Source organism: Synechococcus sp. A15-44 (assembly GCF_014280115.1).
Taxonomy (GTDB): domain Bacteria; phylum Cyanobacteriota; class Cyanobacteriia; order PCC-6307; family Cyanobiaceae; genus Parasynechococcus.
In genome coordinates, this window is the sequence record NZ_CP047938.1 from 1034828 (window position 1) to 1089590 (window position 54763).

The window sequence follows — 54763 nt, forward strand, 5'->3', positions numbered from 1 at the left end:
CGGGCTTCTTGAACCGTGCACTGGTTGCGGAGGGGATTGAGATTGATTTGCCAGCACTCAGCGGTAAGAGGCCGGTGACCTGGTTCCCTTTGAGCTGGGTTTTGTACTCGGTTTACCTCTCGGAAAAGATCGGTTACTGGCGGTACATCCTCATCCACAGGCATCTGAAGGCCCATCCGCAGAATGCCTTTGCCCCTTTGTTCGATTTTTTCGAACCCTGGTGTCAGGACGAGAACCGTCACGGCGACATCTTCAACATGTTGATTCGTTGTTGGCCCGGATTGAGTAGTGGGTTGCGCGGCCGTCTTCTCAGTCGCTTCTTCTTGTGGAGCGTTTTCCTGACCCACAGCCTCACAGTGTGTGAGCGCGGCAATTTTTATCGCTTGCTTGGTATGGACCCCGATCGTTTCGATGAGGAGGTCATGCGTCAGACCAACCGAACCGCTCGTCGTGCATTCCCGGTGGTCTTTGTTCTTGGCCCGCGTTATTTCCTGCTGCGAGATCGGCTTGTGGAGACCTTTCGAGCCATCAAATCTGCGGAGGGTCAGCCCTTGCGCAAGCTTGGCCTGAAGTTGCGGTTCGGCTGCTTGCTGCTGCAGCAGTTCTTGCAGCCGATGGAATCCTCATTGGAGGCGCCGGCATGAACCAGCTTCTCCCTTTTTCGGCACCCCCGCTTCGTCGAGGTATCGCTGTGAAGCCACGGGAACTGTCGCGTCGTTGGGGCACGACTCTGTTCATGGTGGTGATTCATCTTTTGGCCGTGGTGGCGTTGATGCCGCGCTTCTGGAGTGGCTCGGCGGTCGTTGTTCTTTTGGTTCTTTATTGGCTGACCGCCTGCATTGGCGTGACCCTCGGATACCACCGTTTGCTTGCTCACCGAGCCTTTGCGGTACCGCGTTGGCTTGAAGCCTTCATTGCCACCTGCGGCACCTTGAGCTGTCAGCACGGTCCCATCGATTGGGTGGGTTTACACCGCCACCACCACCTCCATTCCGACGATCCCGCTGACCATCACAACAGTCATCTGGGCTTCTGGTGGAGTCATTTTGGATGGATGCTGAAGGATATCCCCGCCCAGCATTACGTCCGCCAGCTCACCCCTGACATGCAGGAGGTGCCTTACTACCGCTGGCTGAATCACAATTTTTTGCTGCTGCAGCTTCCACTGGCGGCGCTCTTGTTTCTTTTGGGTCGCATCCTTGGTGTGGGGGGCTGGGCCTTGGTGCTTTGGGGCATTCCTCTGCGCCTTTTTCTCGTTTATCACGTCACTTGGTTCGTTAATTCAGCGACCCATCGCTGGGGGTACGTGAGCTACCCAAGTGGTGACCAGTCTCGTAATAACTGGTGGGTTGCGTTGCTCACTTTCGGTGAGGGCTGGCATAACAACCACCACGCCTACCCAAGTAGCGCCCGGATGGGATTTCGCTGGTGGGAGCTTGATATCACCTGGTTGCATATCCGGTTTCTTCAGTCAGTTGGTCTTGTCAGACGGATTCGCCTTGCACCCCCTTTGAGGTCCTTTTAATGAATGCTCTCAATAGCATGCGTGTTTTCATCGGCTTTGACTCCCGTGAGGGTGTCGCAGTCAATGTCCTCACAGACTCGATTCAAGCGAAAGCCAGTCGCCCGGTTCAAATTGCACAGGTGAGGCTGAGTCAACTGGAGGGGGTGTATCAACGGCCCAAAAATCCTCTCCAAAGCACCGAATTTTCTTTCTCACGTTTTCTCGTCCCGTGGTTGTGCAATTTCGAGGGCTGGGCCCTTTTTATTGATGCAGATATGGTTTGTCTTGGTGACATCGCTGAGCTCTGGGACCTTCGCGATCACCAATACGCCATTCAGGTTGTAAAGCATCAGCATCACTGCGAGGCAGGCCTGAAGTTTCAGGGTGAACCTCAAACGCCCTACGAGCGCAAGAACTGGACTTCTGTGATGTTGTTCAACTGTTCTCGTTGTCGGGTGCTTACTCCCGAGTTGGTGAACTCAGCTTCGGGGTTGCATTTGCACCAATTGCGCTGGTTGAAAGATGAAGAGATTGGTTCTCTTCCACCCCAGTGGAATGTGCTTGTTGGTGTTCAGCCAGTTCCTCAAGATGCACGCATTCTTCATTACACCTTGGGTGGTCCTTGGTTTGAAGACTGCAAGTCCATGGTTCTTGCCGATCGATGGCATGAGGCACATCGCGCATTGAACCACCCCATTCCTTTTTGATTTTGAGGCCATGATCGATTACAAGTCGTCGTCTTATTGCGATGCCTACAGCAGGGTGAACGCCTTGGTGATTGTGGGAGAGGCCCTTGCGGACCGTCATTTCCGCTCCCTTGCGCGTCTGATCCCTGAAGATGAGAAACATCTCCTGATGCTTGCCGCGATGGAGGGGCGTCACACCGTTGATTTCTCCTCCTGTGGTCGCAACCTGGGCGTGAAGCCGTCGATGGCAACTGGAAAGTCATTGTTCACTGCCTTGGAACGTCTGTTCCGTGCTTTGGAGAATTCAAGGGATGTTGTTGGTTGCCTGGTTTTGCAGGGGCTGATTATTGAGTGTTTTGCAGTAGCCGCATATCGCGCTTATCTACCGGTTGCTGATCCGTATGCCCGAGCGATCACAGTTGCTGTGATTGATGATGAAACGAAGCACTTGAATTATGCGGAGTGCTGGTTGCAGGCCATGGGACAGCAGATTCATTCACAGATCGTGCACATTTGCGAGAAGGCCTTGCCGCTCACCCTTTCAATTCTCAAGGCTATGAAGAGTGATCTTCATGCCATCGGAATTGATTGCACTGATCTTTTGGCATTCTTTTGCGAAGATTTCACTCAAGCGCTTTTTTCTGTTGGGATTCCTCTGGCAGATGCCCAGCGCTTGTTGATTAAAACCGCTGCGGTTGAACACTAATGTTCCCAGCAACACCTTTGGGCGGTAATGCCGTGGCGTGAGTCTCCAGCCAGCTGGGACTGACGTCGATTTGGCTGATTGTTCCTCCAAATCGGAGCTGGAGCCAATCAGCTTGGCGTCGATGCTTGCAGAGCACGGCTTCGCCATGCGCTTCAGGCGAAGCCTGCCTGGCCAAGCTCAGTGGTAAAAACCAGATTTGGATTGCTTTTGCTGCCTTGCGCTGCTCCAGCATCAGTTCATTCAGCTGACCATCGCCGCTGAGGTTCGGGGCGATGACCATCAATCGATAAAGGGAGAGGCTCTTGCCCATTGCGCTGATTCCAAATTGCTAAAATAATGGTAGCGTTATATCGTGTTTATGGTTAGAGGCTTGCTTTATGTATTTCTTTTCGCTTTCGGGTGGAGCCTTGAACGGGCAGCGCGATAGCTCTGTTGCCTCTTTTCAGGTGAGCCACGGGCCGCGTCTGCAACGGTTGCATTGCCGTCTCGCTGAAGCTCATCCAGAGGCTGAAGCCATGGGCTTTTTGCATCAGTTCCTGGATGGTCGCGCGACCCCTCGCCAGATCGCAGGGCTGATCCGTGGATTGGCCCCCGGCTATCGGTTGCTCGAGGCTTTGGCGCCTCCCATTGCGAAGGCGTTCGGTTCCACGGCGATTCCCTGGCCTGCGCTGATGCGATCCGATGCTTTGGATCACGATCTTTTTTGCTTTCCCGGCTCTCTTCACACGCCACCCAGTGCCTTTTCCAAGGAATGGCAGCGCCGGATCAGGATGCTGGCGGCTCAACATCCGCATTGTCTGCTTGCTCATGTTTACGTGCGTTATGGCGGTGACCTTTTGGATGGGCAGGGGCTTGGTCCTTATGTGAATCTCAGCCTTCAGTCGGCTGCGTATGAGCCATTGCTGTTTTGGGATTTTCCATATTCTGTGTCGCTCTTAAGGGAGCAATTCCATGCTGGATTTGAGCAGCTCCAGCTCACCGAGCAGCAAGATGATGAGTTCTTGGATGAGGCGGTCAATGCATGCCATTTGAACCAGTCTCTTCTTGGGGAGTTGTCGTCCTTTTGATTCATTCAACTGTTTGGGTGATTCACCTCTTGTTGCGCCAATGGGCGCATCGTTTGTTGTTTTCTGAGTTCTTCTTATGTCGCGTGAAAGTCAACGTCTTGCGGTTCGGCAAGCCCGAGAGTCTTTGATCCGAAAGTTGGATATTGTCTTTAAAGAGGCCTTTGAGGGCATTGATGCGGAGGCTATGGGTGAAGGCGCTGTCGCTCGACTAACGCAGCTGATCCTTCAAACTCGGGCGCAGGCCTTGGCCAGTTTGGAGCGTGAAATTGAGGCGCCTTTGATCACTCGCCCTCCGTCCTCTGATTGATCGTTAAAGCTCCGGTCTTTGTGTTCATTTGGGTCTTCTGTATTGGACATTTGATTCGGTGGGGTAGGGGGGGCGCTGCGTGTGAGGGTCCTGTGTCAGCTGCTGTTGGTTGCTGTTGCTGACTCCGTGCCCCATCGCTCGTCAACACGAGAGTCAATGGTTGATCCACCTGAGCCCATGTGCCGTCACGAGTCGTTCAAAGGGATTGGCTCAGCTCCGACATTGGAGGGCAAACCGCCTTTGGGCTCGTGGAGTATTTCGAGCCAGTTGCCCTCAGGATCTTGCAGATAAAACGATGTGCTGCCGTCGCGGTGGTCATGCACCGGGCCGCAGCAGTGGCCTTGAACCAGCAGCTGCTCGCGCATTTGCTCCACTTCGGAGCGGTTCTGCAGGTGCAAAGCAACGTGGGGGCCCGCCGCCTTGTAGTCCGGGCTGAGCAGTGCAATGCCCTCACCCGTTGGCCACTGGGCATAGCACCAGTCATCAGCTTCCCAGGTCAGCCGCAGGCCGAGGCCGAGATAAAAGCGCTTAGCCCGCTCCATGTCTTGCACCCGTAGGGCGACATGACCCAGGCGATGCTTGCAGGAGATGGACCATTGGCTGTCCAATGCTTTGTCAGATGAGCGCTGCATCAACGTCTCCGCTGCTGGATCGAGGCTGATCTTCTGCAAAATCAGCCTCCGCGCGTTGGCACAAACGCGCAATCATTCCCTCCTCATCAGCGGGAATCACCTGAAGGTCTAGGGCTGGTATCCAATCCAGCATCTGTTTCAGCTCGGTCTGTAGGGCCTGGTCGTGTTCCCCGATGCCGCCGCTGAGGGCGAGCACATCCACGCCGCCAAGGCTGGCCGCCATTGCTCCGATGCCCTGCAGCAACCGGTGGCGGAATACGGCGAGGGCCAACTGAGCACCGCTATGGCCCGCAAGCACCTGGGCTCGGATCTCGCGCATGTCTCCGCTGAGGCCTGAGAGCCCCTTCAGCCCTCCACTCTGCTGAAGTTGCGCCGTGATCTCTGAGGTCGTGAGTCCTTCACGCATCAGCTCCAGCAGCAGGCCTGGGTCAACACTGCCGCTGCGGGTGGCCATCACCAGCCCCTCCATGGGGGTGTAGCCCATGGTGGTGTCGATGCAGCGACCACCGCTTATGGCCGCCAGCGAAGCACCAGCGCCAAGGTGGGCACTAATGAGCCGCAATTGGCTGGGTTCCCTTCCCTGCTGACACCACTGCTCCATCACCGTTTCACTGACGTGCTGATGGTTAAGGCCGTGGAAGCCAAAGCGACGGAAGCCCTTCTGCCTCAGTTGTTCCGCTAGGGCGTAGGTGCGTGCCGCTTCCGGCAAGGTGCTGTGGAAGCCGGTGTCAAAGCAGGCCCATTGGCTCGGTTCTGGGGCCAATTCCCGAGTCCATTGGCGCGTCCAGTGGATTCCAATCAGTGCCGCTGGATTGTGCAACGGTGCCAGTGGGATGAGCTGATGCAAGACCTGCTCCACTTCGGCATCGATCCGTGTCGCTGCCGTGAATCGCTCACCACCGTGTACGACCCGGTGGCCAATCCGGGCAATCGTGTTGCGATGTGGCCCAAGGGCCGGAGCCATCCAGCTCTCCAGTGCCGTTTCTAACTCTTCTCCAGCCGCAAGGTTGCGCTCACCGCGCCAGAGGCTGCCCCCGTTGGACTCAAGCAGGGCTGCCTTCAGGCTGGAGCTCCCCAAGTTGATCACCAAGGTGAGGTCATTCATGCCCGCCCGGCGCAGGTGATCTCTGCCGTTAGGGTCTGCTCCTTCCAAATCGAATTGCCAACCTCATGCAGCGATCGTTCTGAGGTGAAGAAGCCGCGTATGTCGGGGCCTTGGGTAGGGGAAGTGTTCATGAAAGCCGAGTGGTGAGTGAGTGTGGATGCGCTTTCCGGTCTCCGGATTGCGTGTTGAGAACGTCGTCTTACTGACTTTTGGCGCAGCCAATCAAGAGGAGAGGCCGAGGCTCCAGCGCCAGTTGTTGATCTCAGGAGCATCCGTTCCGTTTTCGTAGGCATAGGCACGGTGCTTCTGGATCTCGTCTTTCATCTGCTCCTTCAAATGGCCAGCACGTGACCCAAGGTTTTTGGCCCTATCGATCACATCAATGACCAAATTGAAGCGATCGATTTGGTTGCTGATCGCCAGCTCCAAGGGGGTGTTGATGTTGCCCCGCTCCTTGTACCCCCGTACATGGAAGTTGCTGTGATTGGGGCGGTTGTAGGTGAGGCGATGCACCAACCACGGGTAGCCGTGGAAATTGAAGATCACCGGCTTGTCTGGAGTGAACAGGCTGGTGAAATCCGCATCGCTCAGGCCGTGGGGATGGTTTTGGGGTGATGCCAAGGCGAACAGATTCACCACATTCACGTACCGCACCTTCAGGGCTGGAATCCGTTCCCGAAGCAGTTCAATGGCTGCCAAACATTCCTTGGTCGGAATGTCACCGGCGGAGGCCAGCACCACATCTGGGGCATCCGGCTCGGCGCCGCACTCGTCGTTGCAGGCCCATTCCCACAGGCCAGCCCCCTTGGCCACATGACGGCGCGCCTGCTCCAGCGTCAGATACTGCAGGTGCTGCTGCTTGTCCGAGACGATCAGGTTGGCCACGTTGGTCTCCTGGAGGGCTTGTTCCGCCACCGCCAGCAGGCAGTTGGCATCAGCCGGCAGGTAGACCCTGGTGATGCTGCCTTTCTTGTTGCCCGCCAGGTCGATGAAGCCCGGATCCTGATGGGTAAAGCCGTTGTGGTCCTGGCGCCACACCGTGGAGGAAATCAGGCAGTTCCAGGCACCCACGGGCTCTCGCCAGGGGATCTCCTCGCAGTGTTCCAGCCATTTGCAGTGCTGGTTGTACATCGAGGCGATCACATGGGCAAAGGCCTCATAGGTGTGGAAGAAGCCATTGCGTCCGCTGAGCAGGTATCCCTCCAGCATCCCCACCAGGGTGTGTTCCGACAGCATCTCCACCACTGCCCCATCGCGGGACAGCTCACTGCCATCGAGGTCCTCCGGCAGATAGTCCGCCATCCACACCTTTTTGCTCGCCTCATACACCGATTGCAAGCGGTTGGAGGCGGTTTCATCCGGTCCGAACAGCCGGTAGGCCTTGGGGTTGAGGCGAATCAGATCGCGGATCAGTTCGCCTAACGGAGCGGTGTTGGCATGGACACGCGTGCCGGGGGTTTCCACCGCCACGGCGTAGTTCGTCAGATCAGGAAACACCAGATGGCGTCGCAGCACGCCGCCGTTGGTGTGGGGATTTGAACCCATGCGCCGCTCCCCCTTGGGAGAAAGGGAGCGGATCTCGGGGCGGATGGCTCCGGTTTCGTCAAACAGTTCCCAGGGGCGATAGCTCTTCAACCAGGCCTCCAGCTGCTGCAGGTGCTTCGGGTTGGTTTTCGCATCGGTGATCGGCACCTGGTGGGAGCGCCAGAAGTTTTCGAGCTTGTGGCCGTCCACCTCCGCTGGACCGGTCCAGCCCTTCGGTGAGCGCATCACCAGCATCGGCCAATGGGGCCGTTCGGCGTTGCCGCTGCTGCGGGCGGTGTCCTGGATCTGCCGGATCGTCAATACCGCCTGCTGCATGGCCACCGCCATCTGGCGGTGCATGGCCATGGGGTCGGAGCCCTCCACAAACAGAGGCTCCCAGCCATAGCCCCGCATCAGGTTTTCCAGCTCCCCGTGGGGGATGCGGCTGAGGATCGAAGGATTGGCGATTTTGTAGCCGTTGAGGTGCAGCACCGGCAGCACGGCCCCATCCCGGATCGGGTTGAGGAATTTGTTGATGTGCCAGCTGGTGGCCAGCGGCCCGGTTTCCGCTTCTCCATCCCCCACGCAGGCCAGGGTGATCAGCTCTGGGTTGTCGAAAACCGAACCGCAGGCGTGGGAGAGCACGTAGCCCAGTTCGCCGCCTTCATGGATCGAGCCTGGCGTTTCGGCCGTGCAGTGGCTGCCGACGTGTCCCGGGAAGGAAAACATCTTGAAAAAGCGCTGAAGCCCCGCTTCGTCGAGGGAGATGTCGGGGTAGCGCTCGCTGTAGCTGCCGTCGATGTACACCGGCCCGCGCATGCCCGGGGCGCCATGCCCTGGGCCCGACATATAAATCATGTCGAGGTCGTAGTGGTTGATCAGCCGGTTGGCGTGCGTCCAGATGAACGCCTGCCCCGGACTCGACCCCCAGTGCCCCAACAGGCGGTTTTTGATGTGCTCCGGCTGCAGCGGTTTCCGCAGCAGTGGGTTGTCCTGCAGGTAGATCATTCCTGCTGCCAGGTAGTTGGCGGTGCGCCAGTAGCTGTCGATGCGCTGGAGTTCGGCATCCGACGGTGGCTGCACTTGCTCGGTAGACGCTTGATGGGTGGACATCGTCAAGGCAGGCCCAATCGACGTGGGCGAGGGGACTTCAGGCATGGACCTCGGAGTAGCAAAGAATCTATAAGCGCGCAATCGCTTTACAACGATAACGTTATATCATCATTTGTGTTGTTTGGACGCATGTCGCATTTGCCCATGGCTTCCCCCATGTCGATCTCTGATCACGCAGGTTCAGCCGAAGCTCAGTTGCGCAAGGGTTTTGGCCCCAGGGTGCGCAAGCTCCATGCCCGTATCGGCAAAGCCCACCACAAGGCTGAGGGGATGGCGTTCTCTCGGGCGCTGCTGGAGGGGCAGGCCACTCCGCTTCAGCTCGCCGCGCTCATTCGCGCCCTCGTACCGGCCTACGCGCTGCTCGAGCAGGAGGGCCCCGCTTTGGCTTCTGCCCTTGGAGCTGCGGCGATTCCCTGGCCTGATCTGGCCCGTGGTTCAGCCCTCGCGCATGACGTCGCGGCGCTCTCCGCGGTGGGGCCGACTCCGGTCTCCGCGGCTGCGGCGATTTGGTTGGAGCAAATGAAGGCCCTCGTCCGTCAGTCCCCCCACCGTTTGATGGCTCACGTTTATGTCCGCTACGGCGGGGATCTCTCCGGTGGTCAGCAGCTGGCGGAACAGGCCAATGCAATCCTCCGGCGCCAGGGGCTTTCCTCTCTGCGTTTCTGGTCCTTTGAACAGGATCTGACTTGGCTCAAGCAGTCGCTTCACGACGGTTTTGAGCAGATGGATCTTTCTGAATCAGAGGAAGAAGAGCTGCTCGAGGAAGCGGAAGTGGCTTTTGGTGCAACGCAGCGCTTGCTGGCCGAATTGGCGGATCTTGGCTGAGCCCTGCTTCCACTCATTTCGCGGTTCTTGATCGCGATCCTGCCCCCTTGTTGCGACCCCATGCCCCCTGTTGCCTCTCCTCTCAGTTCACTCGAGCTGTTGCTCAAGTACGACAAACCGGTTCCCCGCTACACCAGCTACCCCACTGCTGCGTCCTTCACAACGGAGGTCGGGGAAGAGCTGTTGCGTCGCCAGTTGGCTCAGCCCAGTAGCAAGCCCCTGTCTCTCTATGTGCACGTTCCCTTCTGTCGCCATGCCTGTTGGTATTGCGGCTGCAACCGGGTGACGACCCAGTTGGGCTCGAAGGTCGTGAAGCCTTATTTGGCTTCCCTGGAGCAGGAGCTGGAGTTGATCTCCAAAGTGATGCCGCAACGCCGGCGCTTGGCTCAATTGCATTGGGGTGGCGGGACGCCCAACTACCTCAATGCGGAGGAAATTGCCCAGCTGTGGGGGCTGATCGAACGTCATTTCGTCCTGGATCCCGAATTAGAAGCCTCCATCGAGGTCAATCCCGAGTTTCTGACGCAGGAGTCCGCCTTGCAATTGCGGGCCCAGGGATTCAATCGCATCAGTTTTGGGATTCAAGATGCCGATCCTGAGGTGCAGAGGGCCGTGAATCGCGTGGTTCCGGCTGAGCAGCTGCGCAGCTCAATGCATTGGCTGCGGGAGGCCAACTTCAGCAGTGTCAACGTTGATTTGATCTGTGGTTTGCCGCTGCAAACCCCGGAGCGTTTCCAGAGAACACTGCAGTTGGTGGAGGAGCTGCGTCCTGATCGGATCTCCCTCTTCTCGTTTGCCTACTTGCCGGATCAGCTGCCGTTGCAGCGCAAGATCTCGGCGGCGGATCTCCCCAGCCAGCTTCAGCGCATGCTGATGCTGGAAGAAGCTCAGCGCCTGCTCTGTTCCACTGGCTATGACGCCATCGGAATGGACCACTACGCCCTCTCCAGTGACAGCCTTGCGCAGGCGGCACGCCAGGGGCGCCTGCACCGCAATTTTCAGGGCTACACCACCGGCGGAGAGCTGGATCTCCTGGGAATTGGTCCGACGGCCATTAGTCAATTCCCCCATCTTTTCTGCCAAAACGAACGGTCCTTGAAGGCCTATGGCGAGGCCCTCAGCCAGGGACGTCTCCCCGTGGAACGGGGTCTGGAAGTCGTCGATTCCGATGTTCTTGAGCGGCGAGCCCTGATCAGGCAAGTGATGTGCCAATTCGCCCTCTCCTTGGATCTGCCTCGATTTTCAGAGGAGTGGTCGTTGTTGCAGGAGCTTGAATCTGATGGGTTGGTGAGGCTCTCTGTCCAACAAGGCCAGGGGCAGATGGAGGTCACCACCGAGGGCCGGTGGTTGATACGCACGATTGCCGCTGTATTTGATCCACAGCAGCGTCAGTGCTCCAGTGGCTCCAGGTTGATTTGATAAGGGCTCCATGGCTACATCCCAAACCCTCGTCTTTATCAAGGAGCAGATGTGTTGATGCCCTGTCGCATCGCCATTTCCCAGACTGATTCGGGTGAGGTGATGTTGTCGATGTGCTCCCCTGAACGGCTCTTTCGGGACATCAGCTCTAAGGCTGAAGTTCTGGCGATTGCGCAGCAGGTGGAGGAGGAGACCCGACCGATCATTGGCAGGGCCGCTTACGAGCTTCGGTAGGCCACTGGATGACGCAGTGTTGAACATGCTCTGTTCGATTCGGCCTGAATTGAGCTCAGGCCGCCACAAGCCAGCGTCCCGCCACGGCCAGGGCAACGGCTAAACCTGAGGCCCCAAGCCAGGAGGTCCGATGGGTCGCCAACTGGCGCCGCAGCAGCACCACGCTGGAGCCCCAGCCGAGCAGAACGGCCAGGCTCTGGCAAAAGGCGATCACGTGGGCGTCCGCCTGCCAGGACGGCAAGGACTCAGTCCAGGACCCATTCAGTGGCGACAGGCTGACGGGCAGAAGCTGACCGGCTTCGCCCATGCCCAAGGGCAGGTGCCGAGCCAACAACAGCGCCCAAATCAGGGGCAGGAGGCCATACAGCGTCCGGCGGAGACGTTGACGGTTAAAGACCAAGCAGGCCAAGCCATAAAGCAGTGTGGGGATCGAGAGGGCCAGCAGCGCCATGAGCAATCGGGGCAGCAGTGGACCCTCCACCAGGCTGGCTGGAGCACCTGGAATCCAAGCCAGCATGCGCGGGGCCTGGTGCAAACAGACGTCGCCGGCCAGGACCAGCAGCAGACTGGGCTCTCCACGGGGTAGCTCCATCTCTCGCTGGATATCGGCGGCAGGGGGTCTGATGGCGAGCTGAACCGAGCGATGGGGGCAGGCCTGGGCACAGGTCAGACAAAAAACACAGTTGCGGTTGTCATGCAGGTGGGCCGGATGGGTGCCGAGCGGGCAACCCGCTGTCGCCAGTCCTTCGCCATCGGCCGGTCCGCCTTTGAAGCAGGCATAGCTGCTGCAACTGCCGCTGCAGGTGCCGACCTGGGCGCGGAGTTCCAACACGGACAACTTTGCAAAGAGCCCGTTCATGCCGCCAACGGGACAGAGATAGCGGCACCAAAAACGTTTCTCAAAGCGCAGCGAGCCGATCACCGCCCCGCTGGTGATCAACAACAGCAAGCAACTGCTCAGCCAGGCTGTGTTCTGCAGATTCCAGACCTCTTCCCAGAGCAGGATCAGGGCGAAGCCCGCCGCCAGCAGGGGGGAGGCCCACCCGTCAGTTTCCCCGCGGGGCCAGCGAGCGGGTCGCCAACCCAGGATTCGCGCAAGTTGTTGGCTGATCTCGCCCCAGACCATGAAGGGGCAGAAGGAGCACCACAGACGGCCAACCAGGGGAAAACCCAGCAGGATCAACGGCCACCACCAGGCCCAGAAGAGGTTCAAGGCACCGTTGTGGGCCCGGTCCTGCGGCCCCAGCCAGAGCCAGAGATTCACCAGAACAAATACCCAGCTGACCACGCCGAAGAGCAGAGTGTTCCAGAGCCATGGGGCTCGCATCCACTCCCTCAGTTGAGGCTTCCAACGCCAGATATCGAAGCGATAGCGCTGTTGGCGAGGCGACGTCCAAAAGACGTCCTCCGGAATCAGTATCGGAACCGTGCTGCCCTCCTGGCGCCGGATCTGCTGCAGGGCCCGGTCAACCAGGGTCTCCAGCTCACGGATGTTGTTTGGGAAGTCGTAGGCCTGGAGCCGTTTGATTACCGCCTCGGATACGTCAGGGGCCTGGGGCCAGCCGAGTTTGCGGCTGCGCAATCGGATCCCATAGCGCAACCACTCCCCGAGGTCCTGCCGGCGCACTCGTATCGGCGGCACCCGAATCAGGCTGCAGCGCCGCTCAATGTCGGAGCACACCGTCTCTGAGGTGAAAAACAGGCGTCCTCGGAAGCCGTGCTGCCCCTCGAGGAGTTCCAGGAGGAGTGGTTTGAGGCCCTCAGGCGCACGATCGAGCTGATCGATCAGGAGTGAGCCGTCACCAACGAGCTCAAGTAGGGAGCGACCATCCGAGGAATCCAGGGGCTCGAGCAGATCGCTGCCATCAGCCTTGAGCAGAGCCGCATCCAGGCGCAGCATTAACTCCTTGCGCTGGGGGGATCCGAAGTGGATCAGCGCCGCCAGGTTGTCCTTCTCCAGCCCCGGTTCTCCGAGGATGAAGACCGCTCGCCGCTGGCCATCCGAGGCGGCCTGGCGCACGGTCTCCCGAAGCGTTTTGGCGTAACGACTACTGCCCACCACACCGCGACGGGCACGGCCCACCAGCAGGGGCGCCAAACTCAGCAGAACAGGGGGTGCGGCCAATGCCCAACCAGATTTATTTTCTTTAGTTTGGAAAAAACTCGCGAAGCCGCCCGCGTTTGAGACATTCAGCTTGGTTTGCTGTGGACCATCCCCTTACTCACGGCTTTTTGCCTTTGATGAATCCATCTCGACAGAATCTTTGGTTGGTTTTATGAGATGCATGCCTGGAGACGGCAATAATTCTGCGGATCAGCGCTGGAGTTTCTGGCCGCTGCTGCCACTTGGCTTCCAGTTGTTGGAACAGGTCTGAAGGGCTGGTCCCCGAGTTGTCCCTGGAATTTTGTGCAACTGGGTGTGTTTATGAGCAACTCGCGATAATGCGGAGAGTCGATTCAATTCGCTGCATTGAGGAATCCATGAACGCTTCGCGTTTTGCGCATCTGTGTTCAGCTGCCGTGCGACAGAGCTTGGTTGGAGCCTTTGTAGTCGTCTCGCTGCTTTCAGCGAGTCAACCGCTTGAGGCGCATGGTGATGTGAAAGGGGATGCTGCGATGCCCGTCAACAGTGGGGCGACCGGGCCTCAGATGACGGTGTATCGATCGGCGAGTTGCGGTTGCTGTACGTCATGGGGATCCCACATCGTTTCAGCGGGATACCGCATTGAGGACCATGTCACCGAGGACATGGATGCCGTGAAGAAAGCGCGTGGCATCAGCCCACAACAAGCTTCTTGCCATACCGCGGTTGTGGAGGGGTATGTGATCGAAGGGCATGTGCCCGCTTCTGCGATTCAGCGTCTTTTGACAGAACGGCCCAATATCCGAGGTCTGGCAGTTCCAGGGATGCCAATGGGTTCTCCCGGGATGGAGGTGGCTGGCGTCGAGGCTGAACGTTTCGAGGTGCTTGCCATTGCCCATGACGGAACAACCTCCGTCTTCGCGCGTTATTAAGCGGTTTCAGGGAGACCGCTTCGGGGAACGGGGGTCATCGCGATGGTTTTAACAGCATCGCTGCACCCGAAACTGTGACGATGACGGTGAGCCCACCCAAGAGCATTGGGTAGACGGGCTGAAGATTCAGAACACCGAAATTCCCGGTGTGGATCTTCAGCAGCCAGAAGGCATCAATGTCTTGCTCCAAGAGCAAGCTGTAGAGAGATCCCGTGCCTGCGGTGATCAGCAACGGAACAGCGGCGATTGGAACCAGCCAACGGTGAACTTTGCGTGCTCGCCGTGAAAGCGGTCGTTGGTTCATTGCTTGCGAAGTTGGCGGTGGAGTTTACGCTCATCTGCGCAGGGCATCCACTTTCCGTTGTTCTGATGCAGCGTATTGCAACCAATCTCACTGGCACGTTGTTGCGCGTCAGCTTTGGATTGGTAGATGCCTTTGCTGTGAGCATGGCTGGCCATGGGATGGACAACGAAAGCAGCGACGAGGGCGAATGAGATGGAGATCCATCCCATCATCGTTGTGGTGAAGGCATTAAAAGTGATTGCTTTCACAGCGCGAAAAGGCCATCAAATTTGTAGTAGTCCGGCTTATTCAGTCCTCCGCTTTGCAGCATCTTGCGGAGTTCGATGATCTCTTTGCGCTGGGCGACGATGATCTCGCGCGCCAGGCGAAGGACGGTGGGGTTGGTGGAGTTTTGCCGAGCCTCATGGGCCATCTGAAGTGCGCCTCCATGGTGCTCAATCATTCCCTCTAAGAACCACTGCACCCTGTTGTCGCGCGTTGGCTTCGTTCCCGACATGCGCATCGCGGCAATCACATCAGGACTCATGCGCACCAGATCTGCCATGGAGTTGGGGTCCCCGTTAGGGCGCAATGCCACGGGATAAACCGGTGCATCCGGATACCAGGCTTTGCGCCATTGGCGCATCGCCTTGATCTCACGGGCCTGCTCGTTCCAGATGCTGTTTGCCAACGCCCCCACCCCAGGGGCGCCGATGTTGAAGACGTACTCACTCATCCGCAACGCCCCGGTGTGATGCTCGACCATGCCATCGATAAAGCGCAGGTCGTAGGTGCTGCCTGCTGGTCCCATGCCATGGGCATGGTGCTGATGGTTGCCGGAATGGGGGGGTGCAGCCTCTTTCGTTTTTTCAGGTGCTGGGTGATGCATCCCATGGTCCATTTGGGCCAATGCGACTTGAGGGGGCAGTGCCGAGATGGCGGCCAGAGCAAAAGCGATTCGACGCATGGAAAGAACAATCACGTCGCTATTGTGGAGTCTCCAGTAAGTGGAGAGTCAACCCTTCGTGCCTAAAGCGCCTGGCGATCTACTCAAGATTGGAGTTGTCTCTGCAAGAAGCAACATTTCGGTGAAAACGATTCGTTTTTATTGTGATGAAGGTTTATTGCTGCCAGTATCACGTACCGATTCCAGATATCGATTGTTTGATGAGTCTGTTTTTGACGATCTTAGTCTAATCCTTCGTCTGCGGGCCATGGACTTGCCTCTTGATTTGGTGAAAAAAGTAATTCAGGCACAGCGATCTGGAATCTGTACTTGCAGTGATCTCAAGACCACGATGCGCGAAAAATTAAGCGAGATTCATGAGCGCCTGGATGAATTGAAGGTGCTGGAGACTGAGATCAAAACGATGTTGAAGAGCTGGGAGCCTTGTGGCGGGGCTTGATCAGTCGCGTGATCAGCTCAGTACTCAGGCTTCGATCAAGATGTTGCCCATCATGCCGAGCTCCTCGTGATCGAGGATGTGGCAGTGATACACGCTCTTGCCAGCAAAGTCGCTGAAGCGGGTGCGCACGCGCACGGTTTCGCCAGGGCGCACCAGCACCACATCCCGCCAGGCCCGGTAGGGCTCAGGCCTGCCATTGCGGCTGATCACCTGCATCGGATTCACATGCAGATGGAAGGGGTGATCCATCACGCCTGTGTTCAGCAGCTCCCAGTCCTCTGTGTCTCCCAATTGCACGCGCGTGTCAATGCGCCCATGGTTGTAGCTCTGGCCGTTGATCAAAAAGGCCATGCCCATGCCTGGTGCCATGCCGTGATTCATCACAAATCGGCGCGTACGCAGCGGGCTGGGGAGCTCCTCCACCGCTAAGAGCTGCTGCGGCAGAGGCTGCGGCGCTACAACGCCATTGGTGCTCACCGTTGCGATGACATCAGCTTGTTCCTGGCCAGACACCGCTCTCCCCATGCCCATACCCATACCCATGCCCATACCCATGCCCATGCCGCCCATCATTGGGCGCCCCAGGCGCCTGTAGGGGAGGTTGTTCAAGCGAAACCGACCACCTTCGGGAGCCACCTGCACCAACACATCGGCACGCTCGCCGGGCACCAGCAGCAACTCCTGCAACGGCAGTGGTTGCTCCAGTGCACCACCATCAGTGGCAATCAGATGCATGGTGTGACCCTCCAGCGCCAGTCGCCAGAAGCGGGCATTGGAGGCGTTGAGAAGGCGTAGGCGCAGCAAGCCGCCGGCTGCAACCTGCAGCTCGGGCTTCACCTGGCCGTTCACGCTCAGAATCGAGCCTTCTCGGCCAAGCATCACACCAGAACCGGAGCGCTGGTTGGCGGCTGGAAGATCCTTGAGCACAAGCACTTCTTCCTGGGCCGCCTGCACTTCAGGGATGCGATCGAGATCGCCTCTCACCAGCAGCGCACCACCCAGGCCACCAAACACCTGGTCAGCCACCGTTCCATGGTGATGGGGGTGGTAGTAGAAGAGGCCCGCCGGGTGATTGTCCGGCAAGGAGAAGCTGCAGCTCTGTCGCTGGCCAGGAGCAACCCTCAGGAACACATTGTCGGCTGCTCCGCTGGGTGGAATGTGCAGGCCGTGGTAGTGCAGATTCGTTGGCTGAGTCAGGCGGTTGTGCAGCTGGATCCGCACCGCATCACCAGGCTGCAGTTCAAGCTGGGGGCCAGGGAGTAAGCCGTTGTAGGTGAGTGCCCGTCCTGATGTGCCAGGGATGCTGATGGACGTTTCCTGCGCTACCAGATCCAGCTCCAGCAGGCCAGCTTGAGAGCGCACTGGCGACGTCGCCGCCGCGTTGATGCTCCTCCGTGGATCTGCGGCCCAGCCATGGCAGCCATGGCGCAGAGCCGCGACTGAGGCTGCTGCAGTGCCACCGGCTGCCAGGGCGAGAAAGGAGCGCCGGCTGATCACAACGCACCCCCAGAAGCAAGAGCCATCACTGGCTGAATCAACATCGCCAAACCCATCAGCCCCATGATCAGATTCTCAGCGAAGCTCACCACCCCCAGCGGTGTGCGGGAGTTGCCGCCCACGCAGGCACAGTTCAGTGCCAGGTGATCGACGAACACGGCTTTGCCGACGGAGACCATGCCCATCACACCGAGAAGCACTGCTGTCACGCCAATCACAGCTTCAAGGCCCATACTCTCGGCCGATTGCAGCATCCCAAGTCCCACCAATAGCTCAACAGCGGGATACAGTTTTCCCCAGGCCTGCCAACGCTGCGTGAGCAGGTCATATTTGCGGAAGCTTGCAGCGAATGCCGCAATATCCATCAGCTTGAGCATCGCCAACAGGCAGATCGCCAGGCCCATGTAGCCCCGGATTTCGCCCCCTAATGCCAGGTTGATCAACAGAGCGCTCAGGAACACAGCGATCACTGGTGCGTAGGACACCTCTGCTGTTTCCGCGGTGACACCAAGCCGTTTCGCCAGCTCGGTGTAGCCCCCAATGCGCTCCGCGCCGGCAAACACCTGCGGCGTGGTGGTCACACCGTGGGCATGCTTGAAGGCTTCCACCTCCGCCTGGCTGCGCAGAGGATGATCCTCAAACGGAATCCCCTGGGCGCGCAGGAGCTGAAGCGCGCGCTGCCCCCACGGACAGGCATGCTCGGGCGTCTCCATCCTGTAGAGACGCACAGCGCTGAGTTCCGGCTTAGCCATCACCCTCCACCGTCTGGAAGGCTTGGGTCCGGCCGGATTCGGTGAAGGTGAACACCGTGTAGCTCTCTGTCTTGAACGGTGATTCCATGCCGGGCGAACCGAGCGGCATACCGGGTACGGCAATTCCGGCCACCTGTGGGCGTTCCTTCAGCAGCCGCTGAATCGCCGACACTGGAATATGACCCTCAACCGTGTAACCCCCAATCCGGGCGGTGTGACAGGACTGCAGCTGAGGTGGAACGCCGTAGCGCTGCTTGATGCTCGCAAGGTTGCTCGTCACGTAGTCCTTCACTGTGAAGCCGGCTTGCCTGAGGTGGTCCAGCCAGCCTTTGCAGCAGCCACAGCTTGGGGAGCGATAGGCGGAAACCACCGCAGGCACAGGTATGGCGGCGACTGGAGGCATCAACAGAGGCACAGGAGGACGGCGACTGCTTCCACCGTAAACACTCCAGTCGGTGGAGAGTCAATGGGGTGGCTCAGCCGCCGGAATCTCCAGGGAGAAGCAGCTGCCGCATCCAGTCCTGGAGTGCACCTGGATTGCTGCGCGATGGCGGACGGCGATGGCTTGCGCGATGGCCAGCCCCAGCCCACTGCCACCCTGGAGGCGTGAGCGAGACGGATCCAGTCGCGTGAAGCGATCAAAGATTCGGCCCTGCATCTCCTCAGCGATGCCAGGTCCGTTGTCGGTGATTGAAAGCTGGAAATGGCGACCCTGGTGCTTCAGGGAGACGTCGATCGCGCCACCTGCTGGGCTGTGCTGCATCGCGTTGCTCAGCAGATTGATCACAAGCCGGCTGAGTTCTGTCTCCGCCCCAAGCACCTTGGCACTGGACATCCATGACGTGTGAATCAGGCTCACCTGAGCAGCCGCAGCTGTCTCTGAAAAATCCTCCATCACATCGGCCGTGATCTCGGCGAGATCACACACCGTTGCCGGCTCCCGCTCGCAGGGTCGTTCAAGGCTGGCGAGCAACAACAGGTCGCCGATCAGGTTCTGCAGGCGCCGGCCCTGGGCCAGCACCCGATCCCAGCGTCCTGTCTCCACCACTGCCATCAAGTTGGCCAGCGGGGTGCGTAATTCGTGGGCCACATCGGCGCTGAACTGCTCCTGTCGCTGATAGGCCTCCAGTAATGGTGCCATCGCCAATCCAGCCAGCCACCAGCTGGCAGCGCCCATGGCCAGCAGCGCAACGAGGAAGACAGCATGTCCCAACCACACCAGCTGTTGTGCTTCCCGGTCCAGATCGTTCAGGCTGTGTGAAATCTGAAGGAATCCCCAGACGGGTTCTCTGTTGCTGTTGGAGTGATGCAGATGAATGGAGTAGGTGAGCCAGCGCCGGCCAGCGGGTTCTTGCGTGAGCTGCCAACCTTGATCAGCCGCTGGCGGGAGCAGGATCGGAGCCCCGGGGGAGCTGGCCAGCAGAGCACCGTTGGGATCGAGAACACGCAGCTTGTAGCGGTCGGAATCGGTGGCACTGATGGCATGGCGTTCAACCAATGAATCCGGTGCCTTGCAAGGCTCTCCTGCAATACAGAGGCCCGGTAGAACCGAAACAAGTGCGGGCGTGGGCCGGGCCGCCTGCGGCAGCAGGACAGGCTTGAGACTGTCGTGCAGGGTGCCGGCAAGAGCTTGCAGTTCACGCCGGATGGCGCTGTCCTGGCTCTGCAGCAACAGCCGTCCCATCGCGAACCCCGCGCCGTAAAGGAGTGCACCCATCACCAGCAAGGAGAGTCCCGCCAGTCTCAATCGAGCTTGAAATAACAGGCGATGCGCTGGCGTTTGGATGGTCATCACAGCAACACCGCAGCATGCGGGTTCAGCCGATACCCCTTACTCGGTATGGTTTCAAGCGGAGAAGCAAGCCCATGAGAAGCAAGCTTGCGCCGCAGCAATCGCACCTGGGCGGCAACAACATTGCTGATGGGATCCTGCTGCAGATTCCACAGTTGGTTGCGCAAGCGTGAGCCGGAAATCACCTCACCGGGGTGTTCCAGGAAATAGCTCATCAGTTGCTGCTCTTTCGTGGTGAGCTCAATGCAAACCTCAGCTGCGGCTGTTGCCACGAGCAACTGCCCCGCGGCGAGATCCAGCCGGAAGCAACCGGCTTCCAGGAGCGGCGCCCGATAGCTGGGCTGTCGCCGCTGCAACGCCCGTACCCGTGCGAGCAGCTCCTCCATCGCGAAGGGCTTGCTCAGATAGTCGTCCGCGCCGGCATCCAGGCCCTCAACCCGGTCGGCTGTTTCGTTACGGGCCGTGAGCAGCAAGAGCGGTAGCGCCAGGCCCCGCGATCGCGTTCGCCTGCACAGATCGAGGCCGCTGAGCTCCGGGAGCATCCAATCAAGAATTCCCAGGTCGTAGTGGGCCTGATCACTCCCCAGAAGCACCCAGCCGTCCTGACCGCTGACGCAGTGATCCACCACATGGCCCTGGCCCTCCAGGACTGCCTGGATGGATCGCGCTAGATCCATCTCGTCCTCCACCAACAGGATCCGCATGGGCATCGGCGTGGCGGATCAACAGGGCACAGATCTTAGTGAGGGCAGTGGATTTCATCTGTTTTTCATCCCGGTTGTGCCAACTTCCGCCTATCCAGTGCTTCCCCAGGCCTTTGCTTCCCCGAATCCTGCAGCTGGCGGCCAGCGCCAGCCTTGCTGCCACAGCCTTACTCGCAGCGCCCATCGCCACGCCCCTGGCCCTGGCGCATGTGGGCCATGGCGATGAGTTTCAGCAGCAGGGCGACGCACGCCAGGTGCGCCGCAACGCCGAAACCGATGCCCTGTTGGGGGTGGCCACGGCAACGCCGGAAGACGGGCCGGATGGGCTCTCGGTTCCCTCCACTGCTCTAGTCGATGCGAATGGCAAGCCACTGCTGTTCGTGCAAACCCAGACCACCTACGACCCTGTTCTCGTGGTGACGGGTTCCAGACAGGGTGACCGGGTTGTGATCACCGAGGGCCTTGATCCCACCGACGAGGTGGTGATCTCTGGCGCCCTCTCGCTGTACGCCGAATCGAAGAAGACACCACAGGCTGAGCCGGCAGCAGATAACAAAGCCGCTGCGCCACAGGACAGCGCGACGGCGAGCCCGTCCGCTCTACCCATTCCCGCCCTGGCAGCTGGCGCGGTTGTCGTACTCACCGCTGGGGCTATCTGGCTGAACCGCCGCAGGAAGACGGATGCTTGAGCGGTTGCTCAACACAACGCTGCGGTTTTCGATCGCACGCCGCTGGCTGATCGTTGCCGCCGCGGTGGTGATCAGCCTCTGGGGCCTGCTGGCGGTGAGCCAGATGCCCCTGGATGTGTTTCCCCCCTTCGCGCCGCCGCAGGTGGATGTGCAAACCAGCGCCGCTGGGCTCTCACCGGAAGAAGTGGAAACCCGCATCACGCTGCCGATCGAATCGGCAGTGAATGGCATTGCCGGGGTGGAGACCGTGCGCTCCTCCTCCAAGCCGGGTTTGTCGATGGTGCAGGTGGTGTTCAACCAGAACGCCGACATCTACCGCGCCCGCCAATCCGTGGCGGAGCGGCTGCAACAGGTGAGCGCCCAGCTGCCTACCAATGCAGATCCCCCCGAGCTCTCCCCGCTGGTGTCGCCTCTGGGCACAATCCTGCAGGTCGCCTTCACCGTGAACGGCGATGGCGCCACATCGCTGATGGATCTGCAGCAGCTGGTGTTGCGCTCCTATCGCCAGTCGATCCTGGCGGTGCCCGGCGTCGCCCAGGTGACGATCTACGGCGGCGATGAGCAGCAATTTCAGGTGCTCCTTGATCCCCAGGAGCTGCAGGCTCAGGCTGTCTCGCTCAAGGCGGTGATGGAGGGTGTTGGCTCGGCGATGGCCACCAGCCCTGGAGGCTTTCTGATCGGGGGTGGCCAGGAGCGGTTGATTCGCCCCTTGGCTCAGGTCACACAGGTGAGCGATCTGGCGGATGCGGCGGTGAAGAGCGAGCAGGGACGATCGGTGCTGCTCTCAACACTGGGAGAAGTGAAGCGCGGTGCAGCGCTCAAACGCGGTGACGCCAGCTTCAACGGCAAGCCAGCTGTGGTGCTGATGGTGACCAAGCAGCCCGATGTGGACACCCCCACGGTGTCCCGGGCAGTGGAGCAGCGCTTGGCCGAGCTGAACCGCACGCTGCCGAGCGATGTGCAGGTCCAGACCACATTTCGTCAGAGTAATTTCATCGATAGTGCCATCCGCAATGTGAGCGAGTCGCTGCTCCAGGGGGTGGTGATCGTTTCGGTGGTGATCGTGCTGTTTCTCATGAACTGGCGCGCCGCCGTGATCAGCCTCAGCGCCATTCCGCTGTCACTGCTGATTGGCCTGATGTTGATGAAGAGCCTGGGCCTGGGCATCAACACCATGACCCTGGGTGGGCTGGTGGTGGCGATCGGTTCGGTGGTCGACGACTCGATCGTCGACATGGAGAACTGCTATCGGGGGCTGCGCCGCAACCGGGCCAGCGACACGCCCAAATCGCCCCTGCAGGTGGTGTTCGACACCTCGGTAGAGGTGCGCCAGCCCGTGCTGTTCTCCACCGTGATCATCGTGGTGGTGTTTGCGCCGATCTTTTCGCTCACCGGCGTAGAAGGGCGCATCTTTGCGCCGATGGGCCTGGCCTACCTGCTGTCGATCGCGGCCTCCACCCTCGTAGCGGTAACGCTCTCTCCCGCGTTGTGCGCCATCTTGCTTGCGCCTGCGGAGCTGCCAGAGGAGAACACCTGGCTGGCTAACCGGGCTGAGCGGCTCTACCGGCCAATCTTGGATCTAGCGCTGAGATCACCGCAGCGCGTGCTGGCCATCGCTCTGGCGCTGATCGTCGCCACCACAACGATCCTGCCGGCACTGGGCCGGGTGTTTCTACCGGAATTCCGCGAACAATCGCTGGTGAGTTCGATGGTGCTCTACCCCGGGGTGTCACTGGAGATGACCAACCGAGCGGGGCTTGCACTGACCCGTTCGCTGCAGAACAACCCGTTGTTTGCATGGGTGCAGGTGCGCACGGGCCGCGCCCCCGGTGATGCCGATGGGGCCGGCGTGAACCTAGCTCACGTGGATGTGGAACTGAGCGATCAAGCCATGGCCAATCGGCCCGCTGCCATTGCCGAGCTGCGGCAGGCTTTTTTAAAGCTGCCCGGTGTGGCGCCCAACATCGGCGGCTTCATCTCGCATCGCATGGATGAGGTGCTCTCGGGGGTGCGCAGCGCGATTGCAATCAAGATCTACGGCACCGATTTAGGCGAACTGCGCCGCATCGGTGAGGCGGTGGAGAAGGCCATCAAACCCATTGATGGAGTGGTGGATCTGCAGTTGGAACCGCAGCTGCCGATTCCCCAGGTGCAGATCCACTACGACCGCCCGCTTGCGGCGGCGCTGGGGCTCACGGTGGAGGAGCTGTCGCAAGCAGTGGAGATCGCGCTCAACGGCAAGGTGGTGGGCCACGTGGTGGAAGGGGGTGTGCGCAGCGATGTGCTCGTGCAGCTTCAGGAGAATGCTCGCCAGAACCTGGAGGCCATCCGCTCGTTGCCGGTGGCCTTCAGCAATGGCATGACCGTTCCTCTCGGCAGTGTTGCCTGGGTTGAGGAAGGTCTGGGGGCCAACATCGTCAACCGAGAAGATGTTTCCCGCATGATCGTGGTCTCCACCAACGTCAGCGGCCGGCCCCTCGGCACTGTCGTCAAAGACATCCAGCGCACCATTGCCCGTGAGGTGCCACTGCCTCAGGGCTACACGATCCGCTACGGCGGCCAGTTCGAATCAGAAGAACGGGCAACCGCGTCTCTGGTCTTCTACAGCGCTGTTGCCGCAGTGGTGATCGGTGTGCTGATGGTGATTTCGGTGAAATCAGTGCCCGCCACAGTGGCGATCATGCTCAACCTGCCCCTGGCCCTGATCGGAGGTGTGGTGGCGGTGTTGCTCACGGGAGGAGTGCTATCGATCGCCTCGTTGATCGGCTTCATCACGCTGTTTGGCATCGCCGTGCGCAATGGGTTGTTGCTGGTGGACAACTACAACCGCCGCCACGGCGCAGGGCAACCCCTGGGCGAGGTGATCCGTGAGGGAAGCCTGGAGCGCCTCAACGCCATCCTGATGACAGCCCTCTCCTCGGCACTCGGAGCCTTGCCTCTTGCACTCGCTTTCGGGGCCGGGAATGAAATCCTGCAACCGTTGGCTGTGGTGGTGCTCGGTGGATTGACCACCTCCACGGCCCTGACCCTGCTGGTGCTCCCGGCGCTCTATGCACGCTTTGGCCATTGGCTGCTGCCCGCCCGCGACGGTTCGGCGTCGTCTCTTGCCTCTCTCCCGTCATGAACCTGAGCCTTAACCACCTCACGCATCACCTGCGCCAACCCGGCGTGCTTCTTCCTCTGGCGATCTCCGCATCTCTGCTGGTTGGAATCGGTGTGGGTCGCCAGAGCAGCCGGCCGGTCTCTGCGCCATCGGTTGCGGCGATGGACCGTGCGGATGCCAATGGCAGCGTGGCTCTCAGCGAAGACCAGCTTCGGCGATTGGGATTGACCACTGTTCGCCCCGAACTGAGCTCGGGCACGGAACGTCCGATCACTGGTTTTGTTGAAGCAGCAACATCGTCGCGCTCAAGCGTGGGGATGCCTGTGGCGGGACGTGTTTTACGTCTGATGGTGTCACCGGGCACCCGTGTTCGTGCTGGCGAACCGATCGCAGAAGTCCAAAGCGCTGATGCGGCTGCTGTACGCGCCGATGCCGATGCAGCGCAGGCCACGGCGCACTCGCTCGCATACCTGTACCGCCTTGCCGAACCCATGGCACGGCAAGGTGCACTCTCGACCCAGGAGCTGGAAAGCCGCCGCATCGCCAGCGTTACAGCCGCGACGACAGCCAGGGCAGCCGCTGCCAAGGCTTCAGCGCTAGGGAAGCCTGATGATTCAGGGCGTCTGTTGATTCGCAGTCCAATTGCCGGTCAGGTCACTGCTGTGAGCACCTCACCCGGTGCCGTCCTGTCTGTGGGGGAAGACGTGGCCCAGATCAGTGATGTCACAGGGGGTGAGCTTCGCTTCCTCGTGTCACCGGGACTCGCCACGAACATCAGGACCGGACAGCTGCTGCGCGTTCGAGCGGGAGCTCAGACGCTGCAGGCACGGGTGATCGCTGTGGCACCTGATGCGCAAACCGCCGGGCGCGTGATGCTGCTCCGCGCGCAACCTATTGATGCTCAACTCCCACCGATCGGAACAGCTATCACGGCCTTTGTGCAGATCCCATCCTCCGAGCAACGGTTCATTGTTCCGCAGGATTCCATTGCCCTGATCAATGGATCACCGGTGGTCTTTCGCTATCAACGGGGGGCTGTGGAACAGGTTGCTGTGGTGGTGGCCCAGCAAACGGCGGGGCAAGCGGAAATCCTTCAGGGTGTTCGTCAAGGTGATGTGCTCCTGAGAGGCAACACGCAGATGTTGCGCAACGCACTGGATGCTTCCAAGGACAGCAGCCAGAACTGAGTGAAGTTCAGCAACCCGATCAAACCGATGGCATCCTTGAGATGCGGTCAACTCTCTGGCTTCGCTGCGGCCGTGCTGTTCGGATGCAGCGCCCCACTGATCAGTACGTTCACGGCCAGCGGTTCGTCCCTGAGCATTGCCGGGTTGCTCTACGCAGGGACGACTCTGGCTCTGGCGATTGTTCGGCTGATGAAAGGCCGAACCCAGGATGAAAGCCCCCTCCAACGGCGTGATGCGCCTGCCTTGGCTGGGTTGATCCTTCTGGGCGGGATCGTCGGGCCCGTTGCCCTGGTTCACGGCCTGGCGCGGTTACCAGCCGCATCGAGTTCACTGTTGCTCAACCTTGAGACCGTCTTCACCCTGGCCATCGCTGTTCTGGTGGGGCGTGAACATCTCGGCAAACGCGGCGCTGCGGCAGCAGCGCTCACCATCGCTGGGGCCATCGTTCTTTCGGATGGATCACTCGGCGGTGTCAATGCCACCGGAGCTGCCCTGATCGCTCTGGCGACCCTGGCCTGGGGGATCGACAACAACCTCAGCCAACGCCTGAGTCTGCGCGATCCGATTCAGATTGCCACCGTCAAGGCACTGGGTGCATCGCTGCCCATGCTCGTTCTTGCCTGGGTCCTGGGGCATCCCTTTCCACCTGCCGCCGTCTGCGGGCCATGGATCTACCGCTGGCGACGGTTGGCACTGTGCTGGGTGCACGGCGATCCGGGAATTGCACCTGCAACGATCTCCAGGCCACGATCCGCGGCAAGCTCACCGAGATTCAGCAGCGCGTCCACGAACTACAGAGCCTGGAAGCCGAACTCAACACGATGCTGAACACCTGGGAGCGCTGCGGCGGCCGTTGATGCGTTGCGCGATCAGCGCAGTGCTCAGGCTTCGGTTGAATCTGGTCTTTTGCTGCGGGTGCTCGATCGGTGATCAAGACCTGTGATCATGGGGCTGGAGCTATCGAATCCAGGGTGCGCGAGAGGCTTGGCAATGAATAGTCGTGCCGACCAGTACTGGGGTTTCTGGCCGCTGCTACCGCTTTATCCCTATGGCCGTCGCCGCACGCTGCTCAGTGAGCTGATCCCTGGTCAGCTCTGGAGCCTGGAGCAGCTGCAGGGTGTCTATTACGTGGCCGTGCCGGTGCGGCTCACCGTGGCCAAGGTTCCTGGTGGCTTGATGTTGGTGAACCCTCTGCCGCCCACCGGTGAGGTTCGCCAAGCCATTTCCGAGCTGGAACAACAGCACGGTCCGGTGCGCTCGATCGTGCTCCCCACCGCCTCTGGTTTGGAGCACAAGCTTCCCCTTGGTCCCCTGGCACGCGCCTTCCTGGATGCGGACATCTGGGTGTGTCCGGGCCAGTGGAGTTTCCCGGTGCAGTTGCCCCTGGCTTGGCTGGGCGTTCCGGCAGGTCGCACCAAGGTGTTGTTCGACGATGGCGTCCCCCACGGCGATGTTTGTGAGTGGTTCTCCCTAGGACCGCTGGACCTTGGCGTGGGCCGCTTCCAGGAAGTCTCCTGTTTGCATCGCCCGTCAGGCGCGCTGCTGGTAACCGACGCCCTAGTGGGCATCAGTGCTGATCCCCCGGCTTTGTTCGATCTCGACCCAACGCCGCTGTTGTTCCATGCCCGTGAACGCGGCGATGAGCCCCTCAGTGATTCAGCGGAAGCCCGCCGCCGCGGCTGGGCGCGGCTGGTGCTATTTGCCTCCTACCTGAGGCCGGAACCGCTGGAGGTGCCTGCGCTGCCGGAGTTGCTGCGGGATGCGTTCAAGCCCGGGCTTCGTTCCCTGAAAGCCCACTTCGGCCTCTACCCCTTCCGCTGGAAGGCTGGTTGGCAGGCTGCAGCCGATGGCTTGATCGGCGAAGAAGCGCCCAAGTTGCAGGTAGCCCCTGTGCTTGAGCGGTTGGTGTTGCCCAGGGCCCAGGAGGCTCTGTTGCGTTGGCTGCAAGCGTTGAGCGGCCTGGCTGAGCTGCGCTGGCTGGTGCCGGCTCACTACAGCGCGCCGGTCACATTTACCCCAGAAACCGTGCAGCAACTGCTCGAGTCATTGCAACAGCGGGAATGGGCGCCCAGTTCAGAGAACTGGGAGTTTCTCGGATCTATCGATCAGCGTTTGCTGGATCTTGGCGTCGTGCCAGATCAGCCCGTGATCAAAGCTTGAGTTCGTCTTCCGGCTCGATTGCCATCTGTTCGTCAGCGAACAGGGTTTCCTCGAGCTCCTTGCGTTGTTCCATCTGGCGCAGGAAATAGCCGGTCATCATTGCCGAGGCAAGCATGTTGGCGAGGTTGTCGCGGTTGGCTGTCACCTTCACCTCGAAGTGCTCGCCGGGAAGCATTCCCAGCAGCCCCTGAACGTTGTGGCGAATGATGTCTTGAATATCGTTGCTTGCTGATTTGGCGACCCGCTGCAGGGTGTCTGGTGACTGCTCCTGCAAGTACTGGATCAGGCTGTTCCCCGCGTGACCCTCACTGCTGTCAGTTGTCAGAAACTCGGGGTTAAACATTCGACTGTGATCTACATCACGAACCCGACCCTAACGCAGCCCATTGGCATCAACCGCCATCGCGGCTGTCGGTGATCCGTAACGGACCGAACCTCTGCAGCGGCCAATACCGCCAGACCGCCGTGCCCAGCACATTGGTCTCTGGCAGTGATCCCCAGAGATGGGAATCAAGGCTGGCATTGCGGTTGTCCCCCATCACCCACAGTTGGTCCGCCGGCACGGTGATCGGAGCCATGTCGTAGTTGATCGGTTCCGCCAACCAGGGTTCTGCTGCCTTTTCGCCGTTGCGGAACAGCTTGCCGTCGTGCACGACCAGCTGATCGCCAGGAAGCCCCACCACCCGCTTGATCAGAGCAGCGGATGCGTCGTAGCCAGCGGCCACGAGCTGTTCGGGCGGGGCGAACACCACCACATCGCCTCGGTGCAGATGGCCGTGGCGGCTGCGGGCCAGGCGGGGCCTCACCTTCTCCACCAGGATGCGGTCCTGCAGCTGCAGGGTGGGCAGCATCGAGCCGGAGGGAATCCAGCGCGGTTCCACCACCAGCCAGCGCAGCAGCAGTGCCAGCAGGGCCCAGAGAATCAGATTGCGCCAGAAGCCCTTGCTGTCTTCTCCTGGAGCGGGTGTCGTGGGTTGGGTCATCGTTGACCGAAGATCACACCAGCCTGGCCTGCAGCACTGTCCATCGCTCGCGCCAATTTGCAGGCCGCCCTCACCTTGCTTGAGGCGTTGTGCCTCCAGGGGCTGAAGCAGCTGGTGCTTTGCCCTGGCAGCCGTTCCGGCCCCCTGGCAACAGCGGCGGGAGTCCTGGCGTCCGAGGCGAAGCTGCAGTTGGTCACGGCCATCGATGAGCGGTCGGCGGCCTTTCTGGCCCTCGGCATGGCCACTGCCCATGGACGTGCCGTGGCGGTGGTCACCACCTCAGGCACCGCGGTGGCCAACCTGCTGCCCGCGGCGGTGGAGGCGGACCGCTCCTGTCAGCCCTTGCTGCTGCTCACGGCGGATCGCCCCGCCCGGCTCAAAAACTGCGGCGCCAATCAGACCGTTAACCAGGAATCCTTTCTGCTCCCGGCCTGTCGTTGGTTCGGCAGTGGCGCGGCAGACGGCGTCCACACGCAGGACAACGACGCCCTTAATGCGCTGGCGGTTCAGGCCTGGCAGCAAGCCCAGGGTGCAGGCACTGGGCCGCCGGGACCGGTGCAGCTCAACCTTCCCTTCGAGGAGCCGCTGCACACCACTCTCGAGCAGCAACAACAGCTGGTTTCGGGTGCACGTTCAACAACGGCTTGCACTGAGCTTTCGCCCGAGATTGGGCCTGCGCCTCGCCTCGATCCAGAGCGCCCTGGGATTGTGATTGCTGGCCCCTGGCGTGGACTCACGCCTTCCGTGGAGGCCTTTCAACAGGCTCTGCATCGCTGGCTGAACCTCAGCGGTTGGCCTCTGTTGGCGGATCCCCTCGCCGCCCTTGCCGCCGATTGCCCCAACCGCATCGAGCACTGGGAGCTGCAATTGGATCGGCTGAACCTCCCTGACGATGCTCAGGTGTTGCGGCTTGGACCGATGCCCGCCAGCCGGCGGCTTGAGGCCTGGCTTCAGCACCATCAGGGGCCTCAACTGTTGATCACCGAAGGGGATTCAAGGCCGCTGGATCCGCTGCAAACGGCCCGCCAATGGTCGGGGGGCATGGCCGCCTGGATCGCCCAACAGCCCGTTCTGGATCAGCTGAGCAAGCCATCGGTCGGGTCCAATGAACTCTCGCCGTGGATTGAGGCCCAGCTGCCCTTGAGTGGTGCCGTCAATGAGCCCGCTCTGGCTTACTGGCTTCCCCAGCTCCTGCCAGAGCGGTTGCCGGTGATGCTGGCTGCCAGTTCACCGGTGCGCGACTGGTTGACCTGGGGCGGGCCCGCCTGCAGCCGCCACCGTTGCTTCAGCTTCCGTGGGGCCTCTGGCATTGACGGCACTTTGTCTCTCGCCATGGGCCTTGCGGCGAATCTCGGTCCGTTGGCTTTAGTGACCGGTGATCTGGCCCTCCTGCATGACAGCAACGGTTGGCTGCATGCGTCGTCCACCTCGGCACCTCCACCACTGCTGGTGCTGCTGATCGACAACGGCGGCGGCGGCATTTTTCAGCAGTTGCCCATTGCCAAAGCGGGCTTCGAATCGCTCTTTGCCATGCCCCAGCAGGTGGATCCCCTGGCCCAGGCGGCGGCCCATGGTGTGCCTGGACGCCAGGTGGCCTGTTTGGACGATCTGCAGGAGTCCTTGGCCTGGGGCTTGTCGCAGGAGAGGCCGGTGTTGTTGCGGATCTGCAGCGACCGTGGTCGTGATGCCGACCTGCGTCAGCAGCTGCGCGCCGCTGCTCAGAATGAATGCACTGAGCTCTGAGCCCGATGAGTGACATGCGTCAGGTGCTCCCCGGTGCGCCAAGCGCGCAATGGACAGCGTGGGGCAGCTACCAGGACATCCTTGTGGACCGTTGCGCGGACGGCCTGGCTCGCGTGGCCATCAACCGCCCCGCCAAGCGCAATGCCTTCCGCCCGCAGACGGTGATGGAGCTCTGTGATGCCTTCACGCGCATCCGGGATGACCGTGATGTAGGTGTTGTGTTGTTCACCGGCCTTGGTCCAGCCCCCGATGGTGGCTATGCCTTCTGTTCCGGCGGTGACCAGAGTGTTCGCGGTGACGGCGGTTACGTCGGTGAGGACGGCTTGCCCCGCCTGAACGTGCTGGATCTGCAGCGCATCATCCGCAGCCTGCCCAAGGTGGTGATCGGCCTGGTGGCCGGCTATGCCATGGGCGGCGGCCAGGTGTTGCATCTGCTCTGCGACCTCAGTCTTGCTGCCGAGAACGCTGTGTTCGGCCAGACCGGCCCCAAGGTCGGCAGTTTTGATGGCGGCTTTGGGGCGGGCTACCTGGCGCGGGTGGTTGGCCAGCGCAAGGCCCGTGAAATCTGGTTTCTCTGCCGCCGTTATGGCGCCAAGGAGGCGTTGGAGATGGGGCTCGTCAACGCCGTGGTGCCGTTGGAGCAGTTGGAGGCGGAGGGGGTGCGCTGGGCCCGCGAGGTGCTGCAGCACAGCCCCACGGCCATCCGTTGCCTCAAGGCCGCATTCAATGCCGAAACCGATGGCCTCGCCGGATTGCAGGAATTGGCGGGCAATGCCACCCATCTCTTTTATCGAACCGAAGAAGCCGTGGAAGGCCGCAATGCCTTCCTTGAGAAGCGGTCTCCGGATTTTTCCGAGACAGGCTGGTTACCCTGACGGGCATGCTTCCTCTTCCTCCGCCGGAACCGCTGGCCCTGCTGCAGGCGGCGGCTGAGGATTCAGTGACGGCAGGCCTGGCTTCACTGCCTCAGGATCTGCGGAGCAACAGCACTCGCCATGTGGTGATGTTGCGCGGCCGTCGCCGTGTGTTCCTGCTCGACAACGGCAGGCTGCGCAACGCCTTTCCGGTGGCCATCGGCATGCCCGGCTGGGAAACCCCCACCGGACGCTTTGAAGTGCTTCAGAAGATCCCCAATCCGGTGTGGGTGCATCCGGTGAGTGGCGAGCGGGTGGAGGAACAGGGGGTCAACAATCCCCTGGGCAGCCACTGGATCGCTTTCCATCGCGATTGCCGCGGCCGTGATGCCCATGACGGCGATGCCTGGATCACGATCAAGGGATGCACCACCACAGGGTTCCATGGCACCCCCCACCGCTGGACGGTGGGACGGGCCGTCTCCCATGGCTGTGTGCGGCTTTACAACGAGGATGTGCGTGCCCTGTATCGCCAGGTGTCGCTTGGAACTCAGGTGACGGTTCTTCCCTGACGGAACAGATTCCTGAATTCCCCTTAAAGTCGCCGCGCCAACGCCGATCTGAGACATGCGCATCCTCTTCGCTGCAGCGGAATGCGCCCCGATGATCAAGGTTGGAGGGATGGGCGATGTTGTTGGCTCTCTGCCTCCGGCATTGGCCAAGCTCGGCCACGACGTGCGCCTGATCATGCCGGGCTACGCCAAGCTCTGGAGCCGCCTCAACGTGCCGGCGGAGCCGATCTGGCGAGCCCAGACCATGGGCACCGAGTTCGCCGTCTATGAAACGAAGCATCCCACCAATGGGATGACGATCTACCTGGTGGGTCATCCGGTGTTCGACCCGGAGCGCATCTACGGCGGCGACGACGAGGACTGGCGCTTCACCTTCTTCGCCAGTGCTGCTGCCGAATTCTCCTGGAACGTCTGGAAGCCCCAGGTGCTGCATTGCCACGACTGGCACACCGGGATGATCCCGGTGTGGATGCATCAGGACCCGGAAATCAGCACGGTGTTCACCATCCATAACCTCAAGTACCAGGGGCCCTGGCGCTGGAAGCTCGATCGGATGACCTGGTGCCCCTGGTACATGCAGGGGGATCACACCATGGCCGCTGCCCTGCTCTACGCCGACCGCGTCAATGCGGTGTCGCCCACCTACGCCCAGGAGATCCGCACGGCGGAGTACGGCGAAAAGCTGGAGGGTCTGCTCAACTTCGTCTCGGGCAAGCTGCGCGGCATCCTCAACGGCATTGATCTGGATGCCTGGGACCCAGCCACCGATCGCTCCCTGCCGGCGAACTTCAGCGCCGACGACCTCTCCGGCAAGGCGGTCTGCAAGAAGGTGCTCCAGGAGCGCATGGGGCTGGAGGTTCGCGAGGACGCCTTCGTCCTCGGCATGGTCAGCCGCCTTGTCGACCAGAAGGGAGTCGATCTGTTGCTGCAGGTGGCTGATCGGTTGCTGGCCTACACCGACACCCAGATCGTTGTTCTGGGCACCGGCGACCGGGGGCTGGAATCCGGGCTCTGGCAACTCGCATCCCGTCACCCCGGCAAGTGCGCCGTCTTCCTCACCTACGACGACGACCTGTCGCGCTTGATCTACGGCGGCAGCGATGCCTTCCTGATGCCCAGCCGGTTTGAGCCCTGTGGCATCAGCCAGCTCTACGCCATGCGCTACGGCTCAGTGCCCGTGGTTCGCAAGGTTGGTGGTCTCGTTGACACCGTTCCGCCCCACATCCCCGCTGCCGACAGCGGCACAGGCTTCTGCTTCGATCGCTTTGAACCGGTCGACTTCTACACAGCCCTGGTGCGGGCCTGGGAGGCGTTCCGCCACCGGGACAGCTGGGTCGAGCTGCAGAAACGCGGCATGAATCAGGACTACAGCTGGGATCGTTCCGCGGTCGATTACGACCTCATGTACAAGGACGTCTGCGGCATCAAGGAACCCACCCCGGATGCTGCCCTGGTGGAACAGTTCTCTCAGGGGCAGGCTGCTGATCCTTCCCGTTCCGAGGGGCAGACTGAAGAGGCCAGGGTTCCTGCTGAGGTGACCTCCGCCGGCCGGAATCCCCTGAATCGTCTCTTCGGTCGTCGATCCAGTTGAGTTTGAGCGAGCCCGCCCGATCCGACTCCCCCCCTGAAGCTCGATCCGAGCTCCAGGGGGTGGAGCCATCGGGCAATCTCCCGGCTCCCTACGTCAGCCCCTGGCAGGAGTTTGGCCGCAACCTGCAGGCGATGGCCGCCGATCTTCGGCTCAGGGGTCAGGAACTCTGGCGCCGCAATCGGGAGGGTGAGCTTTCGGTGCCAGGCTTCTGGCCCCGGGATCTGGCCCCCAGCTTCTGGCCACTGCTGCTGGTGCTGCTCCTGCTGCTGCCGCTGGCTGGGGTCCGCTTCTGGCAGGACCATGCCCGCCCCTCCCCACGTCCGGAGCCGGTCATGGAGCAGCGGACGTCTCCCCTTGAGCTCCCCGTGCCGGAGCTGATCCCAGCTCCACAGCCCATGCTGCAGGAGCCATCCCCTCCGCTGGAAGCTGTGGATGCGGAGCCGGCTTTGGAACCATCGGAGCCGGAGCAGCCCCTACAGCCCCAACTCAGTTTCGATCCCCTGTTCGAGTTGTTTCAGGACAAGGCCGTCCCGGAAGGACTGCTCCGTTCAGCCAAGCCCGTTCCGGAGCAGGACCGCTTGCTCTTGGAGTTGTCTGTTGACGCTTGGCAGCAGTTGCCTCTGGATCAACGCCAGAGCCTCGCCTCCAGTTGGCTTCAGTCGGCGTTTGAGCTGGATTACGCCAGTCTTCAGTTGGTCAATGAACAGGGCGATCTGCTGGGGCGGTCAGCTCGGGTTGGGGGCGGCATGATCCTGTTTGACCTCGGGTTGGTGGGATGACCCTGACGCTGCGTCAGCTGCTGGATGCCTGGGGAACGCCGCAGGGCGGCAGCTTTGAACCCGATGCCCTGGTGGGACGGGTCTGCACCGACAGCCGACAGCTTCAGGCGGGTGATTTTTTTGTCCCCCTGGTGGGCGAGCGCTTCGATGGTCATCACTTTCTCGCCCAACTGCCTGAACACAAGGTTCAGGCTGCTGTTGTGAGCCGCAGCTGGACTGAACCGTTGCCTTCAGGCCTGTTGCATTGGCGGGTGGACGACACACTGTTGGCCTATCAACAGCTGGCCTTGCTGCATCGCCGTGCCCTGGCCAAACCTCTGGTGGCAGTGACGGGCTCAGCCGGCAAAACCACAACCCGGGAGTTGATTCGAGCTGCATTGGCTCCGCTGGGAGCGATTCAGGCCAGCGAAGGCAACAACAACAACGATGTCGGCGTTCCCCTCACCGTTCTGGGCGCCACCGCAGCTGATGCGGCCCTGGTGATTGAGATGGGCATGCGGGGGCCTGGGGAGATCGAGCGTCTCTCCCGCTGCACCGAGCCGGATCTTGCGGTGATCACCAACATCGGCACGGCCCACATCGGTCGTCTCGGCAGTCGTGAAGCGATTGCAGCGGCCAAATGTGAAATCACGGCTGGATTGCATCCAAAGGGAACCGTGGTGATTCCCGCCGGTGATCCCCTGCTGGAGTCGGCTTTGGCGGCGGTGTGGTCCGGCCGCGTGCTGCGCGTGCGCCTGGCTGACGATCCCGAGGTCGAATCCGATCTGGTTGGAGACGTCAACGGCCACCAGTTGTTGATCGGTGCAGATCGTCTCCCGCTACAGCTGGAGGGACGCCACAACGCCCGCAACCTGCTCTTGGCCGTCGCTGTTGCAGAGCAGTTGGGCGTGTCCCGCCAGGCCTTGCAAGCCATGCAGGTGACGGTGCCGGGCGGACGCAACCGCCGCCTGCAGCAGGGTGGTTTGACACTCCTCGATGAGACCTACAACGCCTCGCCTGAGGCGGTGTTGGCCGCTCTTGAGCTGCTGGCGGCGCAACCGGGGCGACGTTTTGCCGTGCTGGGCACCATGCTGGAGCTTGGGGAGCGCAGCCTGGAGCTGCATCGTCAGGTTGCTGAACGTGCTGTTCAGCTCGGCTTGGACGGCGTGGTGTTGGTGGATGGCGGCGCGGAGGGCAAGGTGATGGCTGAGGTGGCGTCATCCCTGCCCAAACTGCAGCTGGTGGCCAGCCCGGAAGATGCTGCAGCTCCCTTGGCAGCCTGGCTGGATGCTGGTGATGTTCTGCTGCTCAAGGCCAGCCGCGGCGTTGCCCTGGAACGCTTGATTCCGTTGTTGCCGCGCTTCTGAGCCAGCTGGTCGGAATGGGCTGGATTAGACCTTTCGTTCAGCCCAACCTTCCTTGGTCATCTGGCGGGCGCGTCCAATCGCCAGGGCGCCATCCGCCACATCCTTGGTGATGGTCGAGCCTGCTCCGATGGTGGCGCGTTCTCCGATGTTGACCGGAGCGACCAGCACGGAATTGGCACCCGTTTTGCTGTTGCTGCCGATCACGGTGCGGTGCTTGTTCACGCCGTCGTAGTTGGCGGTGATCGTGCCTGCGCCCACGTTGACGGTCTCCCCGAGGGTGGCGTCGCCGATGTAGCTGAGGTGGTTCACCTTGGTGCCAGCTCCAAGCTGGCTTTTCTTCACCTCCACAAAGTTGCCGATGCGGCAGCCATCGCCGACATCGGCGGCCGGCCGGAGGTGAGCAAAGGGGCCGATGGCGACGTCGTTGCCGACGTTGGCCTCCCGCACCACCGAGTGCACCACACTGACGTTGGCTCCCAAAGAGGCATCTTCCACAAGGCTTCCGGGCCCGATCCGGCAGTTGTCGCCGATCACGCAGCGGCCGCGGAAATGGGTTTGCGGTTCGATCACCACATCCCGGCCGAAGCTGCAGCCTTCACTCAGGGTGCAACTGTCCGGATCAATAAAGGTGACCCCTTCATCCATCCAGTGGTGGCGCAACCGCTGCTGCAGCAGGGCTTCGCACTGGGCCAGTTGCCGCCGGTTGTTAATGCCGTTCACTTCATCGGCATCGGCCACCTCCATGTGCATGGCCTTGGGCAGCATTGCCACCGTGTCGGTGAGATACAGCTCCCCCTGATCGTTGTCGGTGCTGAGTTTCGGCAGAACGTCGGCCAGGGCCCTCCAGTTGAAGCAGTAGATCCCGGCGTTGGTGAGGTTGTTGCTGCGTTGCTCGTCCGTGCAATCACGATGCTCAATGATGCTGCTTACCTGACCATTGGGATCGGCGAACACCCGCCCATAACCGGTGGGATCCGAGAGCCGAGCCGTCAGCAGGGTGACGTCAGCGCCGCTGGCCCGGTGCTGTTGCACCAATGCCTCCACCGTTTCACATCTCAGCAGCGGCACATCGCCATTGAGCACGAGCAGTTCGCCCTCAAAGCCCTGCAGCGATGGAATCAGCTGTTGAACCGCATGGCCTGTGCCGTTCTGGGGTTGCTGCAGCACGAATTCAAGGCCGCCGAGTGGAGCCAGCTGCTGCTCCACCCGTTCAGCCTGATGCCCCACGATCAGAAGCCGCCGTTCCGGTTGCAGGTTGGCGGCACTGGCGAGCACCCGTTCCACCAGGGTGGCTCCCGCCAGGGGTTGGAGCACTTTCGGAAGTGCGCTCTTCATGCGGGTGCCTTTTCCAGCGGCCAGAACGGCTACGGCGAGCATGCGGAGCGGGGGGAAGACGGGCGGAATCTACCGGGCTCAGGACGGACTGTCCCTGCGCCAGCGTCTTTGCCAGGCATTGGTGGCTTCGTAGCCGCACTGCTCCTGCTCAAAGCGGCGGCGCTCAAGGATGTCCTCTGCCGTGGCGTTGCCCTGGGGATCGCGAAACGGCACAGCCGCCCGCGTCTGCAGGTGTTCCCACTCCATCGCCGAGAGGGGGCGCCAGCCGGGTCCATTCGGAGGACAGCCGGAGTCTGCGGGTGTGGCCAACGTGCCGCTGCTCCACCCTTCCCGCTCACCCGGGGCTGGCAGGAGGGAATACAGGCTTAAGCCTGCTCGCTTCAGGCTGGCCCGCACCGCGGCCGAACGGCTGTAGGTCAGCAACCGTCCCTGCGTTGCCAAGCGACGCGCCAGGGCCCCCAGGAATTCCTCGCTCCACAGTTCCGGGCAGCGCTGGGGGGAGAAGGCGTCCAACAGCACCAGATCAAAGCGAACGGGCTCGGGAATTTCCCGGAGCATCGATCGGGCATCACCCCAGAGCTGGACCCCTTGGCTGTTGGGCTCTTGCCAGCTGTTGGGCTCCCGCCAGCCGCCATGGTCGCGGATGGCTTCGAGCTTGGCCAGCACAGGGGCTGACCAGAGGGATTGGAAGCTCTCCTGCTCCAAGGCTTGTTCCAAGGGGCGGCGGTCCAGCTCAAGCCCAAACCACTGCACCTGAAGGTCAGCCCTCGGCAAGGCCTCCAGCACAGCGGCGGTGTTGTAGCCGAGCCCCAGGCAGACATCCAGGACTCTTAATCCAGAGCCGTTGGTGAAGCGCTGCAGCTCCGCCGGTTGGACGAACTTCGCCCGGGCCTCATTCAGGGCCCCCGCCGAGTTGTGAAAGGCCTCGCCGAAGTGATCGCTGTGCAGGCTGAAGCTGCCATCCGCCGTCGGATAGACGCTGAGCGCACCGAGCTCAGCAGCGGAGCCGTTCAAGTTCGTCCCAGAACGAGGGATATGACACTGCGGCGGCTTCGCTTCTCGCCAGGCTGGAGTTGCCGTCGGCGAGCATCGCGGCAACGCCGAGGCTCATGGCCACCCGGTGATCGGTTTCGCTGTCAAGCACGGCTCCCTTCAGCGGGCGACCACCGCGGATGGTCATGCCGTCTTCGTGTTCATCAATGTCGGCCCCCATGGCTTTGAGCTGGCGGGCCATCACGGCCAGTCGATCGGTTTCCTTCACCCGCAGTTCAGAGGCTCCGCTGATCCGACTCTCGCCCTCGCAGAAACAGGCGGCGACGCTGAGGATCGGCACTTCATCCACGAGGCGGGGCATGATCTCCTCGCCGAAGTGGAAAGGCTTCAAGGGACCGTGGGTCACCCGCAGATCGCCCACCGGTTCGCCCGCCACATCGCGGGGGTTGATCACCTCGATCCGGGCTCCCATCTGCTCCAGCACCTCGAGGATTCCTGTGCGTGTTGGGTTGAGCCCCACGTTCTCGATGGTGAGATCGGCTCCCGGAATCAAGGCTCCAGCCACAAGCCAGAAGGCCGCCGAGCTGATGTCGCCAGGAACAACCACGTTCTGCCCCCGCAGTGTGGCGCCGGGACGCACGCTGATGTGCCGCCCCATTTCGCCACCCACCGTGAGGTCGGCACCGAAGGCCTTGAGCATCCGTTCGCTGTGATCGCGGGACTGGGCCGGTTCGATCACCGTGGTCGCGCTCTCGGCCGTCAGAGCAGCCAGGAGCAGGGCCGATTTCACCTGAGCACTGGCCACGGGCGTACCGATCACCGTTCCTTTCAGCTGGCGTCCCTGCACCGCCAGTGGCGCCAGGTTGCCCCCGTCACGGCCACGCACATCGGCCCCCATTGAGGCCAAGGGTTGGCCCACCCGACGCATCGGACGCCGTCGCAGGGAGGCGTCGCCATCCAGCACGAAATGGCGACCGTCGCGGCCCGCCAGCAGGCCCAGCATCAGTCGCATCGTGGTGCCGGAATTGCCGCAGTCGAGCACTTCTGCCGGCTCCTGCAATCCATCCAGGCCCACACCTTCAACGGTGACGATGCCGCCGTCGGTGATCGGGCTGATCGTGACCCCCATGGCCCGCAGGCAGGCGGCCGTACTCAGGGGGTCTTCGGCGGGGAGCAGGCCATCGATTGTGGTGGTGCCTTCGGCGATGGCGCCAAAGAGCAGCGATCGGTGCGAAATCGATTTATCGCCCGGGACCTTCACCCGTCCCTGCAGGCTTCCTCCGGCCTTGAGCTCGCGGGGGTGGTCGGATTGGCCTGTGCCGCTCAAGGTCGCAACGTCGTTGGGCTGATCCTATTGGCCGGTCTTCAGGCCCTGAATCAGGCGGTCGAGGGCATAGCCGAACAGGCTGGGGTCGGGGTCGTCGCTGCCGAGGTCCTCCAGACCCAGCTCGGCCCAGCGGTCGCTGACCCGTTGTTCCAGATCAGCCGGACGGCTGAGGGGTTCCCCCCATTCGTGATTCTTCTCCGGTCCCACCTTGGTGGTGGCATCGATGGCCAGTCGTCCCCCCAGGCCCAGCTGTTCGCTGGCGAAGTCCAGGGTGTCGAAGGGTGTGTTCTCCAGGGTGAACAGGTCGCGCTGGGGATCCACCTGAGCTGCGATGGCCCACACCACCTGGCGCGGGTCGCGCACATTGATGTGGCTGTCCACCACCACCACAAATTTGGTGTAGGTGAATTGCGGCAGTGCACTCCAGAAGGCCATGGCCGCCCGCTTGGCCTGCCCCGGATAGGCCTTGTCGATCGAGATCACAGCCAGCTTGTAGCTCAGCGCTTCCATCGGCAGGAAGAAGTCGGTGATTTCCGGAATCTGCTGCCGCAGGATCGGCGTGTAGATCCGGTTCAGCGCGATGGCCAACATCGCTTCTTCCTTGGGCGGGCGACCGCTGAAGGTGGTGAGAAACACCGGGTCCCGCCGTTGGGTCATGCAGTGGAAGCGCACCAGAGGTGAGTCCTCCACACCGCCATAGAACCCCATGTGATCCCCGAAGGGACCATCCGGCAGCACCTCTCCCGGCGTGATCGTTCCCTCCAGCACCACCTCGCTGTGGCTGGGCACCTGCAGGTCGATGGTTTTGCAGGGGGCCAGACGAACCCCCTCTCCGGCATAGATGCCTGCGAACAGCCATTCACTCAGCTGCACCGGGATCGGTGTGGCTGCAGCCATCACCAACAGCGGATGCACGCCGATGGCCACCGCCACCTCCAGCTTCTTGCCCATGGCGGCGGCTTTGCGCAGGTGGCGGGCGCCGCCGCGAACGCTCAGCCAGTGCACGGTCATCGTGTTCACCGACTGCTTCTGAAGCCGGTAGACGCCCACGTTGGGGACCCCGGTTTCGGGATCTTTGGTGATCACCAGCCCAAGCGTGATCACCCCCCCGGCATCGCCGGGCCAGGGCCGGATCAGGGGAATGTTGTCGAGATTGACCTCATCGCCGCGGAACACCTGCTGCCGGCAGGGGGGTGTGAGGTCCCGATCGGGTTTGGCCTTGACCAGGTCCCAGAAGACCCGGGCGAATTGTTTGGTTTCCTGCAGGCCCTTGGGCGGTCGGGGTTGTTGAAGCAGGGCCAGCCGAGACCCCAGCTCCTCCAGCTGCTCTGCCCGTTCGAGGCCCATGCTCCACACCACCCGCTCCACGGTGCCGAGGGTGTTGACGGCCACCGGCATCGAGGAGCCGATCACGTTCTCGAACAGAAGGGCGGGCCCCCCCTGGCTCAGCACCCGGTCGGCGATGGCGGCGAGCTCGAGGTCGGGATCCACCGGAGCCGTGATCCGTCGCAGCTGGCCCCGGTCCTCAAGCAGCTTGAGAAAGCCCCGCAGATCTCGGGTGGCCGGACCGGATTGGAACAGGGCCATGGGATGACGGTCTCGGCGCAAGCGGTCTCGGTACTGTGTCGCACGCCGGTGTTCAGCGTGGCCATGCAGATCTCCTACTTCCATGTACCGGCAGAGATGCCGCAGGACCTTCGCCCCGATGCGGCGGTGGTGATTGACGTGCTGCGGGCCACCACCACCATTGCCTGGGCGCTGCACAACGGTGCTGAGGCAGTGCAGGCCTTCGCCAGCCTTGACGATCTGCGGGCGGCGGCAGACGCGTGGCCCGCAGATACCCGGCTGCTGTTGGGTGAACGCGGGGGGAAGATGCTCGAGGGATTTGACCTGGGCAATTCACCTGTTGCTGTGACGCCGGAGCAGGTGGGTGGCAAGCGTCTGTTCATGAGCACCACCAACGGCACCCGGGCTTTGGATCGTGTGCGCGAGGTTCCCCTGCTGTTGACGGCCGCCTTGCCGAACCGTGATGCCGTGGCCCAGCGTTTGCTGGCCAAGCAACCCAGCCATCTGGCGATCGTCGGCAGCGGTTGGGAGGGGGCCTATTCCCTGGAGGATTCACTGGCTGCTGGCGCCTTGGGCCATCGCTTGCTGGAGCTGGATCCCACCGGGAGCAGTGCTGCCAACGACGAACTCACGGCGGCCGTTTCCCTCTGGCGTCAGTGGCAATCCGATCCTGAGGCCTGTCTGCGCAGGGCGACCCACGGTCAGCGCTTGATTCGCCTGGGCGATCACGACGCGGATTTCCGTTGCTGTGCAGGCCTTGATCAGCTGAGTGTCGTTCCGACACAGGTCGAACCCGGGGTGCTTCGGGCGGCCTGAACCTCAGTAAAGTCAGCTGATCTGATCGATTCAAGTGAGCGACTTCCTGGCGGCTGCTGTCCAGCTGACGAGCGGTCAGGATCCGGAGCTCAACTTCACCGCGGCTGAAGAACAGATCGATCTGGCTGCACGCCGTGGAGCTGAACTGATCGGTCTGCCGGAGAATTTCGCCTTCATGGGTGAAGACAGCCGGCGCCTGGAGCTGGCCCCAACCCTGGCTGAGCAGTGCAGTCGCTTTCTGGTGACCATGGCGCGCCGCTACCAGGTGGCGCTTCTGGGCGGTGGCTTTCCTGTTCCAGTGGGTGATGGATCACGCACACTCAACCGCGCCGAACTTGTTGACCGCGACGGCATGCTCCTGGGCCGTTACGACAAAATCCATCTGTTTGATGTCGACCTGCCGGACGGCAACACCTACCGCGAGTCGGCAACCGTGAACCCAGGGCGTGATTTGCCTCCGGTTGTTGAGATTCCCGGACTCTGCAAGGTGGGGCTGTCTATTTGCTACGACGTGCGGTTTCCTGAGCTCTATCGCCATCTCGTCGGTGCCGGCGCAGACCTGCTGATGATTCCTGCGGCATTCACAGCCTTCACCGGAAAGGACCACTGGCAGGTTCTTCTTCAGGCCAGGGCCATTGAGAACACGGCCTATGTGGTTGCTCCGGCGCAGACCGGAGTCCACCACGGCCGCCGACAGAGCCACGGACACGCTCTGGTGATTGATCCCTGGGGAACGGTCCTTGCCGATGCGGGTGTCCAGGCGGGAGCTGCCATTGCTCCGGTGAACACCAATCACCTCGGTCATGTTCGGGGTCAGATGCCGAGCCTTCGGCACCGTCAGCCCGCCCTGTTCTGAGCGCAATGGCTCCAGCGTCGACCCGACGGCTGGCCTGGCTTTTGGCCGCAGCCCTGCAGTGCACTGCCTTCACCCAGGCGTTGCCCGCCCGCGCCGCCAGTGCCCTTGCGGCCTGGGCTTTCACCGAGGAGGGTGTCCTCAAGCTGCGAACGAGCCGGAACGCTCGCTTGGAAGCCTTTTTTCAGTCGGCCAGTGATGGCCGCGGCACCCGGGTCTGGATTGACTTCCCCGGCGAGCTGAGGTTTCCACGCCGTTTGGCCGGTCGAGGTGCCGTCCGTGAGATCAGGCTGGGCAAACCCCGCGCCGGGGCCACCCGTCTGGTGGTGGAATTCCGTCCGGACGTGGATCTCAACCCCAACGATCTACGCCTGCGTGGAACCGCCCCGGACCGCTGGGAACTGGTCTTCACTGGCCTGCCCACCCGCGGGTTGGATGATTTCGGCGAAGGCGATCTCACCGGGCGTGCCACGGCCTGGCTCCCACCGGGTGGATTCCGTCCCACCCGGACCCCGGTCGATCCTTCCGGGCTACCGACGGTGACCCGTAACAAATATCGCGTTGTGATCGATCCCGGTCACGGTGGCCCTGACCAGGGGGCGATCGGCATCGGCGGTTTGCGAGAAACCAACGTGGTTTTGGATGTGTCGCTGCAGGTGGCGGACTTGCTCAAGGCCCGTGGCGTCGATGTTCAGCTGACCCGCACACGGGAGGTGGATGTGGACCTGCCGCCGCGGGTGTCCTTGGCGAATCGAACCGGGGCAACCGCCTTTGTAAGCATCCATGCCAATGCCCTGAGCATGAACCGTCCGGATGTAAACGGGATCGAGACCTTCTTCTTCTCCGACCCCCGTTCCGGACGCCTGGCCTCCTACCTGCAGCAGCAGATGATGGATGTCTCTCCCGGAACACCAAATCGCGGTGTCAGGCGAGGTCGATTCTTTGTGATCCGTCGCACCACCATGCCGTCGGCCCTGGTGGAGATGGGATTTGTCACTGGGGCGATTGATGCGCCGCGTCTGGCGAACGCCGACCATCGCCGCCGGTTGGCCTTGGCCCTGGCGGCCGGCATTCTCAATTACCTGAAGCAGGAGGTGAGATGACGCCGCAACTGCTGGGATTTTTCGACAGTGGCCTGGGTGGTCTGACGGTTCTCCGCCGGGTGCTCGAGCGCCATGGGTCTGTTCCTTGTGTCTATCTCGGTGACACGGCCCGGGTTCCCTACGGCAACCGTCAACCGAATGACATCCGGCGCATTGCCGCAGAAGTGGTGGGTTGGTTGCGGGACCAGCACGTGACCACGGTGGTGATGGCCTGCAACACCACCAACGCCTTGGCCAGGGATGTGGCCGAGGGGCAGGCCGGGGCACCCGTCATCGGCCTGATTGGTGCCGCAGCGGCGATGGTCGAAACCCGCCGCGTTGGTGTGTTGGCCACACCGGCCACTGTGGCCTCTTCGGCCTACCGCGCCAGCATCGAAGCCCTTCACCCCGGGTCGGTGGTGATTGAACAGGCTTGCCCAGCGTTCGTTCCGCTGATCGAAGCCGGCGACATGAACAGTGAAGACCTGCGCCGCTCGGCCCAGGCTTATCTCGAACCCCTGCTGGCCGCTTCGGTGGAGACGATCGTGCTGGGTTGCACCCACTACCCCTTGTTGGTGCCCCTGTTGCGGCAACTGCTGCCGGAGTCGGTTCAGATCATTGACCCGGCCATTGGCGTGGCCCGTCAATTGGACGCCGTTTTGGGACCACCGCCGCGGATCTCCACGATCCCAAGCCCGTTTTCCCTGGAGAGCTGCCGCTTCTGTGTCACCGCTGACCCCGATGGCTTCGCGATGCGCGCCACCCCCTGGCTGGGCCAGAGGCCTTCCGTCAGCCTCGAGCTCCTGCAGGACTGAGCGTGGGACCACTAGGATCGCGGCGCCGAGGGGAGTCATGAGCACCGTTACCGAGCTACTCCAACCGGTAGAGACCGATCTTGAAACCCTGCTCGGAGACCTGCGCAGCCTGATCGGCGCTGGACACCCCATCCTCCAGGCCGCTGCGGAGCACCTGTTCAGCGCCGGCGGCAAACGGTTGCGTCCGGGCATCGTTCTGCTGCTGTCCCGGGCCCTGTCAGCCGAGGGAGAGCTCTCGCCCCGCCATCGCCGGTTGGCCGAGATCACCGAGATGATCCACACCGCCTCGCTCGTCCATGACGATGTGGTGGATGAAGCCTCCACCCGGCGCGGGGTCGACACGGTCCACAGCCGGTTCGATGCCCGCGTTGCCGTTCTTGCCGGCGACTTCCTCTTCGCTCAGGCCAGCTGGCACCTTGCCAATCTCGATGACCTCGACGTGGTCAAGCTGCTCAGCCGCGTGATCATGGACCTCGCGGATGGGGAGGTGAAGCAGGGCCTCTACCGCTTCGACACGGCCCAAACCTTTGAGACCTACCTCGAAAAGAGCTACTGCAAAACGGCATCCCTGATTGCCAACAGCTGCCGTGCTGCAGGCGTGCTCAGCGGCTGCCCCCCCTCCCAGCTCGACAGCCTCTATCAATTCGGTCGCCGGTTGGGCCTGGCCTTCCAGGTGGTGGATGACATCCTCGATTTCACCGGGAGCGACCAGCAGCTCGGCAAGCCGGCTGCCAGTGATCTCGCTAGCGGCTATCTCACGGCTCCCACCTTTTATGCCCTTGAGGAGCATTCATCGCTGCAGCCGTTGATCGATCGCCAGTTCTCCGAGCCGGGTGATCTGGACAAGGCTCTGGAGATGGTGCGGGCCTCCAAGGCAATTGAACGCACCCGTGAGCTGGCGGAAACCTTTGCCCGCGAATCCCGGGAATCGATCGCTTGGTTGCCGGAGTCTGCGGCGCAACGCGCCTTGATGGAGCTGCCGGACTTTGTCATCAGCCGCCTGTACTGAGCAGCGATTTCAAGCCAATAGCCTCCACACAACAGCCAGGCTGTTGATTGCACAGGGGTTGGTCTCCAGGTCGGGTTGGTCTGAGCCCTTGGGGCTCACCAGCCAGACCTGACACCCAGCGCCAAGGGCCGATTGGCTGCCGGCCTGGGAATCCTCCAGGGCCCAGCAGTTGCTTGGGTTGAGCCCCAACCGGTGGGTAGCAAGCCGAAAGGGTGCGGGGTCGGGTTTGCCTGCGTCGAGCTCGGGATCGTCGCCGTGGACCCGTTCCTGGATCAGTTCCAGCCAGGGATGGGGGGCTGCTTTGAATGCAACGGCCTCGCTGCTGCTGCTGGTGACCAGTGCCATGGGGATGCCCCGGTTGTGGCAATGCGCCACCAGCTCCTGCGCGGCAGGCATCGGGGCAGCATCCGGAAGCAGGGCACGCACGATCGGCTGCTGCACCGCCAACAGGGCATCCGCGCCCACCGGTTTCGCCAGCCATGCATCCACCTGGGCCGCACAGTCGAGCCGGCGACGGCCCTTCAGCTGCATCAACTGGGCCTCGCTCAGCTGGGTGCCGAAGTGGGCCGCGGTTTCCCACCAGCCCCGGCCATGCAGCGGCTCGGTGTCGAGCAGAAGCCCATCCAGATCGAACAGGCAAGCGGCAGGTGGCAGTTTCATCCCGGGATGGCGATGCCCAGCTCAATCCTTTCGCATCGACTGCATCATCGTCCGACGGATTGATACGGGACCTGGATCAAGCGGGGTCCTGCTCCTTACCCTTCCAGGAGAAGCACTGCGCAGTCTGCTGTGACCGACGCCAACACCACCATCGAAAGCGTGCTGCAGGAGCAACGGGTGTTCGAGCCGCCAGCAGACACCGCCGCCAAAGCGCGCATCGGCAGCCTCGAGGCCTACCGGGCCATGGCCGATGCCGCCAAAAACGACCCTGATGCGTTCTGGGGTGAGGCCGCCCGTCGAGAACTGCATTGGTTCGAGCCCTTCCACACCGTGCTCGATTGGTCGAATCCTCCGTTCGCGCGCTGGTTTGAGGGCGGCACCACGAACCTCTCCTACAACTGCCTGGACCGTCATCTCGATGGACCAACGGCGCAGAAGACAGCGTTGATCTGGGAAGGAGAACCGGGGGATGTGCGCCGGTTCACTTACCAGGAACTGCATGCCGAGGTGTGCAAAGCCGCCAATGGCCTTAAGGCCATTGGCATCGGCAAGGGTGATCTTGTGGCGCTCTACATGCCGATGGTGCCTGAGGCGGCGATCGCCATGCTCGCCTGCGCGCGCATCGGTGCACCCCATTCAGTGGTGTTCGGCGGCTTTTCCGCCGAAGCCCTGAGGGATCGGCTCAACGATGGTGAAGTAAAAGCGGTGATCACCGCTGATGGCGGCTTCCGCAAGGACAAGCCGGTGTCACTCAAGCCTGCGGTGGATGCGGCGCTGGCCAATGGCGCTTGCCCCTCGGTGACCGGCGTGCTTGTGGTGCAGCGCACCAAGCAGGACGTGGAGATGGTCTCCGGTCGCGATCAGTGGTGGCATGACCTGGTGGAGGGTCAGAGTGCCGACTGCCCCGCTGAGCCGATGGCCAGCGAGGACCGCCTGTTCGTGCTCTACACCTCCGGCTCCACTGGCAAGCCCAAGGGCGTTGTTCACACCACCGCCGGTTACAACCTCTGGGCGCACCTCACCTTCCAGTGGATCTTCGACATCCGGGATGAGGACGTCTTCTGGTGTACGGCCGATGTGGGTTGGATCACCGGCCACAGCTACATCGTCTACGGCCCCTTGTCGAACGGTGCCACGACGGTGATGTACGAGGGTGCGCCGCGACCGTCCAAGCCCGGTGCCTTCTGGGAGTTGATCCAGAAACACAAGATCTCGATCTTCTACACGGCTCCCACCGCCATCCGGGCGTTCATGAAGAGCGGTCGCTCCGTTCCGGATCAGTTCGACATGAGCAGCCTCCGCCTGCTCGGCACCGTTGGCGAACCGATCAATCCGGAGGCCTGGATGTGGTATCGCGACGTGATTGGAGGCAACCGCTGCCCGATCGTCGACACCTGGTGGCAGACCGAAACCGGCGGGGTGATGATCAGCCCCCTGCCGGGGGCAACGCCCACCAAGCCGGGCTCCGCCACCCTGCCTCTGCCCGGCATTCAGGCCGACATCATCGATGCGGAAGGCAACAGCTGTGGTGCAGATGAAGGCGGCTACCTGGCGGTGCGTGCCCCCTGGCCGGGAATGATGCGCACCGTGCATGGCAACCCCCAACGCTTCCGCGAGAGCTATTGGGAGCACATCCGTTCTGCCGATGGGTCCTACCTCTATTTCGCCGGGGATGGTGCCCGGCGGGATGCCGATGGCTACTTCTGGGTGATGGGCCGCGTCGATGACGTGATCAACGTCTCAGGCCACCGTCTCGGCACGATGGAAATTGAATCAGCGCTCGTCAGTCACCCTGCGGTGGCGGAGGCGGCCGTTGTGGGTCGGCCCGACGTCCTCAAGGGCGAAGGCATCGTGGCCTTCGTCACCCTGGAGGCAGGCCGTGAGGGCGATGACGCCCTGGTGAAGGAGTTGCGCGCCCACGTGGGAACGGAAATCGGCCCGATTGCCCGGCCGGATGAGATCCGTTGCAGTGAAGCCCTGCCCAAGACCCGCAGCGGCAAGATCATGCGCAGGATCCTGCGGGCACTGGCGGCGGGTCAGGAGGTGAGTGGCGACACCAGCACCCTGGAAGATCGCTCCGTTCTGGATCGCCTCAGGGCCTGATCGCCTGGCCGATGGTTCGGCTCAGCTGACGGATGACTGCCACCCGCCTGGGGTCATCCGCCCAGTCTCCGAGAAAGCTGCGCCGCAGTCCTGCACTGGCTGGGGTGAGGTGATCGCCGGGCAGCTCCAGGGTTGAGCTGGCGTCGGAAGGACGTTCTCGCAGGGCCTGGATCAGATCGCCGCTTTGATCCAGTTCATCGCGCCCGAAGCGCACCACCAGGTTCCGCTCCTGTTGGTAGTGGCGGCTGATCAAGCGAAGCGTTTCAGCTGGGCTTGGGCTGAACTCGGTTTCCACCCCGAGCCTTGGTGCCAGCTCTCCCAGCAAGGGAATCGAGCGATCTGCGTTGAAGTTGTTGAAGCTCAGGGCCACCAGAGTCCTGCTGCCGCGACCCCCATCGGGGGCCAGGAGGTGAAGCTTGCAACCCAGGCTGTGGCCAAGCCGCAGCGGAGCTGCAAGGGCCCCGCAGCGCTCCTCAAGTTGGCGACGCGCTGAGCGGAAGGCACTCCAGGCATCGCGGGCCTGACGTTGATGATCAAATCCAGGCACATAGGCCCAGGCATGCACGGCCAACCCGTCTGCGGCCAGCTCTTCCAGCAGCCTGCGGTAGCTGATCTGGGGGGGGTGGCCGCCAGATAGCTGCCGCCGATGAATTCGATCAATCCCGTGGGTTCGGCCGGCCTCAGTTGCCAGATCGCACCCAGCTGACGCCAGTTGGCCATGCTCAACCGCGCAGCTGATTCAGCACCTGTTGTGCTTCACGCACGTGGGCCGGGCCATCCAGGAGGTTGCTGAAGGTGTGGCGGATCACGCCTTCGCCGTCAACGATGTAAGTGACGCGACCGGGCAGCAGACCAAGGGCTTTCGGCACACCCATCTCGCGGCGCAGGGCGTTGTTGCGGTCGCACAGCAGCGGAAACGTGAGGTTGTGGCGGGTGGCGAAACGGCGGTGGCTGACGGCGTCATCACCGCTGACGCCCCAGACCTCTGCATCGAGGGCAGCAAAGCTCTCTGCGTTGTCGCGGAAGCTGCAGGCCTCAGCTGTGCAGCCGGGTGTGTCGTCCTTGGGATAGAAGAACAGCACCAGCCAGCGGCCCTGCACCGAAGCGGGAGTGCGAAGGTCACCGTTCTGATCCTCCAGGCTGAAGGAGGGGAGCCGGTCGCCGATCCCGAGGGCCATTCGATTGAAATGAAGAGGTTGAACCCTAGGCAGCAGGCACCTTGCCCGGGGCGGGAGAATCAGGGGCGGGAGGAGTCACTGCGCCATGCCTGAACAGCTCGATTTGCTTGCAGGATTTTCAAGGCCTCAGGCGGAGCCCCAAACCGCGGCAACGCCGTTGCCTGCTCCGCCAGCCGTTGAACCCGAGGCCAAGGCTGATCAGCCCGAGGACGCGCCAAAGGCCTCACCCACCACCCTGCTGATCATCGACACCGAAACCTCCGGTCTGGATCCGCAGCAGGACCAATGCCTGGAGGTGGGCTGCATTTTGTTTGATGTGCCGAGTCGTTCGGTGCTGGCCCAGCAATCGTTTCTCCTGCCGGTGGACTCCAACGCGGCAGAGGCGATCAACCGGATCCCCGCCGCCGTCACCCGCAGGCCCCAGCCCTGGCGGGAGGCGCTGGTGTGGTTTGAGCATCTGCTTGAAGCTGCCGATCTGCTGGTGGCCCATAACGCGGCCTTCGATCGCCAGTGGTTTGGTCTCGGCGTTGTGCCGGCCACCGCAACACCGTGGCTGTGCACCATGGAAGACATCCGCTGGCCGGCGGAGCGTCAGCTGCGTTCGCGGCCGTCGGTGCGGGACCTGGCCCTGGCCTACGGCGTTCCGGTTTGGGCGGCCCACCGCGCCCTCAGCGATTGCATCTACATCGCGGAAGTCTTCGCTCGCTGTGACGACCTGGAGCAGCTGTTGGAGCGGGGCCTGGAACCCCGCCAGTTGATGCGTGCCCGGGTGTCGTTCGACGACCGCCACCTCGCCAAAGCGGCGGGTTTCCGTTGGAACGATCCGATCAAGGGGGCCTGGACCCGTCGTTTGAGCGATCGTGAGGTGGCGGAGCTGGAGTTTCCGGTTGCTCCCGTTGAGCTCGAAGCCGATCGCCTCAGCGCCTGAGCCTGCGCATTTGCTTCAGCACTCCGAAGCGTCTGGGTGATTTTGCAGAGAGTGCTGCTGAACGCAGCAGGCTGAAGCCATGACGGCTTTTCTGCATCCCCATCAACGCCCCATCCGCTCCCGCCTGCGTCAATGGCAGCAGGTGCGCACCTGGGCGCGTTTGATCCGTGAAGCTGAAGCGCTCTGGCATGTGGATGTGCGTGCCCTGCGCCGCATGGGGGCGGATGAACTCAGCCAGTTGATTGAGGAGGTTCCCGCCCCCCACCGCAAACGGGTGAACCGCTGGCTGCGCTGTTATGCGGTGGCAACACGGCTCACCGTCGCCTCCACCGTCGTGCCCACCGTGTAAGCCACCTCTGAGCCTGGATCAACGACGCTGGAGGATGGAGCAAATCACTCAAACGGTTTTGGCACATCGTTCCCTGGTTGTTTCAAGCCTGAGCGTTCTCGCTGTTGGCCTCGCCGCCTGTGGCGGCAGTTCCAGTGTGTCCAGCCTCAATGCGGCGGGGGCCTCCTTCCCCGCCAAGGTGTATCAGAGCTGGTTCGCCGAGCTCGCCGGCTCCGGCGGAATCAAGGTGAACTACCAGGCGGTGGGTTCCGGTTCCGGCCGCAAAGCCTTCATCGATGGCACCGTGGATTTCGCCGCTTCGGACGACCCGATCAAGGATGCTGACCGCAAGCAGGTGAGCCAGGGGGTGGTTCAGATCCCGATGGTGGGGGGAACGATCGCCTTCGGTTACAACAAACCGGGTTGCGAGCTTCAGCTCACCCAGCAACAGGCTGTGGAGGTGGCCATCGGCCGCATCAGTGATTGGAAGGAGCTCGGCTGTGAAGTGGGCACGATCACCTGGGTGCACCGCTCGGACGGTTCTGGCACCACCAAGGCCTTCACCAACTCGCTGCAGACCTTTTCACCGGATTGGACCCTCGGCAGCGGCAAATCGGTGAAATGGCCGATTGGCGTGGGTGCCAAGGGCAACTCGGGCGTTGCCGGGGTGATCGACAACCGGGTCGGCGCGATCGGCTACGTGAATCAGTCGTACATCAAGGGGAATGTGCAGGCTGCTGCGCTGCAGAACAAATCCGGGGAATTCCTCACGCCCTCCGTGGAGGCTGGTGCCAAAGCCCTCAACGGCATTGAGCTTGATCAGTACCTGGCGGGCAGCAACCCAAACCCCTCCGCTGCCGGTGCCTACCCCATCGCAACACTCACCTGGGTGTTGGCCTATGCCGAGGGCAATGGTGCCAAGGCTGAAGCTGTGAGGGATGTCTTCAACTACATGCTGGAAGATTCCACTCAGGAGGGTGCTGCGGCCCTGGGCTTTGTACCTCTCCGGGGCAGCATCCTTGAAAAATCCCGCACTGCGGTGGCAGGCATTCAGCCTTGAATGCGAACCCTCGATGGGTGAACGACATGCCCTGGTTTGGATGGCCAAACCGGGGTTTTTTTGATGGTTTTTGAAGGATCTCCATGAGCTTTAACCGTTGTTAACGGGGCTTTAACGACACTCTGTTGGACCTCCGATTAGGTCTTGGTTGCTACAGCATCTTTCCTCTTTCGGTTGTCGTGATGCGCATTGCACAAAAGGCCCTCCTCGCCTCGTCCCTGCTTGTCCTTGGGGCAGGCATGTCAGCTTCTGCAGCTCCCAAGCTGAACGGTGCTGGCGCCTCCTTCCCGGCCAAGATCTACCAGCGTTGGTTCGCCGACCTGGCCAAGGCTGGCGGCCCTCAGGTCAACTATCAGGCCGTGGGTTCCGGTTCCGGCCGTAAAGCCTTCATCGACCAGACCGTGAACTTCGGTGCATCGGATGATCCGATGAAGAAGAAGGACATGGCCAAGGTCACCCGTGGTGTGGTTCAGATCCCGATGGTGGGTGGCACCATCGCCTTCGGATACAACAAGCCCGGTTGCAACCTGAAGCTCACCCAGGAGCAGGCCGTCAAGGTCGCCATGGGGATGATCAAGAACTGGAAGGAGCTCGGCTGCAAGCCCGGCACCCTCACCTGGGTGCACCGTTCCGATGGCTCTGGCACCACCAAGGCCTTCACCAACTCCATGCAGGCCTTCTCCAAGACCTGGACCCTCGGCACCGGTAAATCCGTGAAGTGGCCCGCAGGCGTTGGCGCCAAGGGCAACTCCGGTGTGGCTGGCCTGATCCAGAACCGTGAAGGCGCGATCGGTTATGTGAACCAGTCGTACATCAAGGGCAAGGTGGTTGCCGCCGCTCTCCAGAACAAGTCCGGTGAGTTCCTCAAGCCCTCTGTGGCTGCGGGTGCCAAGGCCCTCAATGGCATCAGCCTGGACAAGGACCTGGCTGGCAAGAACCCCAACCCCACCGCCAAGGGCGCATACCCCATCGCAACCCTCACCTGGGTTCTGGCGTACAAAACCGGCAACGGAGACAATGCCAAGGTGGTTCAGGACGCCTTCAACTACATGCTGAGCGACGCTGCTCAGAACAAGGCTCCTTCGCTGGGCTTCGTTCCCCTCAAGGGCGACATCCTGGCCAAGTCCAAGGCCGCTGTGAACAAGATCGGCAAGTGATCTTGGCTTGAATTGGTTTTTCAAAACCAAACATCAAAGGGGGCCCCTCGGGGCCCTTTTTGATGGGCTGAATGATTCGAATGGCAATCAGTTTTAGAGCCTTCTTAACCGAATCTCCCCCGAATCTCTCCCAGCTCTTTGTTGGGAATCGATGTTGTCCTCAATACAGTTTTTTCTGGATTCACGGGATTCCAAATGCTTGCCACTCCATCGGCTGATCTGAGTTCAACAGCTCTGGGTTTCAAGGCGTTTCTTGAAAACAGCTACGACAATCGCAATGTTGTTCATGTCACCTCGGGAAGTTTCGTTCCTCTGCTGAAGAACAGTGTTTGGTTTGTGATTCGCGGCATGGTGAAGCTCGGGGCGCTATCGGTGCATGGCGACGAGCTGGTGCTTGGCCTGGTGGGTCCCAACGAACCCTTCGGTGCCGCATTCACCAATGTGGAGGCCTATGAGGCTGTAGCGCTCACCGATTGCGATCTGCTCTGCTGCAATCTGGCGGAGTTCGAGCAGTCTCCTCAGTTAGCGCTTGGTTTGGCCAAGGCTATGGCTGCCCGCTACCGCCAGGCGGAGTCGCTCCTGGCCCTGCTGGGGCTGCGTCGCGTTGAAGAACGGGTGCGGGGCTTTTTGGAGCTGCTCGCCAAGGACTTTGGCGAACCCTGTGAGGCCGGGTTGCGGCTCAACCTTCGCCTGACCCATCAGGAGATCGCCAGTGCCCTGAGCACCACACGGGTGACCGTGACCCGCGTGTTGGGGCAGTTGCGGGATGAAGGCTGGCTTCAGATAGATGCCTCCAGGCATCTGGTGGTGACCGGCGCTGGCCGCCGCTGAAGGCAAAAAAAAGAGCCGGCGTAACCGCCGGCTCAATCCCTGAAGTGTTGATGTTCAGGTGGGGAAACAAGACGGTTGAATCGGAGCGGCGGGATTTGAACCCACGACCCCCACTACCCCAAAGTGGTGCGCTACCAAGCTGCGCCACGCCCCGTCAGATTTAAGTTATCACAGTGCATCCCGCCGTCTGAGTCGCCTGAGCAACCGAGTGGTGAGCTGGTCTCTCGTTGCGGATCCGTAGTGGTACAGCCGCAGTTCTGCGGCGGCCTGGCGAAGCTCAGCCAGGGTCATCGCTGCCAGACGCAGCTCGGGCAGGGTGCGCCAGGCTCTCGAGCGCATCGGGAGTGAAGCAGGGCCTTTGGCCTGGCCCAGATTCAGGGTTCCATCCGCCAGCCATTCGGGGATGAGCACCACCAGAACGGCGATCAAGCCATAGAGCTCCACCAGCCCCCTCGGCAGGGGATGCAGTTGACGCTGCTCGGATGGATCAGGCCGTTCACTCACCGCAGAACGGAGGGGTCCTTGTTGTCCCACGATCGCACCAACAGGAAGCGAGCCCGCCGGTCGGTGGTCAGATTGCCAAAGGTTTTGCTGTGGGTTGGGGGGTCTCCCGCCACAGCATCGGAGCCTGCTGATCTCGATGGAAGGAGACACTGCCGAGGATCAGGCCCAGAACCAAAATCAAGGTAAGGGCGATCGCCAGGATCACCTGCCGATCAGACCAGGGTTCGGGCATGACACGGGTCGGGACCGCCCTCATCTTGGCCGAATCAGCCCAGGGCGATTGGGCTGTTGTCGGATCGAAGCACGCAGTGACTGATGGACCAGTCGTACTTGTCCCAGACCTGCTTCGGGAGTTTGTAGTTCGATCCCTCGAAGTCACCAAGCAGCGTCTGGGTTGGCATGGCGGAGCAGTAGGGGCGGCTGCCGGGTTTGGCGAGGTACTGCTGGTGATAGTCCTCGGCGAAATAGAAGGTCTGGTCCGCCAGGATTTCGGTGGTGATGGCCCCGTAGCCCTTGGCCGAGAGGGCGGCTTGATAGGCATCCCGGCTGTCCAGGGCCAGTTGCAGATGCTCCGGATTGAACGTGTAGATGGCTGATCGGTATTGGCTGCCGGTGTCGTTGCCTTGCCTGTTGCCCTGGG

At 61.8% G+C, this 54763-nt stretch carries 56 protein-coding genes, 1 tRNA gene and 2 pseudogenes (2 of these 59 cut by a window edge); 33 read left to right on the forward strand and 26 right to left on the reverse strand.

The window, feature by feature from the left end; all coding sequences use genetic code 11:
• The 4 genes in view from acsF to SynA1544_RS05805 are tightly spaced (at most 17 nt apart) and all read left to right on the forward strand, a layout consistent with a single transcriptional unit that may run on beyond the window.
• Positions 1 to 644 carry the 3' portion of a magnesium-protoporphyrin IX monomethyl ester (oxidative) cyclase gene (acsF, locus tag SynA1544_RS05790; protein ID WP_186515473.1) on the forward strand. Its footprint begins 376 nt before the window's first position, so only the last 644 of its 1020 coding nucleotides appear in the window; the start codon falls outside the window, past its left edge; it ends in the stop codon at positions 642 to 644.
• Positions 641 to 1525, forward strand: a complete 885-nt coding sequence (locus SynA1544_RS05795; RefSeq protein WP_186515159.1) for a fatty acid desaturase — start codon at positions 641 to 643, stop codon at positions 1523 to 1525. The genes acsF and SynA1544_RS05795 overlap by 4 nt, the downstream gene beginning before the upstream one ends.
• Before the next feature lie 17 nt (positions 1526 to 1542).
• Complete coding sequence (locus tag SynA1544_RS05800) at positions 1543 to 2211, forward strand: glycosyltransferase (protein WP_255477745.1); 669 nt, start codon at positions 1543 to 1545, stop codon at positions 2209 to 2211.
• 10 nt (positions 2212 to 2221) lie between these two features.
• On the forward strand, positions 2222 to 2896 hold the full coding sequence (locus SynA1544_RS05805; protein WP_186515161.1) for a long-chain fatty aldehyde decarbonylase: 675 nt from the start codon (positions 2222 to 2224) through the stop codon (positions 2894 to 2896).
• Here SynA1544_RS05805 and SynA1544_RS05810 read toward each other — a convergent pair.
• Positions 2871 to 3206 carry a hypothetical protein gene (locus tag SynA1544_RS05810; RefSeq protein ID WP_186515162.1) on the reverse strand — a complete coding sequence of 112 codons (336 nt, stop codon included), beginning with the start codon at positions 3204 to 3206 and terminating at the stop codon, positions 2871 to 2873. The two genes, SynA1544_RS05805 and SynA1544_RS05810, sit on opposite strands and share 26 nt — an antisense overlap.
• 97 nt (positions 3207 to 3303) lie before the next feature.
• Here SynA1544_RS05810 and SynA1544_RS05815 point away from each other — a divergent pair, with 97 nt between their 5' ends.
• Positions 3304 to 3963: a biliverdin-producing heme oxygenase gene (locus tag SynA1544_RS05815; protein ID WP_186515163.1), complete on the forward strand. Its 660-nt coding sequence runs from the start codon at positions 3304 to 3306 to the stop codon at positions 3961 to 3963.
• A gap of 76 nt (positions 3964 to 4039) precedes the next feature.
• The gene (locus tag SynA1544_RS05820) at positions 4040 to 4270 is read left to right on the forward strand and encodes a hercynine metabolism small protein (RefSeq protein WP_186515164.1); all 231 of its coding nucleotides are present in this window, start codon (positions 4040 to 4042) and stop codon (positions 4268 to 4270) included.
• A gap of 185 nt (positions 4271 to 4455) precedes the next feature.
• Here SynA1544_RS05820 and SynA1544_RS05825 read toward each other — a convergent pair whose 3' ends face one another.
• The 3 genes from SynA1544_RS05825 to SynA1544_RS05835 all read right to left on the reverse strand — a co-directional run bounded on the left by SynA1544_RS05825 (position 4456) and on the right by SynA1544_RS05835 (position 8644).
• A complete protein-coding gene (locus tag SynA1544_RS05825) occupies positions 4456 to 4902 on the reverse strand; it encodes a VOC family protein (RefSeq protein WP_186515165.1) in 447 nt (148 codons plus the stop codon).
• Positions 4886 to 6007: an acetate/propionate family kinase gene (locus SynA1544_RS05830; protein ID WP_186515166.1), complete on the reverse strand. Its 1122-nt coding sequence runs from the start codon at positions 6005 to 6007 to the stop codon at positions 4886 to 4888. Before SynA1544_RS05830 ends, SynA1544_RS05825 begins: the two co-directional genes overlap by 17 nt.
• Positions 6008 to 6229: 222 nt before the next feature.
• Positions 6230 to 8644 (reverse strand): phosphoketolase, encoded by a 2415-nt coding sequence (locus SynA1544_RS05835; RefSeq protein WP_186515167.1) that lies wholly within the window; start codon positions 8642 to 8644, stop codon positions 6230 to 6232.
• A 156-nt stretch (positions 8645 to 8800) separates the two neighbouring features.
• On the opposite strand from SynA1544_RS05835, the gene SynA1544_RS05840 reads away from it, so the two are divergent.
• Both SynA1544_RS05840 and hemN read left to right on the forward strand, forming a co-directional pair.
• Positions 8801 to 9469, forward strand: coding sequence for a biliverdin-producing heme oxygenase (locus tag SynA1544_RS05840; protein ID WP_255477749.1), 669 nt, complete (start codon positions 8801 to 8803; stop codon positions 9467 to 9469).
• A gap of 60 nt (positions 9470 to 9529) precedes the next feature.
• The gene (gene hemN, locus SynA1544_RS05845) at positions 9530 to 10888 is read left to right on the forward strand and encodes an oxygen-independent coproporphyrinogen III oxidase (RefSeq protein ID WP_186515168.1); all 1359 of its coding nucleotides are present in this window, start codon (positions 9530 to 9532) and stop codon (positions 10886 to 10888) included.
• A 289-nt stretch (positions 10889 to 11177) separates the two neighbouring features.
• Here hemN and SynA1544_RS05850 read toward each other — a convergent pair whose 3' ends face one another.
• Positions 11178 to 13247 (reverse strand): 4Fe-4S binding protein, encoded by a 2070-nt coding sequence (locus tag SynA1544_RS05850; RefSeq protein WP_186515169.1) that lies wholly within the window; start codon positions 13245 to 13247, stop codon positions 11178 to 11180.
• A 356-nt stretch (positions 13248 to 13603) separates the two neighbouring features.
• On the opposite strand from SynA1544_RS05850, the gene SynA1544_RS05855 reads away from it, so the two are divergent.
• A complete protein-coding gene (locus SynA1544_RS05855; protein ID WP_185189735.1) occupies positions 13604 to 14137 on the forward strand; it encodes a DUF411 domain-containing protein in 534 nt (177 codons plus the stop codon).
• Between the two features lie 34 nt (positions 14138 to 14171).
• Here SynA1544_RS05855 and SynA1544_RS05860 read toward each other — a convergent pair whose 3' ends face one another.
• From SynA1544_RS05860 to SynA1544_RS05870, 3 genes are read right to left on the reverse strand one after another with little or no spacing between them, the layout of a single operon-like run.
• Complete coding sequence (locus SynA1544_RS05860; RefSeq protein WP_131455619.1) at positions 14172 to 14441, reverse strand: hypothetical protein; 270 nt, start codon at positions 14439 to 14441, stop codon at positions 14172 to 14174.
• Positions 14438 to 14653, reverse strand: a complete 216-nt coding sequence (locus tag SynA1544_RS05865) for a DUF3721 domain-containing protein (RefSeq protein ID WP_131455963.1) — start codon at positions 14651 to 14653, stop codon at positions 14438 to 14440. The genes SynA1544_RS05860 and SynA1544_RS05865 overlap by 4 nt, the downstream gene beginning before the upstream one ends.
• Positions 14654 to 14685: 32 nt before the next feature.
• Positions 14686 to 15387, reverse strand: coding sequence for a DUF305 domain-containing protein (locus SynA1544_RS05870; protein ID WP_186473044.1), 702 nt, complete (start codon positions 15385 to 15387; stop codon positions 14686 to 14688).
• Between the two features lie 40 nt (positions 15388 to 15427).
• On the opposite strand from SynA1544_RS05870, the gene SynA1544_RS05875 reads away from it, so the two are divergent.
• Positions 15428 to 15826 (forward strand): MerR family transcriptional regulator, encoded by a 399-nt coding sequence (locus tag SynA1544_RS05875; protein ID WP_186473045.1) that lies wholly within the window; start codon positions 15428 to 15430, stop codon positions 15824 to 15826.
• Positions 15827 to 15850: 24 nt separating this feature from the next.
• Here SynA1544_RS05875 and SynA1544_RS05880 read toward each other — a convergent pair whose 3' ends face one another.
• The 5 genes from SynA1544_RS05880 to rppA are packed head-to-tail and all read right to left on the reverse strand — an operon-like array spanning position 15851 to position 20577.
• On the reverse strand, positions 15851 to 17323 hold the full coding sequence (locus SynA1544_RS05880) for a multicopper oxidase family protein (protein ID WP_370594100.1): 1473 nt from the start codon (positions 17321 to 17323) through the stop codon (positions 15851 to 15853).
• Positions 17320 to 18075, reverse strand: coding sequence for a MauE/DoxX family redox-associated membrane protein (locus SynA1544_RS05885; RefSeq protein ID WP_115070382.1), 756 nt, complete (start codon positions 18073 to 18075; stop codon positions 17320 to 17322). The genes SynA1544_RS05880 and SynA1544_RS05885 overlap by 4 nt, the downstream gene beginning before the upstream one ends.
• Complete coding sequence (locus tag SynA1544_RS05890) at positions 18068 to 18478, reverse strand: DUF411 domain-containing protein (protein WP_115070381.1); 411 nt, start codon at positions 18476 to 18478, stop codon at positions 18068 to 18070. Before SynA1544_RS05890 ends, SynA1544_RS05885 begins: the two co-directional genes overlap by 8 nt.
• A 60-nt stretch (positions 18479 to 18538) precedes the next feature.
• Positions 18539 to 19867 (reverse strand): cell wall metabolism sensor histidine kinase WalK, encoded by a 1329-nt coding sequence (locus tag SynA1544_RS05895; protein ID WP_186473046.1) that lies wholly within the window; start codon positions 19865 to 19867, stop codon positions 18539 to 18541.
• A complete protein-coding gene (rppA, locus tag SynA1544_RS05900; protein ID WP_370594101.1) occupies positions 19867 to 20577 on the reverse strand; it encodes a two-component system response regulator RppA in 711 nt (236 codons plus the stop codon). Before rppA ends, SynA1544_RS05895 begins: the two co-directional genes overlap by 1 nt.
• A gap of 107 nt (positions 20578 to 20684) precedes the next feature.
• Here rppA and SynA1544_RS05905 point away from each other — a divergent pair, with 107 nt between their 5' ends.
• From SynA1544_RS05905 to SynA1544_RS05925, 6 genes and pseudogenes are all read left to right on the forward strand, one after another.
• On the forward strand, positions 20685 to 21260 hold the full coding sequence (locus tag SynA1544_RS05905; RefSeq protein ID WP_226424080.1) for a hypothetical protein: 576 nt from the start codon (positions 20685 to 20687) through the stop codon (positions 21258 to 21260).
• On the forward strand, positions 21253 to 24384 hold the full coding sequence (locus tag SynA1544_RS05910) for an efflux RND transporter permease subunit (protein WP_186515170.1): 3132 nt from the start codon (positions 21253 to 21255) through the stop codon (positions 24382 to 24384). Before SynA1544_RS05905 ends, SynA1544_RS05910 begins: the two co-directional genes overlap by 8 nt.
• The gene (locus SynA1544_RS05915; protein WP_115070378.1) at positions 24381 to 25550 is read left to right on the forward strand and encodes an efflux RND transporter periplasmic adaptor subunit; all 1170 of its coding nucleotides are present in this window, start codon (positions 24381 to 24383) and stop codon (positions 25548 to 25550) included. Before SynA1544_RS05910 ends, SynA1544_RS05915 begins: the two co-directional genes overlap by 4 nt.
• A 27-nt stretch (positions 25551 to 25577) precedes the next feature.
• Positions 25578 to 25991 (forward strand): annotated as a pseudogene (locus SynA1544_RS14680) (EamA family transporter); the annotation flags it as partial.
• Positions 25992 to 26215: 224 nt separating this feature from the next.
• Positions 26216 to 26407: a MerR family DNA-binding protein gene (locus SynA1544_RS14685; RefSeq protein ID WP_255442426.1), complete on the forward strand. Its 192-nt coding sequence runs from the start codon at positions 26216 to 26218 to the stop codon at positions 26405 to 26407.
• A gap of 133 nt (positions 26408 to 26540) precedes the next feature.
• Positions 26541 to 27710 carry a DUF4336 domain-containing protein gene (locus SynA1544_RS05925; protein ID WP_186515171.1) on the forward strand — a complete coding sequence of 390 codons (1170 nt, stop codon included), beginning with the start codon at positions 26541 to 26543 and terminating at the stop codon, positions 27708 to 27710.
• On the opposite strand, the gene SynA1544_RS05930 is transcribed toward SynA1544_RS05925, so the two are convergent.
• A complete protein-coding gene (locus SynA1544_RS05930; RefSeq protein WP_186515172.1) occupies positions 27700 to 28053 on the reverse strand; it encodes a DUF760 domain-containing protein in 354 nt (117 codons plus the stop codon). The two genes, SynA1544_RS05925 and SynA1544_RS05930, sit on opposite strands and share 11 nt — an antisense overlap.
• A gap of 49 nt (positions 28054 to 28102) precedes the next feature.
• Positions 28103 to 28693, reverse strand: coding sequence for a signal peptidase I (gene lepB, locus SynA1544_RS05935; RefSeq protein ID WP_186515173.1), 591 nt, complete (start codon positions 28691 to 28693; stop codon positions 28103 to 28105).
• A gap of 57 nt (positions 28694 to 28750) precedes the next feature.
• Here lepB and menD point away from each other — a divergent pair, with 57 nt between their 5' ends.
• From menD to murF, 6 genes are read left to right on the forward strand one after another with little or no spacing between them, the layout of a single operon-like run.
• Positions 28751 to 30436, forward strand: a complete 1686-nt coding sequence (gene menD / locus SynA1544_RS05940) for a 2-succinyl-5-enolpyruvyl-6-hydroxy-3-cyclohexene-1-carboxylic-acid synthase (RefSeq protein ID WP_186515174.1) — start codon at positions 28751 to 28753, stop codon at positions 30434 to 30436.
• A gap of 5 nt (positions 30437 to 30441) precedes the next feature.
• Complete coding sequence (gene menB / locus SynA1544_RS05945) at positions 30442 to 31311, forward strand: 1,4-dihydroxy-2-naphthoyl-CoA synthase (protein ID WP_186515175.1); 870 nt, start codon at positions 30442 to 30444, stop codon at positions 31309 to 31311.
• Positions 31312 to 31316: 5 nt separating this feature from the next.
• On the forward strand, positions 31317 to 31862 hold the full coding sequence (locus tag SynA1544_RS05950; RefSeq protein WP_186515176.1) for a L,D-transpeptidase: 546 nt from the start codon (positions 31317 to 31319) through the stop codon (positions 31860 to 31862).
• 55 nt (positions 31863 to 31917) lie between these two features.
• Positions 31918 to 33453, forward strand: coding sequence for a glycogen synthase GlgA (glgA, locus tag SynA1544_RS05955; RefSeq protein ID WP_186515177.1), 1536 nt, complete (start codon positions 31918 to 31920; stop codon positions 33451 to 33453).
• A complete protein-coding gene (locus SynA1544_RS05960) occupies positions 33450 to 34232 on the forward strand; it encodes a hypothetical protein (RefSeq protein WP_186515178.1) in 783 nt (260 codons plus the stop codon). The genes glgA and SynA1544_RS05960 overlap by 4 nt, the downstream gene beginning before the upstream one ends.
• A complete protein-coding gene (gene murF, locus SynA1544_RS05965; RefSeq protein ID WP_186515179.1) occupies positions 34229 to 35578 on the forward strand; it encodes a UDP-N-acetylmuramoyl-tripeptide--D-alanyl-D-alanine ligase in 1350 nt (449 codons plus the stop codon). Before SynA1544_RS05960 ends, murF begins: the two co-directional genes overlap by 4 nt.
• 24 nt (positions 35579 to 35602) lie before the next feature.
• Here the strand turns inward: murF and glmU are convergent, their stop codons facing one another.
• The 4 genes from glmU to SynA1544_RS05985 are packed head-to-tail and all read right to left on the reverse strand — an operon-like array spanning position 35603 to position 40820.
• On the reverse strand, positions 35603 to 36955 hold the full coding sequence (glmU, locus tag SynA1544_RS05970; protein ID WP_186515180.1) for a bifunctional UDP-N-acetylglucosamine diphosphorylase/glucosamine-1-phosphate N-acetyltransferase GlmU: 1353 nt from the start codon (positions 36953 to 36955) through the stop codon (positions 35603 to 35605).
• A gap of 36 nt (positions 36956 to 36991) precedes the next feature.
• The gene (locus tag SynA1544_RS05975) at positions 36992 to 37927 is read right to left on the reverse strand and encodes a tRNA (5-methylaminomethyl-2-thiouridine)(34)-methyltransferase MnmD (RefSeq protein ID WP_186515181.1); all 936 of its coding nucleotides are present in this window, start codon (positions 37925 to 37927) and stop codon (positions 36992 to 36994) included.
• Positions 37908 to 39233 (reverse strand): 3-phosphoshikimate 1-carboxyvinyltransferase, encoded by a 1326-nt coding sequence (aroA, locus tag SynA1544_RS05980; RefSeq protein ID WP_186515182.1) that lies wholly within the window; start codon positions 39231 to 39233, stop codon positions 37908 to 37910. The genes SynA1544_RS05975 and aroA overlap by 20 nt, the downstream gene beginning before the upstream one ends.
• Before the next feature lie 24 nt (positions 39234 to 39257).
• The gene (locus SynA1544_RS05985; protein ID WP_186515183.1) at positions 39258 to 40820 is read right to left on the reverse strand and encodes a UbiD family decarboxylase; all 1563 of its coding nucleotides are present in this window, start codon (positions 40818 to 40820) and stop codon (positions 39258 to 39260) included.
• Between the two features lie 63 nt (positions 40821 to 40883).
• Between SynA1544_RS05985 and SynA1544_RS05990 the strand changes: the two genes are divergently transcribed.
• Genes SynA1544_RS05990 through sds form a run of 5 tightly spaced genes read left to right on the forward strand, consistent with a single transcriptional unit; the run spans position 40884 to position 45374 of the window.
• Positions 40884 to 41615 carry a 2-phosphosulfolactate phosphatase family protein gene (locus tag SynA1544_RS05990; RefSeq protein WP_186515477.1) on the forward strand — a complete coding sequence of 244 codons (732 nt, stop codon included), beginning with the start codon at positions 40884 to 40886 and terminating at the stop codon, positions 41613 to 41615.
• Positions 41616 to 41649: 34 nt separating this feature from the next.
• Positions 41650 to 42471 carry a carbon-nitrogen hydrolase family protein gene (locus SynA1544_RS05995; RefSeq protein WP_186515184.1) on the forward strand — a complete coding sequence of 274 codons (822 nt, stop codon included), beginning with the start codon at positions 41650 to 41652 and terminating at the stop codon, positions 42469 to 42471.
• Positions 42472 to 42476: 5 nt separating this feature from the next.
• Positions 42477 to 43571 (forward strand): N-acetylmuramoyl-L-alanine amidase, encoded by a 1095-nt coding sequence (locus SynA1544_RS06000; protein WP_186515185.1) that lies wholly within the window; start codon positions 42477 to 42479, stop codon positions 43569 to 43571.
• On the forward strand, positions 43568 to 44365 hold the full coding sequence (gene murI, locus SynA1544_RS06005) for a glutamate racemase (protein WP_186515186.1): 798 nt from the start codon (positions 43568 to 43570) through the stop codon (positions 44363 to 44365). The genes SynA1544_RS06000 and murI overlap by 4 nt, the downstream gene beginning before the upstream one ends.
• 37 nt (positions 44366 to 44402) lie before the next feature.
• Positions 44403 to 45374 (forward strand): solanesyl diphosphate synthase, encoded by a 972-nt coding sequence (gene sds / locus SynA1544_RS06010; RefSeq protein WP_186515187.1) that lies wholly within the window; start codon positions 44403 to 44405, stop codon positions 45372 to 45374.
• Between the two features lie 9 nt (positions 45375 to 45383).
• Here sds and SynA1544_RS06015 read toward each other — a convergent pair whose 3' ends face one another.
• Positions 45384 to 46034: an HAD family phosphatase gene (locus SynA1544_RS06015; protein ID WP_186515188.1), complete on the reverse strand. Its 651-nt coding sequence runs from the start codon at positions 46032 to 46034 to the stop codon at positions 45384 to 45386.
• 129 nt (positions 46035 to 46163) lie between these two features.
• On the opposite strand from SynA1544_RS06015, the gene acs reads away from it, so the two are divergent.
• Positions 46164 to 48137, forward strand: a complete 1974-nt coding sequence (acs, locus tag SynA1544_RS06020; protein WP_186515189.1) for an acetate--CoA ligase — start codon at positions 46164 to 46166, stop codon at positions 48135 to 48137.
• Here acs and SynA1544_RS06025 read toward each other — a convergent pair.
• Positions 48127 to 48857: pseudogene (locus tag SynA1544_RS06025) on the reverse strand (DUF1350 family protein). The gene acs and the pseudogene SynA1544_RS06025 overlap by 11 nt on opposite strands.
• 2 nt (positions 48858 to 48859) lie before the next feature.
• Positions 48860 to 49315, reverse strand: coding sequence for a peroxiredoxin (locus SynA1544_RS06030; protein ID WP_186515190.1), 456 nt, complete (start codon positions 49313 to 49315; stop codon positions 48860 to 48862).
• A gap of 85 nt (positions 49316 to 49400) precedes the next feature.
• On the opposite strand from SynA1544_RS06030, the gene SynA1544_RS06035 reads away from it, so the two are divergent.
• The 5 genes from SynA1544_RS06035 to SynA1544_RS06055 all read left to right on the forward strand — a co-directional run bounded on the left by SynA1544_RS06035 (position 49401) and on the right by SynA1544_RS06055 (position 53619).
• A complete protein-coding gene (locus tag SynA1544_RS06035; protein WP_186515191.1) occupies positions 49401 to 50243 on the forward strand; it encodes a 3'-5' exonuclease in 843 nt (280 codons plus the stop codon).
• A gap of 79 nt (positions 50244 to 50322) precedes the next feature.
• On the forward strand, positions 50323 to 50592 hold the full coding sequence (locus tag SynA1544_RS06040; RefSeq protein WP_186515192.1) for a hypothetical protein: 270 nt from the start codon (positions 50323 to 50325) through the stop codon (positions 50590 to 50592).
• Positions 50593 to 50626: 34 nt separating this feature from the next.
• Entirely contained in the window at positions 50627 to 51631 is a 1005-nt protein-coding gene (gene pstS, locus SynA1544_RS06045) for a phosphate ABC transporter substrate-binding protein PstS (protein ID WP_186515193.1), read from the forward strand.
• Between the two features lie 182 nt (positions 51632 to 51813).
• Complete coding sequence (gene pstS, locus SynA1544_RS06050) at positions 51814 to 52788, forward strand: phosphate ABC transporter substrate-binding protein PstS (protein WP_186515194.1); 975 nt, start codon at positions 51814 to 51816, stop codon at positions 52786 to 52788.
• Between the two features lie 195 nt (positions 52789 to 52983).
• Positions 52984 to 53619: a Crp/Fnr family transcriptional regulator gene (locus tag SynA1544_RS06055; protein WP_186515195.1), complete on the forward strand. Its 636-nt coding sequence runs from the start codon at positions 52984 to 52986 to the stop codon at positions 53617 to 53619.
• Between the two features lie 80 nt (positions 53620 to 53699).
• Here the strand turns inward: SynA1544_RS06055 and SynA1544_RS06060 are convergent.
• The 4 genes from SynA1544_RS06060 to msrA all read right to left on the reverse strand — a co-directional run.
• Positions 53700 to 53773, reverse strand: a tRNA-Pro gene (locus tag SynA1544_RS06060).
• Positions 53774 to 53787: 14 nt separating this feature from the next.
• The gene (locus SynA1544_RS06065) at positions 53788 to 54123 is read right to left on the reverse strand and encodes a hypothetical protein (protein WP_115082475.1); all 336 of its coding nucleotides are present in this window, start codon (positions 54121 to 54123) and stop codon (positions 53788 to 53790) included.
• 67 nt (positions 54124 to 54190) lie between these two features.
• Positions 54191 to 54355, reverse strand: coding sequence for a hypothetical protein (locus SynA1544_RS06070; RefSeq protein ID WP_186515196.1), 165 nt, complete (start codon positions 54353 to 54355; stop codon positions 54191 to 54193).
• 34 nt (positions 54356 to 54389) lie between these two features.
• Positions 54390 to 54763, reverse strand: the 3' portion of a protein-coding gene (gene msrA / locus SynA1544_RS06075) for a peptide-methionine (S)-S-oxide reductase MsrA (protein WP_186515197.1). The gene runs 340 nt beyond the window's last position; 374 of the gene's 714 nt are visible here — the last part of the coding sequence; its start codon lies off the right edge, out of view — the gene reads right to left on this strand; its stop codon occupies positions 54390 to 54392.

Coding starts and splice junctions, on each gene's coding strand:
- SynA1544_RS05865 (WP_131455963.1), bottom strand. CDS start 14,653: ATGATGGGATGGATCTCCATCTCATTCGCCCTCGTCGCTGCTTTCGTT.
- rppA (WP_370594101.1), bottom strand. CDS start 20,577: ATGCCCATGCGGATCCTGTTGGTGGAGGACGAGATGGATCTAGCGCGA.
- SynA1544_RS05835 (WP_186515167.1), bottom strand. CDS start 8,644: ATGTCCACCCATCAAGCGTCTACCGAGCAAGTGCAGCCACCGTCGGAT.
- murI (WP_186515186.1), top strand. CDS start 43,568: ATGACGCCGCAACTGCTGGGATTTTTCGACAGTGGCCTGGGTGGTCTG.
- menB (WP_186515175.1), top strand. CDS start 30,442: ATGAGTGACATGCGTCAGGTGCTCCCCGGTGCGCCAAGCGCGCAATGG.
- glgA (WP_186515177.1), top strand. CDS start 31,918: ATGCGCATCCTCTTCGCTGCAGCGGAATGCGCCCCGATGATCAAGGTT.
- SynA1544_RS05925 (WP_186515171.1), top strand. CDS start 26,541: ATGAATAGTCGTGCCGACCAGTACTGGGGTTTCTGGCCGCTGCTACCG.
- SynA1544_RS05895 (WP_186473046.1), bottom strand. CDS start 19,867: ATGACCATCCAAACGCCAGCGCATCGCCTGTTATTTCAAGCTCGATTG.
- SynA1544_RS05840 (WP_255477749.1), top strand. CDS start 8,801: ATGTCGATCTCTGATCACGCAGGTTCAGCCGAAGCTCAGTTGCGCAAG.
- SynA1544_RS05990 (WP_186515477.1), top strand. CDS start 40,884: ATGCAGATCTCCTACTTCCATGTACCGGCAGAGATGCCGCAGGACCTT.
- SynA1544_RS05950 (WP_186515176.1), top strand. CDS start 31,317: ATGCTTCCTCTTCCTCCGCCGGAACCGCTGGCCCTGCTGCAGGCGGCG.
- SynA1544_RS05885 (WP_115070382.1), bottom strand. CDS start 18,075: ATGGCTAAGCCGGAACTCAGCGCTGTGCGTCTCTACAGGATGGAGACG.
- SynA1544_RS06015 (WP_186515188.1), bottom strand. CDS start 46,034: ATGAAACTGCCACCTGCCGCTTGCCTGTTCGATCTGGATGGGCTTCTG.
- SynA1544_RS05890 (WP_115070381.1), bottom strand. CDS start 18,478: ATGCCTCCAGTCGCCGCCATACCTGTGCCTGCGGTGGTTTCCGCCTAT.
- SynA1544_RS05985 (WP_186515183.1), bottom strand. CDS start 40,820: ATGGCCCTGTTCCAATCCGGTCCGGCCACCCGAGATCTGCGGGGCTTT.
- SynA1544_RS06035 (WP_186515191.1), top strand. CDS start 49,401: ATGCCTGAACAGCTCGATTTGCTTGCAGGATTTTCAAGGCCTCAGGCG.
- hemN (WP_186515168.1), top strand. CDS start 9,530: ATGCCCCCTGTTGCCTCTCCTCTCAGTTCACTCGAGCTGTTGCTCAAG.
- SynA1544_RS06000 (WP_186515185.1), top strand. CDS start 42,477: ATGGCTCCAGCGTCGACCCGACGGCTGGCCTGGCTTTTGGCCGCAGCC.
- SynA1544_RS06055 (WP_186515195.1), top strand. CDS start 52,984: ATGCTTGCCACTCCATCGGCTGATCTGAGTTCAACAGCTCTGGGTTTC.
- glmU (WP_186515180.1), bottom strand. CDS start 36,955: ATGCTCGCCGTAGCCGTTCTGGCCGCTGGAAAAGGCACCCGCATGAAG.
- SynA1544_RS05805 (WP_186515161.1), top strand. CDS start 2,222: ATGATCGATTACAAGTCGTCGTCTTATTGCGATGCCTACAGCAGGGTG.
- SynA1544_RS05915 (WP_115070378.1), top strand. CDS start 24,381: ATGAACCTGAGCCTTAACCACCTCACGCATCACCTGCGCCAACCCGGC.
- SynA1544_RS06070 (WP_186515196.1), bottom strand. CDS start 54,355: ATGCCCGAACCCTGGTCTGATCGGCAGGTGATCCTGGCGATCGCCCTT.
- pstS (WP_186515194.1), top strand. CDS start 51,814: ATGCGCATTGCACAAAAGGCCCTCCTCGCCTCGTCCCTGCTTGTCCTT.
- SynA1544_RS05825 (WP_186515165.1), bottom strand. CDS start 4,902: ATGCAGCGCTCATCTGACAAAGCATTGGACAGCCAATGGTCCATCTCC.
- SynA1544_RS05910 (WP_186515170.1), top strand. CDS start 21,253: ATGCTTGAGCGGTTGCTCAACACAACGCTGCGGTTTTCGATCGCACGC.
- lepB (WP_186515173.1), bottom strand. CDS start 28,693: ATGACCCAACCCACGACACCCGCTCCAGGAGAAGACAGCAAGGGCTTC.
- SynA1544_RS05800 (WP_255477745.1), top strand. CDS start 1,543: ATGCGTGTTTTCATCGGCTTTGACTCCCGTGAGGGTGTCGCAGTCAAT.
- SynA1544_RS05860 (WP_131455619.1), bottom strand. CDS start 14,441: ATGAACCAACGACCGCTTTCACGGCGAGCACGCAAAGTTCACCGTTGG.
- SynA1544_RS05855 (WP_185189735.1), top strand. CDS start 13,604: ATGAACGCTTCGCGTTTTGCGCATCTGTGTTCAGCTGCCGTGCGACAG.
- sds (WP_186515187.1), top strand. CDS start 44,403: ATGAGCACCGTTACCGAGCTACTCCAACCGGTAGAGACCGATCTTGAA.
- pstS (WP_186515193.1), top strand. CDS start 50,627: ATGGAGCAAATCACTCAAACGGTTTTGGCACATCGTTCCCTGGTTGTT.
- SynA1544_RS05810 (WP_186515162.1), bottom strand. CDS start 3,206: ATGGGCAAGAGCCTCTCCCTTTATCGATTGATGGTCATCGCCCCGAAC.
- SynA1544_RS06030 (WP_186515190.1), bottom strand. CDS start 49,315: ATGGCCCTCGGGATCGGCGACCGGCTCCCCTCCTTCAGCCTGGAGGAT.
- SynA1544_RS05930 (WP_186515172.1), bottom strand. CDS start 28,053: ATGTTTAACCCCGAGTTTCTGACAACTGACAGCAGTGAGGGTCACGCG.
- murF (WP_186515179.1), top strand. CDS start 34,229: ATGACCCTGACGCTGCGTCAGCTGCTGGATGCCTGGGGAACGCCGCAG.
- SynA1544_RS05830 (WP_186515166.1), bottom strand. CDS start 6,007: ATGAATGACCTCACCTTGGTGATCAACTTGGGGAGCTCCAGCCTGAAG.
- SynA1544_RS14685 (WP_255442426.1), top strand. CDS start 26,216: ATGGATCTACCGCTGGCGACGGTTGGCACTGTGCTGGGTGCACGGCGA.
- SynA1544_RS06040 (WP_186515192.1), top strand. CDS start 50,323: ATGACGGCTTTTCTGCATCCCCATCAACGCCCCATCCGCTCCCGCCTG.
- SynA1544_RS05820 (WP_186515164.1), top strand. CDS start 4,040: ATGTCGCGTGAAAGTCAACGTCTTGCGGTTCGGCAAGCCCGAGAGTCT.
- SynA1544_RS05870 (WP_186473044.1), bottom strand. CDS start 15,387: ATGCGTCGAATCGCTTTTGCTCTGGCCGCCATCTCGGCACTGCCCCCT.
- SynA1544_RS05795 (WP_186515159.1), top strand. CDS start 641: ATGAACCAGCTTCTCCCTTTTTCGGCACCCCCGCTTCGTCGAGGTATC.